This is a genomic window from Bacillus kwashiorkori, from assembly GCF_001375515.1.
Taxonomy (GTDB): domain Bacteria; phylum Bacillota; class Bacilli; order Bacillales; family Caldibacillaceae; genus Bacillus_BK; species Bacillus_BK kwashiorkori.
In genome coordinates this window covers 1-56,639 of record NZ_CTDX01000001.1, presented here as the reverse complement: position 1 = coordinate 56,639, position 56,639 = coordinate 1, and the positions used below count along the sequence as shown (strand labels likewise).

General features: G+C 36.9%; 72 protein-coding genes, 1 rRNA gene and 2 other annotated features (1 of these 75 running past the window's edge). Of the genes, 2 read left to right on the top strand and 71 right to left on the bottom strand.

The window, feature by feature from the left end; all coding sequences use genetic code 11:
- The 4 genes in view from BN1242_RS00370 to BN1242_RS00355 are tightly spaced (at most 29 nt apart) and all read right to left on the bottom strand, a layout consistent with a single transcriptional unit that may run on beyond the window.
- On the bottom strand, positions 1 to 764 hold the 5' portion of the coding sequence (locus tag BN1242_RS00370) for an ATP-binding protein (RefSeq protein ID WP_062349885.1). The gene continues 103 nt to the left of window position 1, outside the view; the window shows 764 of its 867 coding nt (coding positions 1-764); its start codon is at positions 762 to 764; its stop codon lies beyond the left edge, outside the window.
- A 12-nt stretch (positions 765 to 776) separates the two neighbouring features.
- Complete coding sequence (locus tag BN1242_RS00365) at positions 777 to 1,610, bottom strand: replication protein (protein ID WP_062349883.1); 834 nt, start codon at positions 1,608 to 1,610, stop codon at positions 777 to 779.
- A 29-nt stretch (positions 1,611 to 1,639) separates the two neighbouring features.
- On the bottom strand, positions 1,640 to 1,912 hold the full coding sequence (locus BN1242_RS00360; RefSeq protein ID WP_062349880.1) for a helix-turn-helix domain-containing protein: 273 nt from the start codon (positions 1,910 to 1,912) through the stop codon (positions 1,640 to 1,642).
- Positions 1,902 to 2,171, bottom strand: coding sequence for a helix-turn-helix domain-containing protein (locus BN1242_RS00355; protein ID WP_062349878.1), 270 nt, complete (start codon positions 2,169 to 2,171; stop codon positions 1,902 to 1,904). Before BN1242_RS00355 ends, BN1242_RS00360 begins: the two co-directional genes overlap by 11 nt.
- A 133-nt stretch (positions 2,172 to 2,304) precedes the next feature.
- Here BN1242_RS00355 and BN1242_RS12950 point away from each other — a divergent pair, with 133 nt between their 5' ends.
- Together BN1242_RS12950 and BN1242_RS00345 are read left to right on the top strand one after the other, a co-directional pair.
- Entirely contained in the window at positions 2,305 to 2,832 is a 528-nt protein-coding gene (locus BN1242_RS12950) for a helix-turn-helix domain-containing protein (protein ID WP_071435376.1), read from the top strand.
- Positions 2,833 to 2,854: 22 nt separating this feature from the next.
- Complete coding sequence (locus BN1242_RS00345) at positions 2,855 to 4,006, top strand: tyrosine-type recombinase/integrase (RefSeq protein WP_062349876.1); 1,152 nt, start codon at positions 2,855 to 2,857, stop codon at positions 4,004 to 4,006.
- Between the two features lie 116 nt (positions 4,007 to 4,122).
- Here the strand turns inward: BN1242_RS00345 and rpsI are convergent, their stop codons facing one another.
- The 67 genes from rpsI to rrf all read right to left on the bottom strand — a co-directional run bounded on the left by rpsI (position 4,123) and on the right by rrf (position 56,485).
- The gene (gene rpsI / locus BN1242_RS00340; protein ID WP_062349874.1) at positions 4,123 to 4,515 is read right to left on the bottom strand and encodes a 30S ribosomal protein S9; all 393 of its coding nucleotides are present in this window, start codon (positions 4,513 to 4,515) and stop codon (positions 4,123 to 4,125) included.
- 21 nt (positions 4,516 to 4,536) lie between these two features.
- A complete protein-coding gene (gene rplM, locus BN1242_RS00335) occupies positions 4,537 to 4,974 on the bottom strand; it encodes a 50S ribosomal protein L13 (RefSeq protein WP_062349872.1) in 438 nt (145 codons plus the stop codon).
- A 311-nt stretch (positions 4,975 to 5,285) separates the two neighbouring features.
- On the bottom strand, positions 5,286 to 6,023 hold the full coding sequence (gene truA / locus BN1242_RS00330) for a tRNA pseudouridine(38-40) synthase TruA (RefSeq protein WP_062349871.1): 738 nt from the start codon (positions 6,021 to 6,023) through the stop codon (positions 5,286 to 5,288).
- A gap of 53 nt (positions 6,024 to 6,076) precedes the next feature.
- The gene (locus BN1242_RS00325) at positions 6,077 to 6,874 is read right to left on the bottom strand and encodes an energy-coupling factor transporter transmembrane component T family protein (RefSeq protein ID WP_062349869.1); all 798 of its coding nucleotides are present in this window, start codon (positions 6,872 to 6,874) and stop codon (positions 6,077 to 6,079) included.
- The gene (locus BN1242_RS00320; protein WP_062349867.1) at positions 6,871 to 7,740 is read right to left on the bottom strand and encodes an energy-coupling factor ABC transporter ATP-binding protein; all 870 of its coding nucleotides are present in this window, start codon (positions 7,738 to 7,740) and stop codon (positions 6,871 to 6,873) included. Before BN1242_RS00320 ends, BN1242_RS00325 begins: the two co-directional genes overlap by 4 nt.
- Positions 7,716 to 8,555: an energy-coupling factor ABC transporter ATP-binding protein gene (locus tag BN1242_RS00315; protein ID WP_062349865.1), complete on the bottom strand. Its 840-nt coding sequence runs from the start codon at positions 8,553 to 8,555 to the stop codon at positions 7,716 to 7,718. Before BN1242_RS00315 ends, BN1242_RS00320 begins: the two co-directional genes overlap by 25 nt.
- Positions 8,556 to 9,038: 483 nt before the next feature.
- A complete protein-coding gene (gene rplQ, locus BN1242_RS00310) occupies positions 9,039 to 9,401 on the bottom strand; it encodes a 50S ribosomal protein L17 (RefSeq protein WP_062349864.1) in 363 nt (120 codons plus the stop codon).
- 52 nt (positions 9,402 to 9,453) lie between these two features.
- A complete protein-coding gene (locus BN1242_RS00305) occupies positions 9,454 to 10,398 on the bottom strand; it encodes a DNA-directed RNA polymerase subunit alpha (RefSeq protein WP_062349862.1) in 945 nt (314 codons plus the stop codon).
- Positions 10,399 to 10,565: 167 nt separating this feature from the next.
- Positions 10,566 to 10,955, bottom strand: a complete 390-nt coding sequence (rpsK, locus tag BN1242_RS00300) for a 30S ribosomal protein S11 (protein WP_062349860.1) — start codon at positions 10,953 to 10,955, stop codon at positions 10,566 to 10,568.
- A gap of 21 nt (positions 10,956 to 10,976) precedes the next feature.
- Entirely contained in the window at positions 10,977 to 11,342 is a 366-nt protein-coding gene (gene rpsM / locus BN1242_RS00295) for a 30S ribosomal protein S13 (RefSeq protein ID WP_062349857.1), read from the bottom strand.
- Positions 11,343 to 11,363: 21 nt separating this feature from the next.
- Entirely contained in the window at positions 11,364 to 11,477 is a 114-nt protein-coding gene (gene rpmJ, locus BN1242_RS00290; protein WP_003156543.1) for a 50S ribosomal protein L36, read from the bottom strand.
- A gap of 49 nt (positions 11,478 to 11,526) precedes the next feature.
- Entirely contained in the window at positions 11,527 to 11,745 is a 219-nt protein-coding gene (gene infA, locus BN1242_RS00285; protein ID WP_062349855.1) for a translation initiation factor IF-1, read from the bottom strand.
- Positions 11,723 to 12,064, bottom strand: coding sequence for an RNA-binding protein (locus BN1242_RS00280; RefSeq protein ID WP_420805991.1), 342 nt, complete (start codon positions 12,062 to 12,064; stop codon positions 11,723 to 11,725). Before BN1242_RS00280 ends, infA begins: the two co-directional genes overlap by 23 nt.
- Positions 12,065 to 12,096: 32 nt before the next feature.
- Entirely contained in the window at positions 12,097 to 12,741 is a 645-nt protein-coding gene (locus tag BN1242_RS00275) for an adenylate kinase (protein ID WP_062349851.1), read from the bottom strand.
- Positions 12,742 to 12,800: 59 nt separating this feature from the next.
- Positions 12,801 to 14,093 carry a preprotein translocase subunit SecY gene (secY, locus tag BN1242_RS00270; RefSeq protein WP_062349849.1) on the bottom strand — a complete coding sequence of 431 codons (1,293 nt, stop codon included), beginning with the start codon at positions 14,091 to 14,093 and terminating at the stop codon, positions 12,801 to 12,803.
- Positions 14,093 to 14,533, bottom strand: a complete 441-nt coding sequence (gene rplO / locus BN1242_RS00265; RefSeq protein WP_062349847.1) for a 50S ribosomal protein L15 — start codon at positions 14,531 to 14,533, stop codon at positions 14,093 to 14,095. The genes secY and rplO overlap by 1 nt, the downstream gene beginning before the upstream one ends.
- A gap of 34 nt (positions 14,534 to 14,567) precedes the next feature.
- Positions 14,568 to 14,750 (bottom strand): 50S ribosomal protein L30, encoded by a 183-nt coding sequence (gene rpmD / locus BN1242_RS00260; RefSeq protein WP_062349845.1) that lies wholly within the window; start codon positions 14,748 to 14,750, stop codon positions 14,568 to 14,570.
- 13 nt (positions 14,751 to 14,763) lie between these two features.
- Entirely contained in the window at positions 14,764 to 15,264 is a 501-nt protein-coding gene (rpsE, locus tag BN1242_RS00255) for a 30S ribosomal protein S5 (protein WP_062349843.1), read from the bottom strand.
- 23 nt (positions 15,265 to 15,287) lie between these two features.
- The gene (rplR, locus tag BN1242_RS00250; protein WP_062349841.1) at positions 15,288 to 15,650 is read right to left on the bottom strand and encodes a 50S ribosomal protein L18; all 363 of its coding nucleotides are present in this window, start codon (positions 15,648 to 15,650) and stop codon (positions 15,288 to 15,290) included.
- A 33-nt stretch (positions 15,651 to 15,683) separates the two neighbouring features.
- Complete coding sequence (gene rplF / locus BN1242_RS00245; RefSeq protein WP_062349839.1) at positions 15,684 to 16,223, bottom strand: 50S ribosomal protein L6; 540 nt, start codon at positions 16,221 to 16,223, stop codon at positions 15,684 to 15,686.
- Positions 16,224 to 16,249: 26 nt separating this feature from the next.
- On the bottom strand, positions 16,250 to 16,648 hold the full coding sequence (rpsH, locus tag BN1242_RS00240; protein ID WP_062349838.1) for a 30S ribosomal protein S8: 399 nt from the start codon (positions 16,646 to 16,648) through the stop codon (positions 16,250 to 16,252).
- A 28-nt stretch (positions 16,649 to 16,676) separates the two neighbouring features.
- A complete protein-coding gene (locus BN1242_RS00235) occupies positions 16,677 to 16,862 on the bottom strand; it encodes a type Z 30S ribosomal protein S14 (RefSeq protein ID WP_062349836.1) in 186 nt (61 codons plus the stop codon).
- A 20-nt stretch (positions 16,863 to 16,882) separates the two neighbouring features.
- Positions 16,883 to 17,422 (bottom strand): 50S ribosomal protein L5, encoded by a 540-nt coding sequence (gene rplE / locus BN1242_RS00230; protein WP_062349834.1) that lies wholly within the window; start codon positions 17,420 to 17,422, stop codon positions 16,883 to 16,885.
- A 29-nt stretch (positions 17,423 to 17,451) separates the two neighbouring features.
- On the bottom strand, positions 17,452 to 17,763 hold the full coding sequence (rplX, locus tag BN1242_RS00225) for a 50S ribosomal protein L24 (protein ID WP_062349832.1): 312 nt from the start codon (positions 17,761 to 17,763) through the stop codon (positions 17,452 to 17,454).
- Between the two features lie 40 nt (positions 17,764 to 17,803).
- Positions 17,804 to 18,172, bottom strand: a complete 369-nt coding sequence (gene rplN, locus BN1242_RS00220; protein ID WP_062349831.1) for a 50S ribosomal protein L14 — start codon at positions 18,170 to 18,172, stop codon at positions 17,804 to 17,806.
- A gap of 43 nt (positions 18,173 to 18,215) precedes the next feature.
- Positions 18,216 to 18,479 carry a 30S ribosomal protein S17 gene (gene rpsQ, locus BN1242_RS00215; protein WP_062349830.1) on the bottom strand — a complete coding sequence of 88 codons (264 nt, stop codon included), beginning with the start codon at positions 18,477 to 18,479 and terminating at the stop codon, positions 18,216 to 18,218.
- Positions 18,480 to 18,500: 21 nt separating this feature from the next.
- Positions 18,501 to 18,701 (bottom strand): 50S ribosomal protein L29, encoded by a 201-nt coding sequence (gene rpmC / locus BN1242_RS00210; protein ID WP_062349829.1) that lies wholly within the window; start codon positions 18,699 to 18,701, stop codon positions 18,501 to 18,503.
- A complete protein-coding gene (rplP, locus tag BN1242_RS00205; RefSeq protein WP_062349827.1) occupies positions 18,691 to 19,125 on the bottom strand; it encodes a 50S ribosomal protein L16 in 435 nt (144 codons plus the stop codon). Before rplP ends, rpmC begins: the two co-directional genes overlap by 11 nt.
- Before the next feature lie 2 nt (positions 19,126 to 19,127).
- Positions 19,128 to 19,784 carry a 30S ribosomal protein S3 gene (gene rpsC / locus BN1242_RS00200; RefSeq protein WP_062349825.1) on the bottom strand — a complete coding sequence of 219 codons (657 nt, stop codon included), beginning with the start codon at positions 19,782 to 19,784 and terminating at the stop codon, positions 19,128 to 19,130.
- A gap of 3 nt (positions 19,785 to 19,787) precedes the next feature.
- A complete protein-coding gene (rplV, locus tag BN1242_RS00195) occupies positions 19,788 to 20,129 on the bottom strand; it encodes a 50S ribosomal protein L22 (protein ID WP_062349823.1) in 342 nt (113 codons plus the stop codon).
- 18 nt (positions 20,130 to 20,147) lie between these two features.
- Positions 20,148 to 20,426 carry a 30S ribosomal protein S19 gene (gene rpsS / locus BN1242_RS00190; protein ID WP_062349821.1) on the bottom strand — a complete coding sequence of 93 codons (279 nt, stop codon included), beginning with the start codon at positions 20,424 to 20,426 and terminating at the stop codon, positions 20,148 to 20,150.
- Positions 20,427 to 20,486: 60 nt separating this feature from the next.
- Positions 20,487 to 21,317, bottom strand: coding sequence for a 50S ribosomal protein L2 (gene rplB, locus BN1242_RS00185; RefSeq protein ID WP_062349820.1), 831 nt, complete (start codon positions 21,315 to 21,317; stop codon positions 20,487 to 20,489).
- Positions 21,318 to 21,347: 30 nt separating this feature from the next.
- Positions 21,348 to 21,632, bottom strand: coding sequence for a 50S ribosomal protein L23 (rplW, locus tag BN1242_RS00180; protein WP_062349818.1), 285 nt, complete (start codon positions 21,630 to 21,632; stop codon positions 21,348 to 21,350).
- Complete coding sequence (rplD, locus tag BN1242_RS00175) at positions 21,632 to 22,255, bottom strand: 50S ribosomal protein L4 (RefSeq protein WP_062349816.1); 624 nt, start codon at positions 22,253 to 22,255, stop codon at positions 21,632 to 21,634. Before rplD ends, rplW begins: the two co-directional genes overlap by 1 nt.
- A gap of 23 nt (positions 22,256 to 22,278) precedes the next feature.
- Positions 22,279 to 22,908, bottom strand: coding sequence for a 50S ribosomal protein L3 (rplC, locus tag BN1242_RS00170; RefSeq protein ID WP_062349812.1), 630 nt, complete (start codon positions 22,906 to 22,908; stop codon positions 22,279 to 22,281).
- A gap of 33 nt (positions 22,909 to 22,941) precedes the next feature.
- The gene (gene rpsJ / locus BN1242_RS00165; protein ID WP_062349810.1) at positions 22,942 to 23,250 is read right to left on the bottom strand and encodes a 30S ribosomal protein S10; all 309 of its coding nucleotides are present in this window, start codon (positions 23,248 to 23,250) and stop codon (positions 22,942 to 22,944) included.
- Positions 23,251 to 23,612: 362 nt separating this feature from the next.
- A complete protein-coding gene (gene tuf / locus BN1242_RS00160; RefSeq protein ID WP_062349807.1) occupies positions 23,613 to 24,800 on the bottom strand; it encodes an elongation factor Tu in 1,188 nt (395 codons plus the stop codon).
- A 121-nt stretch (positions 24,801 to 24,921) separates the two neighbouring features.
- Positions 24,922 to 27,000, bottom strand: a complete 2,079-nt coding sequence (gene fusA / locus BN1242_RS00155) for an elongation factor G (RefSeq protein ID WP_062349805.1) — start codon at positions 26,998 to 27,000, stop codon at positions 24,922 to 24,924.
- Between the two features lie 76 nt (positions 27,001 to 27,076).
- Complete coding sequence (gene rpsG / locus BN1242_RS00150) at positions 27,077 to 27,547, bottom strand: 30S ribosomal protein S7 (RefSeq protein WP_062349800.1); 471 nt, start codon at positions 27,545 to 27,547, stop codon at positions 27,077 to 27,079.
- A 46-nt stretch (positions 27,548 to 27,593) separates the two neighbouring features.
- Positions 27,594 to 28,013 carry a 30S ribosomal protein S12 gene (gene rpsL / locus BN1242_RS00145; RefSeq protein ID WP_062349798.1) on the bottom strand — a complete coding sequence of 140 codons (420 nt, stop codon included), beginning with the start codon at positions 28,011 to 28,013 and terminating at the stop codon, positions 27,594 to 27,596.
- A gap of 97 nt (positions 28,014 to 28,110) precedes the next feature.
- Positions 28,111 to 28,359, bottom strand: a complete 249-nt coding sequence (locus BN1242_RS00140) for a 50S ribosomal protein L7ae-like protein (RefSeq protein WP_062349796.1) — start codon at positions 28,357 to 28,359, stop codon at positions 28,111 to 28,113.
- A gap of 135 nt (positions 28,360 to 28,494) precedes the next feature.
- On the bottom strand, positions 28,495 to 32,088 hold the full coding sequence (gene rpoC, locus BN1242_RS00135; RefSeq protein WP_062349795.1) for a DNA-directed RNA polymerase subunit beta': 3,594 nt from the start codon (positions 32,086 to 32,088) through the stop codon (positions 28,495 to 28,497).
- Positions 32,089 to 32,248: 160 nt separating this feature from the next.
- Positions 32,249 to 35,809 (bottom strand): DNA-directed RNA polymerase subunit beta, encoded by a 3,561-nt coding sequence (gene rpoB, locus BN1242_RS00130; RefSeq protein ID WP_062349793.1) that lies wholly within the window; start codon positions 35,807 to 35,809, stop codon positions 32,249 to 32,251.
- Positions 35,810 to 36,060: 251 nt separating this feature from the next.
- Positions 36,061 to 36,660: a class I SAM-dependent methyltransferase gene (locus tag BN1242_RS00125; protein WP_062349791.1), complete on the bottom strand. Its 600-nt coding sequence runs from the start codon at positions 36,658 to 36,660 to the stop codon at positions 36,061 to 36,063.
- Between the two features lie 219 nt (positions 36,661 to 36,879).
- Positions 36,880 to 37,242: a 50S ribosomal protein L7/L12 gene (rplL, locus tag BN1242_RS00120; RefSeq protein ID WP_062349789.1), complete on the bottom strand. Its 363-nt coding sequence runs from the start codon at positions 37,240 to 37,242 to the stop codon at positions 36,880 to 36,882.
- Between the two features lie 109 nt (positions 37,243 to 37,351).
- Complete coding sequence (gene rplJ / locus BN1242_RS00115; RefSeq protein ID WP_062349788.1) at positions 37,352 to 37,852, bottom strand: 50S ribosomal protein L10; 501 nt, start codon at positions 37,850 to 37,852, stop codon at positions 37,352 to 37,354.
- A gap of 44 nt (positions 37,853 to 37,896) precedes the next feature.
- Positions 37,897 to 38,034, bottom strand: a sequence feature (ribosomal protein L10 leader region).
- A gap of 57 nt (positions 38,035 to 38,091) precedes the next feature.
- Positions 38,092 to 38,781, bottom strand: a complete 690-nt coding sequence (rplA, locus tag BN1242_RS00110; protein WP_062349786.1) for a 50S ribosomal protein L1 — start codon at positions 38,779 to 38,781, stop codon at positions 38,092 to 38,094.
- 130 nt (positions 38,782 to 38,911) lie between these two features.
- Positions 38,912 to 39,337 carry a 50S ribosomal protein L11 gene (gene rplK, locus BN1242_RS00105; protein WP_062349784.1) on the bottom strand — a complete coding sequence of 142 codons (426 nt, stop codon included), beginning with the start codon at positions 39,335 to 39,337 and terminating at the stop codon, positions 38,912 to 38,914.
- Between the two features lie 175 nt (positions 39,338 to 39,512).
- A complete protein-coding gene (gene nusG, locus BN1242_RS00100; protein WP_062349782.1) occupies positions 39,513 to 40,046 on the bottom strand; it encodes a transcription termination/antitermination protein NusG in 534 nt (177 codons plus the stop codon).
- Positions 40,047 to 40,180: 134 nt separating this feature from the next.
- Positions 40,181 to 40,360 (bottom strand): preprotein translocase subunit SecE, encoded by a 180-nt coding sequence (gene secE, locus BN1242_RS00095; protein WP_062349780.1) that lies wholly within the window; start codon positions 40,358 to 40,360, stop codon positions 40,181 to 40,183.
- A 110-nt stretch (positions 40,361 to 40,470) separates the two neighbouring features.
- Complete coding sequence (rpmG, locus tag BN1242_RS00090; RefSeq protein WP_062349778.1) at positions 40,471 to 40,614, bottom strand: 50S ribosomal protein L33; 144 nt, start codon at positions 40,612 to 40,614, stop codon at positions 40,471 to 40,473.
- Positions 40,615 to 40,747: 133 nt separating this feature from the next.
- Positions 40,748 to 41,398, bottom strand: coding sequence for an RNA polymerase sporulation sigma factor SigH (gene sigH, locus BN1242_RS00085; RefSeq protein ID WP_087941711.1), 651 nt, complete (start codon positions 41,396 to 41,398; stop codon positions 40,748 to 40,750).
- A 72-nt stretch (positions 41,399 to 41,470) separates the two neighbouring features.
- The gene (locus tag BN1242_RS00080; RefSeq protein ID WP_062349776.1) at positions 41,471 to 41,977 is read right to left on the bottom strand and encodes an NYN domain-containing protein; all 507 of its coding nucleotides are present in this window, start codon (positions 41,975 to 41,977) and stop codon (positions 41,471 to 41,473) included.
- A gap of 1 nt (position 41,978) precedes the next feature.
- Positions 41,979 to 42,722 (bottom strand): 23S rRNA (guanosine(2251)-2'-O)-methyltransferase RlmB, encoded by a 744-nt coding sequence (gene rlmB, locus BN1242_RS00075; RefSeq protein ID WP_062349774.1) that lies wholly within the window; start codon positions 42,720 to 42,722, stop codon positions 41,979 to 41,981.
- Position 42,723: 1 nt separating this feature from the next.
- The gene (locus BN1242_RS00070; RefSeq protein ID WP_062349772.1) at positions 42,724 to 43,146 is read right to left on the bottom strand and encodes a Mini-ribonuclease 3; all 423 of its coding nucleotides are present in this window, start codon (positions 43,144 to 43,146) and stop codon (positions 42,724 to 42,726) included.
- A gap of 3 nt (positions 43,147 to 43,149) precedes the next feature.
- Positions 43,150 to 44,550, bottom strand: coding sequence for a cysteine--tRNA ligase (cysS, locus tag BN1242_RS00065; RefSeq protein WP_062349770.1), 1,401 nt, complete (start codon positions 44,548 to 44,550; stop codon positions 43,150 to 43,152).
- Positions 44,537 to 45,214 (bottom strand): serine O-acetyltransferase, encoded by a 678-nt coding sequence (cysE, locus tag BN1242_RS00060; RefSeq protein ID WP_072136152.1) that lies wholly within the window; start codon positions 45,212 to 45,214, stop codon positions 44,537 to 44,539. Before cysE ends, cysS begins: the two co-directional genes overlap by 14 nt.
- A gap of 54 nt (positions 45,215 to 45,268) precedes the next feature.
- Positions 45,269 to 45,513, bottom strand: a binding site (T-box leader).
- 71 nt (positions 45,514 to 45,584) lie between these two features.
- Positions 45,585 to 47,039 carry a glutamate--tRNA ligase gene (gltX, locus tag BN1242_RS00055; RefSeq protein WP_062349762.1) on the bottom strand — a complete coding sequence of 485 codons (1,455 nt, stop codon included), beginning with the start codon at positions 47,037 to 47,039 and terminating at the stop codon, positions 45,585 to 45,587.
- 215 nt (positions 47,040 to 47,254) lie between these two features.
- The gene (gene ispF / locus BN1242_RS00050; protein ID WP_062349760.1) at positions 47,255 to 47,728 is read right to left on the bottom strand and encodes a 2-C-methyl-D-erythritol 2,4-cyclodiphosphate synthase; all 474 of its coding nucleotides are present in this window, start codon (positions 47,726 to 47,728) and stop codon (positions 47,255 to 47,257) included.
- A 32-nt stretch (positions 47,729 to 47,760) separates the two neighbouring features.
- Complete coding sequence (ispD, locus tag BN1242_RS00045; protein WP_062349758.1) at positions 47,761 to 48,456, bottom strand: 2-C-methyl-D-erythritol 4-phosphate cytidylyltransferase; 696 nt, start codon at positions 48,454 to 48,456, stop codon at positions 47,761 to 47,763.
- Positions 48,457 to 48,593: 137 nt separating this feature from the next.
- On the bottom strand, positions 48,594 to 49,679 hold the full coding sequence (locus BN1242_RS00040) for a PIN/TRAM domain-containing protein (protein WP_062349756.1): 1,086 nt from the start codon (positions 49,677 to 49,679) through the stop codon (positions 48,594 to 48,596).
- A gap of 113 nt (positions 49,680 to 49,792) precedes the next feature.
- Positions 49,793 to 51,178, bottom strand: coding sequence for a DNA repair protein RadA (radA, locus tag BN1242_RS00035; protein ID WP_062349754.1), 1,386 nt, complete (start codon positions 51,176 to 51,178; stop codon positions 49,793 to 49,795).
- A gap of 377 nt (positions 51,179 to 51,555) precedes the next feature.
- The gene (gene clpC, locus BN1242_RS00030) at positions 51,556 to 53,985 is read right to left on the bottom strand and encodes an ATP-dependent protease ATP-binding subunit ClpC (protein ID WP_062349752.1); all 2,430 of its coding nucleotides are present in this window, start codon (positions 53,983 to 53,985) and stop codon (positions 51,556 to 51,558) included.
- Positions 53,986 to 53,999: 14 nt separating this feature from the next.
- The gene (locus BN1242_RS00025) at positions 54,000 to 55,070 is read right to left on the bottom strand and encodes a protein-arginine kinase McsB (protein ID WP_062349750.1); all 1,071 of its coding nucleotides are present in this window, start codon (positions 55,068 to 55,070) and stop codon (positions 54,000 to 54,002) included.
- Positions 55,071 to 55,604: a protein-arginine kinase activator protein McsA gene (locus BN1242_RS00020; protein WP_062349747.1), complete on the bottom strand. Its 534-nt coding sequence runs from the start codon at positions 55,602 to 55,604 to the stop codon at positions 55,071 to 55,073.
- Positions 55,605 to 55,638: 34 nt separating this feature from the next.
- Positions 55,639 to 56,100, bottom strand: coding sequence for a CtsR family transcriptional regulator (locus BN1242_RS00015; RefSeq protein WP_062349745.1), 462 nt, complete (start codon positions 56,098 to 56,100; stop codon positions 55,639 to 55,641).
- 269 nt (positions 56,101 to 56,369) lie between these two features.
- Positions 56,370 to 56,485, bottom strand: a 5S ribosomal RNA gene (gene rrf / locus BN1242_RS00010).
- Positions 56,486 to 56,639 lie beyond the last annotated feature (154 nt).

The window sequence follows — 56,639 nt, the reverse complement described above, 5'->3', positions numbered from 1 at the left end:
TGTTTTTCGTTAAAGTTACTGGTGTAGATCGTTGGCTTTCCAATCCTAAGGTTGACGATCTCAAACAGTTCCTTTTTGCTCCAATCAAACTCGTCTTTACTTTTAGCTTCAGAACCCAAATCATCTAATATCAATAGGTTACAACGACTAATATCCCTATAAATATCTTCTTTTGTTTTCATTGAACCTTTATTGAAAGTAGACTGTATTTTTGATAAGAGCTTACCTGTAGTCAAAAATCCAATTAAAAAACCTTCCTTCTTTAGCGTGCGAGCAATAGCAGTCACCAAATGCGTTTTCCCTGACCCAGGATTACCCATTATCAACAAGTTGTATCTGTTACCTTCCATAAAGTCCTTTACATAATCAATTGCAACTCGTTTCGCTTCTAAGAGAGCACTGTTCCCTTCCACTCTAAAGTTTTTGAAGCCAGCTTCCTTTAAATCATTCGGAATCTCCCAATACTCTTTTTCAAATCGTTCTATTAAATATTCATTAGTACTTTTTTTGTTTGCATCAAATACCTTTGCTAGCTCTTTCTGGTCAATGCAAACTTTACAATTAACATTTTGTCCACTGAATACGGATATCCAATCTTTATGCCCATTAATGCGATACTTAGGCACAATCGCAACACCATTACAATTCGCACATTTTCCTTCAAAAAAATTAACCTCGAAATCATCCCGCTCCTTAAGCTCATTGACAAAATGTTTCATGCCTCTTTTCGTCATTTCGAGCATAAAAGGCGTTACATTTTCCACAAATCATACCTCCTAAAAGGGAAGTTCTTTTTCCAGTTCTTTTATCTCAAGTAATTCTTCTTCCGATAAAGATTCGTTTGTATTTTTAATATTGAACATTTCTCCAAGGGATGGAACTCCGCCACTATTCTTATTTCTAAACCTAGCGTCAAATTGAGCGTTATAATCCTTAACAGCCGCCAATGTATAAAGCTTATTATCGTGAAGTTTCTTTAATATCGATTTAACGTATGCTTCTGGGTTATTTGGTTTATGCATTTTTGTCCTATTAATAGTTTCACAAATGATTTCTTCAGGATCTTGAAAGTTGCTATTATTAATCCAATAGTTAAATGCTTGTACTAACCCCTTTGACGGTTTGCCAAATATTTTTTCATACTCGATATATGAGGCTGAATAATCATGCATATCATCCTTTTCCTTAGATTTTTCTTTATGTATTTCTTGGTTGTCTATTTCACCAATAGTTCTATTGGTTGTTTCACCATTAGCTCTATTGTCCGTTTCACCATTGTCTATTTCACCAATGGCTGTTTTGCCAACCCATTCATCATGATTTTTATTAAAGGAAATTTTTCTGTAGCTACCCGATTTAATTTTTTGGAATATAACCCTCCTTTCTTCAAGTCTTTTTAATTCACGTTGGATTTGTCTTGAGTCACAGCCAGTAGCTTTACTCAAGAAGGAAAGGGACATATCATGCCATTTTCTATTGAATCCATAGGTATAACGCCAAATGATGAATAGAATACGATACTGAGTTGGACTTAACTTGATTTTTGCAATTTCCTCCAAGATTTCATTAGCTATCTTTGTATAACCATTTTCCAACTGTACATTAGCCATCTCACCTCACCCGTTTCAATTCTCTTTTATTACCCTGAACTGCGTCTCATCCATCTTTGAAGATCACTTCGATTCAGCCGAATAACTTGTCCCCTCTGGAAAAAGGGAATTTCCTTTTCAGCTATCATTTTACGAACGGTAGGAACACTTACTTTTAAATACTCTGCTGCTTCCCGTATTGTCATGATTTCTTCGTTACTGTTTTCAACCCACGCTTCTTTCACTATATCTTGTAAAACTTCCCTTAGTTCCTCCCTGTCTACTAATATCGTTCCTTCAGGCAATTCTAGTTTAAAATTCATTTAGCTCCTCCCCTTTGACTTCAATATGAGTACAAAAATAATCAATATCTTTCTCTAGGGATATTGCTAGCTGTTGGATAGTAGAAAGACGAACTCTCTTTTTGTTTCCCCTTTCAATTTCCCCTATGGTTTTTCTAGTAACCCCCGACTCATTAGCTAATTTTGAGATCGTCCAATCCTTCTCGACCCGAGCCAACCTTATTTTAGTTCCATCAATTTTTAAATTTTTCCTTTGAGTAATTTCGACTGTGCAATCCAACTTTCAACACCCCCTCGTTACTCATTTTGGGTACAAATTTATATTAGCAATACATTTTGAGTAATTCAAGTTGATTTTTGTATTCGAATTGTGTAATATTTACTTGTAACTACTCATAAAGGAGGAATAATAAATGGTCGGAGAACGAATTAGGCAGTTAAGAAAAGAGAGAAACATGACGTTAAGAGAACTAGCAGATGAACTTGGTGTTGCTTTTACCACTTTGGGTAATTACGAGCGGGGGGATAGAGAGCCTGAGCTTGAATTCATCTTTAAAGTTGCTAAATACTTTAGTGTATCTGTTGATTATATAACTGGCTATAAAGATGTAAGGAATTATGATGAATTTCTATTGATGAATGATTTTAACAATATTTCAGAAGTCCTTAATTATGCAGATCCAGAGACTAAAAAATTACTATTAAATATGTTCCAAAGGTTGACCGCACTAACATATGACATTCCACGGTCAAAAAATCATAAGGAAGCCGAGCTATTAAATCAAATCATAGAATCGACATTTAATATTAAAAACGGTCTAGGTCTTGGAATACTGAAAGTTGCTGACAACAAGTTTGAATATGCAAAGAGATTTTTAAAGGAGAAGGAAAAAATTGACAAGAGTTATAACAGCCTTCTTGAAATATACACAGAAAAATAATTACTAAGGAGAGGTAGAGACTATGGCATCATTTCAAAAGTATCAAACAAAACAAGGTCAATTATGGATGTTTAAAATGGATACAGGGATAAACCCCGAAACAGGGAAAAGGCAAACTGCCACTCGCAGAGGTTTTAAAACAAAGAAAGAGGCACAAGCTGCTGCAGCTAAATTTGAACAGGAAATTGAAAACGGGTTGCTTATAAATAATAACAACCTAACCTATGAAGAAGTTTATAAACAGTGGTTTGAAAATCATTCCAAAACAATAAAGCCTAGCACTAAAAAAACAATTGAATCCAAGTTTAACAAGCATATACTGCCCAGATTTGGAAAGCTGAAAATAAAGGAAATTACAAAGATGTATTGCCAAAAAGTCATTAATGAATTAGCTGAATCAATCACATCTGTAAATGATTATAAAATACAAGCCAACCAAGTTTTTAAATATGCTATGAAGATGGATATTATTTTAAAGAATCCAATGGAATACGTAACCATCCCTAAAAGAGAAGAAGAGTTAATTGCAAGCATAGATGGCGGAGAAGAAAGAAACTACTGGAGAAAAGACGAAATAAAAAGGTTCCTCTCCATCGCAAAGAATGAGTTAACCCAACGTGATCATTTATTATTTCATCTTTTAATTTATACTGGTGCTCGTAAAGGCGAAGTTTTAGCCCTTACTTGGGATGATATTGATTTTAAGGCAGGTACAATCCATTTCGGAAAGACCCTCTTCTTTAATAACGGAAAGCATTACTTTCAGCAGCCCAAAACGGCAACGTCAAAGCGTTCAATTAGCTTAGACACCAAAACCCTATCTCTACTTAAAAAATGGCGTACAAGGCTAAAAGAGGCGAATTTGGCTAATCCTAACTTATTTGAAGATAACAACCTAGTTTTTACAAGGGATGATGGATTACCACTACGTTTGGCTTACCCTAATGACAAACTTAATATCGTAATTGAAAAGCATAAACTTCATAAGATTTCGATTCACGGCTTACGTCATACCCACGCATCATTATTATTCGAGGCAGGAGCAAGTATCAAAGAAGTTCAGGAACGGTTAGGGCATTCTGATATTCAAATGACCATGAATATCTATACCCACGTAACCGACCACGTAAAAGAGCAAACCGCACAAAAATTTGAGAAGTACATTGAACTATGAGTGTGGTCAGAAGTGGTCAGAAAAATTCTCGTGGTCAAAATGTGGTCACAGGCTCTTTTCAGGCATAAAAAAGACCCTTTCCACAAAGTGAAAAGAGCCTTCGAAACGTAGATATATTAACGTTTTGAGAACTGAGGTGCACGACGAGCGCCTTTAAGACCGTATTTTTTACGTTCTTTCATACGAGCGTCACGAGTTAATAGACCTGCACGTTTTAATGTTGAGCGGAATTCTGGATCAGCTTGAAGTAATGCACGAGCAATACCGTGGCGAATAGCGCCTGCTTGACCAGTGTAACCTCCACCGTGAACATTTACTAATACATCATAGCTGCCAACTGTTTCCGTTGCAACTAATGGTTGTTTTACAACTTCACGTAAAGCTGCGAATGGAATATAAGTTTCGATATCACGATTGTTAATTACGATTTTACCATCGCCTGGTACTAAACGTACACGAGCAACAGAACTTTTTCTCCGTCCAGTTCCGTAGTATTGAACTTTAGCCAAGATTATTTCCCTCCTTCAATATTAACCGCGTAATTCATACATTTCTGGTTTTTGAGCTTCATGTGGATGTTCGCTGCCTGCATACACATGTAATTTTTTAAACATTTGACGTCCTAATGTACCTTTTGGTAGCATACCGCGGATAGCTAACTCAAGCATTCTTTCAGGATAGTTTGTGCGCATTTCTAAAGCTGTTCTAGCTTTCAAACCACCTGGATGTTGGCTATGGCGATAATACATTTTGTCAGTTAACTTTTTACCTGTTAATTCAATTTGAGATGCATTAATAATAATTACATGGTCACCAGTATCAATATGCGGAGTAAACGTTGGTTTATGTTTTCCGCGTAAAATCATTGCAACTTCACTAGCTAAACGGCCAAGCGTTTTACCTGCCGCATCAACTACGTACCATTTGCGCTCAATTTCTTGTGGCTTAGCCATATAAGTTGTACGCATTTGTTACCCTCCTAAATAAATCAATGTTTTATTTCATCATAATAAGTTTCCGGGGCTTATCATGGAATAAACAATGTACCATATGATATAATACCTTTTTTTAAACCCTAATGTCAAGCTAATGTAACGCCTGGAGACGTTGTTATTCAAAAAAATATTTACCAATTTTGTTCTCGAATTCTTGCTTGCTTTACTCCATTGGAAACAAAATAACAATAATAAGAAAAAATATATCCGTATTAATCTCTTTTATTATTCCGTACGTACACGAATAATCTAAGTCCAGTTATAACAAGACGGTGCCAACTTTTTTAATAATAGTCCACCTTCATTAAATATAAGCCGTGGCCTGGCGCCGTTTTCCCTGCAAACGCCCGGTCTTTTTTTGCAATAATAATCGGTATCTCCTCTGCTTTTCGCGCTCCGATACCAACTTCTAAAACGGTACCAACTATTATACGAACCATATTATATAAAAAACCATTCCCTTTTATTTGAAAAATGAGTTCACCATTTTGCTCCTGCAGATCGATATGGTAAATCGTTCTAATGTGATCGGTGACCGACGTTTTTGCCGAACAAAAGCTGGAAAAGTCATGTTCTCCGAGTAAGTATCCTATCGCCTCATTCATCGCTAATAAGTCTAAACTATATGGAAAATGGTAAGCATAGTTTCTCATAAAGGGATCCTTATCCTTCTTTAAGGAAACTTTGTAATGATATTCTTTTGCTGTTGCGGAAAACCGCGCATGGAACTCCGTACTCACAAATTCTACGCTCGATATGACAATATCCTCGGGTAGCATCGAGTTTAATGCCCTTTTCCATTGGTCTTTTTGCATATGAATATTTGAGTCGAAATGAAATACTTGACCTACTGCATGAACTTTCCCATCTGTTCGACCTGAGGCATGGATTCTCACCTCTTGGCGATGCATTTTAGCAAGCACCTTTTCAATCTCACCTTGAATCGTCCTTACATTTGGCTGTATTTGGAATCCAGCAAAATTTGTACCATCATAAGCTACTATACATTTCATTCGCTCCATAATATAACGCTCCAAAATGATTCTTAGTTATTAAATTTCGTCTCATAACAATATTAACTTCTCAGTAAAATCAACAGCACCAATAAAGCAATCATCACAAAAAAGGCAAAAAAGTCACTAGAACCCATTTTTAGCAACCGGTATTTCGTCCGACCCTCTCCACCGCGATAACCTCTAGCCTCCATTGCAATTGCCAATTCTTCAGCGCGCTTAAATGAACTAATAAAAAGTGGAATTAAGAGCGGGACTACTGCTTTTGCACGTTGTTTCAAAGAACCACTGGAGAAATCCACACCTCTAGCCATTTGTGCCTTCATTATTTTATCCGTTTCATCCATTAATGTCGGTATAAAACGTAAGGCAATAGACATCATTAACGCCAGTTCATGTACTGGGAATCGCATTTTTTTTAATGGATTTAATAAAGTTTCAATACCATCCGTTATTTCAATTGGTGTTGTCGTTAAAGTTAACAGGGAAGCTACTAATATTAAAAATGTAAATCTTAAAGATATAAAAATCGCTTGGCGAAGACCATCTTCATAAATTTTGAACCAACCAAACTCAAATATTACCGCTCCTTGTTTCGTAAAGAAAATATGCAATAAAAACGTAAAAATAACAAGAAAGAGCAAGAATTTTAACCCATTAAATAAAAACTTGGGTGGAATATTAGACAAAAAGATAGCCAAAAAAGTAAATACAGCTAACAAACTATAAGTAATTGGATTGTTCGCTAGAAATACGATACATATAAAAAGAATAACGATTAATAGTTTCGTCCGTGGATCCATTTTATGCAAAATAGACTCAACAGGGATATAGCGACCAAATATCATTTTTTCCATCATGATTGTTTCCCCCGTTGGTTTATTTGCTTGATAGAGTGTACTAAGGATTCCATAGTTAACGTTGTATTTCCTATAGATCTACCTAGTTTTCGTTCCAGTTTTAATTGAAAGCGAATAGTTTCCGGTACATCTAACCCAAGTTCTATCAATTCCTGCGGTTGTGAAAAAATTTCATTAGGGCTCCCTTTTCGATAAACGGTACCTTTATGCATAACGATAATCGTATCTGCATACTTTGAAGCATCTTCCATACTATGTGTGACTAGGACAATGGAAATGCCTCGTTCTTGATGGAGGCGATGGAACATTTCCATAATTTCATGACGTCCGCGCGGGTCTAACCCTGCTGTTGGCTCATCAAGAACAAGAACTTCCGGGTTCATGGCTAGTACTCCAGCGATGGCTACCCTACGCATTTGCCCACCTGATAGATCAAATGGGGATTTAGATAAAATTTCTTCAGGTAGTCCTACTTGTTGTAACACTTCCTTCGCCCGCTTTCTTGCCTCCTCCTCTGTTACCCCAAAATTAATCGGTCCGAAACAAATATCCTTTTCTACCGTTTCATCAAACAGCTGATGTTCTGGAAATTGAAATACAATACCGACTCTTTGGCGAATCGGTTTTAAATTCTTTTCCTTCACTCCACCTACGATTTTTTTATCACCTATAATGATTTCCCCGCTTGTTGGTTGTAATAATCCGTTTAAATGTTGCAGTAATGTTGACTTTCCTGAACCGGTATGTCCAATAATGGCCGTATAACTGTTTGGTGAAATGGAGATTGTTATATCATGAATTGCTAAACGCTCAAAAGGAGTATTTTTTTGATAACGATATTCTAGTTTGTTTGTACGTATTTCCATAGATAATTCACCAACTTATCTTCATCCATTATTTCACCAGGAATTTCAAAGCCATGTTGATTTAATAGTTTCACCAATTTATGTGTAAAAGGGATATCCAAGCCCAATTGATAAAGTTGTTCATCCATCTCAAAAATTTGCTTCGGATTTCCTTCTGAATACACTTTGCCACGGTTCATTACAATGATTCGATCTGCTCTTGCTGCCTCTTCTAGGTCATGGGTAATCGATATAATCGTTAAGTTTTCTTCTTTCCTAAGCTTGTTAATCGTTTCATACACTTCTTGTCTTCCACGAGGATCAAGCATCGATGTTGCTTCATCTAAAATAATTATTTTCGGACGCAATGCTAAGACACTTGCAATTGCCACCCGCTGTTTTTGTCCTCCAGATAAGTGGTGAGGCTCTTGGTTAAGAAAGTCTTGCATATTAACTTTTTTCAAGGAATCATGTACGCGTTTTACCATTTCATCCCTTTCAATCCCGTGATTTTCTAAACCAAAAGCCACATCATCTTGTACCGTTGTTCCGACAAATTGATTGTCCGGATTTTGGAAAACCATGCCTACTTTTTTTCTAATATCCCAAATAGATTCCTCATTCAAGGAAAGTTCGGCAACTTTTATCATGCCTGCCTCCGGGAATAATAGAGCATTCATTAGTTTTGCAATCGTTGACTTTCCTGAGCCATTATGACCTACAATTGCAAGCCATTCCCCTTCAAACACGGAAAAATTCACTTCGTTTAACGCATATGGCTCATTTTCATCATAACGAAATGATACATTTTCAAATTGAACAATTGGTTTTTTCAACTCGAATCCTCCTCTCAACTCTACTTCACTCTGCTCTGCTATTCTAAATATAGTTTATAATAAGGCAATGTTTAAGGACAATATATATCAGCATAAACGTCTTATGTTTCTGGTAGTTTTACAGCTCCTATAATAAAAAAAGCCTGCACCCTATTTATGCAGTCTGTACGAATGATGAGACATAATTTCATTGTATTAAAAAAAATAGTATTTGTCTCCTCGTTTATAAAATTGTTCATAAATAGGGTACTAGAGCTAGACAAAGGTTTTTCCCTTATCATCGCGCTCCACTTTTTTCACTTTGAACTATCAGATTATTACGAATGACGTAGTTAAAAGAAAAGGGCAGATTTCTTGCCCTATGTTCATCATTAGCAGTACGACTATTTAGGAGCGACAGTCTCTTTTCCAAGTCTTACACTTTCAGAGCAGAGAGGTAGACTCCTAAAAGCCGCAAGCCAATTAGCGATAGTGAACTAGTAATTAAACTAACTCAATTACTACCATAGGCGCTCCATCTCCACGACGAGGACCTACTTTCATAATTCTAGTATAACCACCTTGGCGTTCTGCATAACGTGGTGCAATGTCAGCAAATAATTTTTGAACTGCATCTTGATTATTTTCTTCATTAGCAACTTCATGGCGAACGAAAGCAGCAGCTTGACGGCGTGCATGAAGATCACCGCGTTTACCTAAAGTAATTAATTTTTCAACAACTGAACGTAATTCTTTCGCACGAGCTTCTGTTGTTTCGATACGCTCATTTATAATTAAGTCTGTTGCTAAATCACGAAGTAAAGCTTTACGTTGGTCGCTAGTACGTCCTAACTTTCTATATGACATATCGTTTCCCTCCTTTATGAAGCCAAGTTGACAGATAATTAGTAGATATGTTTTAGTCGTCTTTTCTCAAACCTAATCCTAATTCTTCTAATTTCGCTTTTACTTCTTCAAGAGATTTTCGGCCTAAGTTTCGAACTTTCATCATATCTTCTTCTGTTTTATTTGCAAGTTCTTGAACTGTATTAATTCCAGCACGTTTTAAGCAATTATAAGAACGTACGGATAAGTCAAGTTCTTCAATTGTCATTTCTAGTACTTTTTCTTTTTGGTCTTCTTCTTTTTCAACCATTATTTCCGCATGTTGAGCTTCATCTGTCATGCTAACAAAAATATTTAAATGCTCTGTTAAGATCTTCGCACCTAAAGAGATAGCTTCTTTCGGTCCAATACTTCCATCCGTCCAAACTTCTAAAGTAAGTTTATCATAGTTTGTATCTTGCCCGACACGAGTGTTTTCAACTTGGTATGATACACGAGATACAGGCGTATAAATAGAATCAATTGGAATCACGCCAATTGGTTGGTCATCCCGTTTATTTTGATCAGCAACCGTATATCCGCGACCACGTCTTGCTGTTAATCTCATTCTTAAACTACCATTTTTCGCAAGCTCAGCAATGTGTAAATCAGGATTTAAAATTTCCACATCACTATCATGGGTAATATCAGCAGCAGTAATAACACCTTCGCCTTGAACATCTATTTCTAGTACTTTTTCTTCATCTGAATAGATTTTTAGTGCTAGTTTCTTTATGTTCAATATGATAGTCGTTACATCCTCCACGACGCCTTCGATAGTTGAAAACTCATGTAGTACGCCATCTACTTGAATAGATGTGACAGCGGCACCTGGGAGTGATGATAGCAGGATACGACGTAAGGAGTTACCCAAAGTTGTACCATATCCACGCTCAAGTGGCTCTACGACGAACTTTCCGAATTTGGCGTCATCGCTGATCTCAACTGTCTCAATTTTCGGTTTTTCAATTTCGATCATTCAAATTTACCCTCCTTCAAAACGTCGAAACCCCGGCAAAAAATTCTCTTTACCGAAATTCCCCCATACAAGTATTCCCGATTGTGCACAACATATATGTTTTCTTATTTTAAAAATACTGTATCATAACCCATTATAGACAATGATACAAAATCTATACACAAAAATTATACACGACGACGTTTTGGTGGACGGCAACCATTATGAGGAACTGGAGTTACGTCTTTAATGGCTGTAACTTCAAGACCTGCAGCTTGCAATGCACGTATCGCAGCTTCACGACCAGCACCAGGACCCTTTACGTTAACTTCTAAAGATCTTAATCCATGTTCCATTGATACTTTTGCAGCAGTTTCTGCAGCCATTTGAGCAGCAAATGGAGTTGATTTACGAGATCCTTTAAATCCTAATGCACCAGCACTTGACCATGCGATTGCATTACCATGTGAATCAGTAATAGTCACGATTGTATTATTGAAAGTGGAACGAATATGAGCAACACCGTTCTCAATATTCTTTTTAACACGACGTTTACGAGTATTTGTTTTCCGTGCCATCTTAGCAACCTCCTTTACTTATTATTTCTTCTTATTAGCAACTGTTTTACGTGGACCTTTACGAGTACGAGCATTATTTTTTGTGTTTTGTCCACGAACAGGTAATCCACGACGATGACGAACTCCACGGTAAGAACCAATTTCCATTAAACGTTTAATGTTTAAGGAAACTTCACGGCGAAGGTCACCTTCTACTTTTAATTTATCAATGATGTCGCGAATTTTATTTAATTCGTCTTCCGTTAAATCACGAACACGAGTATCTTCTGAAACACCTGCTTCAGCTAAGATTTTTTGTGCTGTTGGTTTGCCAATTCCGAAAATATATGTCAAAGAAATAACAACACGTTTGTCACGTGGAATGTCTACACCAGCAATACGTGCCAAGATCAAGCACCTCCTTCTAAATTATCCTTGTTTTTGTTTATGTTTAGGGTTTTCACAAATAACCATTACTTTTCCTTTTCTGCGAATAACCTTACATTTTTCACAAATTGGTTTCACAGATGGTCTGACTTTCATAAGGTTCAAACCTCCTTCTAATCGGAGTTCCGTTTTTTATTCTGACTACTTATTTAAAACGATAAGTTATTCTTCCTCGAGTTAAATCGTATGGTGATAACTCAACGGTTACTTTATCACCAGGTAAAATGCGAATGAAGTGCATTCTAATTTTGCCAGATACGTGAGCAAGAACTACGTGCCCATTCTCTAACTCCACTTTAAACATCGCATTTGGCAAAGTTTCAATAACTGTACCTTCCACTTCAATTACATCGTCTTTCGCCATTCAGATCGTCTCCCTTCTCTTCGATCAAGTACTCCGAACGAAACTTATTTAAAGCATATCGAAGTTTCCCATTTGTCACTCGACCGGTTTGTAATAGACTGTCTCTTACTTCAGGGGAAACATATGAACATATTTCTAAATGTCTCGTATTTTTCTTTTTCGGTTGGTCAAATCTTTTTTTTTCACCATCTGCAATAAGAACGATACGATCATTTATATGTTCGATAATCACTGCATATTGTCCGGCATCTCGACCCTTTAATATTCGTACAACGTAACCGATAAGTGAACCCGAATCAGGATCAACCAAATCAATCACCTTCACATAGGTATTATCTAGCTTTTTGATCTTTATTTTGCGAATAACTGTTCAATATCTTCAAACACTTTGGCAATCTCTTGCAAACCATTAATATTTTTCAAATAGCCTTTTTCAGCATAAAAATCTAATAATGGTTGCATTTGCCTTGTGTTGACTTCTAAACGATTTTGAACAGTATCAGCATTATCATCTGCGCGTTGGTATAACTCTCCACCACATTTATCGCAAATGCCAGCTTGTTTCGGTGGGTTAAACACTAGATGATAAGTAGATCCGCATGATTTACAAATTCTTCGACCAGTTAAACGCTCCATTAAAACAGATTGTTCGACATCAATATTGATAACATAGTCGAGTTTTTTTCCTAAGGAGTCCAGTATTTGTTCGAGACTTTCAGCTTGAGGAACCGTTCTCGGAAATCCGTCAAGCAAAAATCCTTTTTCGCAATCTGCTTTACTCAGCCGTTCACGAACGATTCCAACCGTTACTTCGTCAGGAACTAATTCACCTTTATCCATATATGTTTTCGCTTCTAAACCTAGTTTCGTTTCATCCTTTATTGCTTGACGAAACATATCTCCAGTAGAAATATGAGGGATTTGATATTTCTCAACGATTTTTTCAGCTTGAGTACCTTTCCCTGCACCAGGAAGGCCCATTAAAACTAAATTCACCTTCATGCCCCCTCAATTTGTTCAGAAATATTAAATATATGTTTTATAACCTGAACAATTTATTTTATGAAACCTTTATAATGGCGTTTTACCAATTGAGATTCCAATTGTTTCATTGTCTCAAGTGCCACACCAATAACGATTAATAAACTCGTACCGCCAATTTGTACGGAAGATGGCAAGTTTGCAATACTTGTAAAAAATACAGGCAATACTGCAATGACTGCTAAGAAAATAGATCCAACAAATGTTAGACGGTATAACACACGAGTGAAGTATTCCTGAGTTGATCTGCCAGGACGAATACCAGGAATGTAGCCACCTTGTTTCTTTAAGTTGTCAGCTAATTGTTCTGGATTTACTTGAACAAAAGCGTAGAAATAAGTAAATGCAATGATTAACAATACATATATAGCCATTCCAAATGGATTTGAATAGTCAAAGTACTTGACAATCCAATCAGTCACTTTGTTACTACCAAAGAACGATGCAATTGTCGGTGGTGTAATTAAAAATGATACAGCAAAAATGATTGGAATTACGCCTGCTGCATTAACTTTTAACGGTAAGTGAGATGAGTTTCCACCAACAGGACTGCGGCCTGCCACTCTCTTCGCATATTGTATAGGAACTTTTCGATTTGCCTGTTGAATGAATATTACTCCTACTATAATTGCTATAATTAACAACAAGAGGAGAATCATTACTACAATTCGAATAAATAACTGATCTCCAGCATTTTCAAACTGTTGAACATAGATTTGATTAATCATCGTTGGGAAACCAGAAACGATTCCAGCAAAGATAATGATGGAGATACCATTTCCGACACCTTTGGATGTAATCAATTCACCTAACCATAGAAGGAAGGCAGTTCCAGCTGTTAGAACAAGAGCGATTAATAAGTATGACCAGATTGACGTATCTTTAATCAACTGTCCCCCCACTCTCGCGTTAAAACCATAAGACATACCTAAAGCTTGGATAAAGCCGAGTACAATTGTACCATAACGTGTTACTTGAGCAATTTTCCTCCGTCCTACTTCACCTTGTTTTGACCACTCCGTGAATTTAGGAACAACATCCATTTGCAATAGCTGCATAATAATGGAAGCGGTGATATAAGGCATAATACCCATTGCTAGGATGGAGAAATTTTCCAATGCTCCCCCACCAAATATATTGAGAACACCGAAGGCACTCATTTCATGTTCAAACTTCAAAATATTCGCATCTACCCCAGGTACTGGGATAAATGTACCGATGCGAAAAACGATTAGCATTAAAAAAGTGAATAAAATTTTGTCTCGGATATCTTTTACGCGCATAAAATTGGAGATTGTTCGAAACATTATATCACCTCAGTTTGACCGCCTGCAGCTTCAATTGCTTCTTTTGCAGCAGAAGAGAATTTATGGGCTTTTACCGTTAATTTTTTCTCAATAGTACCATTAGCTAAAATTTTGATACCGGATTTTTCTTTGCTAACAATTCCAGTTTCAACTAGAAGTTCTGGTGTAACTTCAGTACCATCTTCAAAACGATTTAATGTTTCTAAATTAACAATTGCATACTCTTTACGATTTATATTAGTAAATCCTCGTTTAGGTAGACGTTGGAATAGAGGAGTTTGACCACCTTCAAAACCAGGACGTACACCTCCGCCAGAACGGGAACCTTGCCCTTTTTGTCCGCGTCCAGATGTTTTACCATGTCCACTGCTTGTTCCGCGACCTACACGTTTTCTATCTTTACGAGAACCTTCCATAGGTTGTAGTTCATGAAGTTTCATTTTGGCACCTCCTTATTTAAGAGAAAAACAAATTTTATTGTTCTTTAACAGTAACTAAGTGAGCTACTTTATTCACCATACCGCGAATAGCTGGGTTATCTTCTTTGATAACAGTCTGATGTAATTTTCTTAAGCCTAATGCTTTAACAGTTTCTCTTTGATCTTTTGTGCGACCAATAAGGCTGCGAGTGAGGGTAATTTCTAATTTCGTTGCCAATTTGTTTCCCTCCTTATCCTAACAATTCTTCAACTGTTTTATTGCGTAGTTTAGCAACTTCCTCAGCTTTTTTCAATTGTTTAATACCGTTCATAGTTGCTTGAACCATATTGATAGGTGTGTTAGAACCTAGTGATTTAGATAAGATATCACCGATACCGCCAAGTTCAAGAATTGCACGAACAGGACCACCAGCAATAACTCCTGTACCTTCATGAGCAGGTTTCAGTAAAACTCTACCTGCACCGAAATGTCCAAGTACTTCATGAGGAATAGTTGTACCAACACGTGGAACTTCAATTAAGTTTTTCTTCGCATTTTCAACTGCCTTACGGATAGCATCAGGTACTTCCTGTGCCTTACCTGTACCAAAACCTACATGGCCATTTTTATCTCCTACAACTACTAAAGCTGTAAAACGGAAACGACGTCCACCCTTAACAACTTTTGCAACACGATTAACTGTTACAACACGCTCTTCAAGCTCTAGTTTATTTGGATCAATACGACGCATAAGTTTCATTCCCTCCTTCTTTTTTAAAATTCAAGTCCGTTTTCACGCGCAGCATCAGCTAATGCTTTTACACGTCCATGATATAAATAACCGCTACGGTCAAAAACAACAGATTTGAAGCCTTTTTCTACCGCACGTTTCGCGATTAATTCACCAACTTTAATCGCTGCTTCTGTGTTGCTTGTAGACTCAAGATTCAAATCTTTTTCTAAAGTAGATGCACTTGCTAAAGTTACACCTTTATCGTCATCAATTAGTTGGGCATAAATATGCTGATTAGAACGATAGATATTTAATCTTGGGCGTTCGTTTGTACCAGAGATTTTCCCACGAATACGAGCATGTCGAGTTTTACGAATTGCATTTTTGTCTGGTTTCGTAATCATTGCACCGTCACTCCTTTCCTCAGTCTAACGACTTTACTTACCAGTTTTACCTTCTTTACGGCGTACATATTCGCCTTCGTAGCGAATTCCTTTACCTTTATATGGTTCAGGAGGACGAACTGCACGAACATTTGCTGCAAGTTCTCCTACGCGTTCTTTATCAATACCTTTAATAGTAATCTTTGTATTTGAAGGAACTTCAATTTCAATACCAGCTTCAGGTGTAAATTCAACAGGATGTGAGAAACCGACGTTAAGAACAAGTTTATTTCCTTGTTTTTGGGCACGGTAACCAACCCCTACTAGTTCCAAATTCTTTTGGAAACCATTAGATACACCTTCCACCATATTATTTAAAATGGCACGAGTAGTTCCATGGATTGTACGATGTTCTTTTGAATCAGACGGACGAATAACGGTTAACACGTTATCTTCAACGGAAAGATTCATTTCTGCATTAAATTGGCGGGTTAATTCTCCTTTAGGTCCTTTTACCGTTACTAAGTTGCCTTCGTTTATAGTAATTGTAACTCCTGAAGGGATTTCAATAGGTTTTTTCCCAATACGTGACATTGTATTGCACCTCCATTCATAAAATATTACCAGATGTAAGCTAATACTTCTCCGCCTACATTTTGTGAACGAGCTTCTTTATCAGATAATACACCTTTAGATGTTGAAACAATAGCAATTCCTAGGCCGTTCAATACTTTAGGAACTTCATTTGCTTTTGCATATACACGAAGACCAGGTTTACTGATTCTTTTTAGGCCTGTGATAACACGTTCGTTATTCGGACCGTATTTTAAGAAAATGCGTAAAACACCTTGTTTATCATCATCAATGTACTCATAATCACGAATAAAACCTTCACGTTTTAAAATATCAACAATCGCTTTTTTAGAATTAGAAGCAGCTACTTCTAAACTTTCGTGACGAACCATGTTCGCATTACGAATACGAGTTAGCAAATCTGCAATAGGATCTGTCATTACCATACTTTTTACCTCCTTCCCAAGTCTTAGATTACCAACTTGCTTTTTTGACGCCAGGAATTTGTCCTTTATAGGCTAATTCACGGAAACAAATACGGCAAAGTTTAAATTTACGATATACAGAATGTGGACGACCACAGCGTTCACAGCGAGTATATTCGCGTACTTTAAATTTTTGTTCGCGTTTTTGTTTCGCAATCATAGATTTTTTTGCCATTACATTTCCTCCTTTATTGATTACTTTTGAAACGGCATGCCAAGTTGTGCCAATAATTCGCGTGCTTCTTCATCTGTTTTCGCAGTTGTTACGATAACGATGTCCATACCACGAACTTTACTTACTTTATCGTAATCAATTTCAGGGAAAATCAATTGTTCTCTAATTCCTAATGTGTAATTGCCTCTGCCATCAAATGCTTTTTTAGATACTCCACGGAAGTCTCTAACACGTGGTAATGATACAGATACTAATTTATCTAGGAATTGATACATCCGTTCACCACGTAAAGTTACTTTTGCACCGATTGGCATACCTTCACGAAGACGGAAACCGGCAATTGATTTTTTAGCGCGAGTTACTACTGGCTTCTGACCAGTGATTAATGCAAGTTCTTCAACTGCATTATCTAATGCTTTTGCATTTTGAACTGCGTCACCTACACCCATGTTAATTACGATTTTTTCAATTTTTGGTACTTCCATAACGGATTTATAATTAAATTTGTTCATTAATGATGGAGTAATTTCTTTTGTGAATTTTTCTTTTAGGCGGTTCAATATGATTACCTCCTTTCTTAAGCTACTAATTATTTATCTAAAACTGTTCCTGATTTTTTCGCAACGCGCACTTTTTTTCCATCAACAACCTTATAACCTATACGAGTTGGTTCTCCTGTTTTAGGATCTAGTGGCATAACGTTGGAAACATGAATTGGAGCTTCTAAACTGATAATTCCACCTTGTGGGTTATCTTGTGACGGTTTGGAATGTTTTTTTACAATGTTGACACCTTCCACAAGCACACGGTTTTTCTTAGGATAAGCAGCTAAAATAACTCCTGTTTTTCCTTTATCTTTACCGGTAATGACTTTTACTTTGTCACCTTTTTTTACATGCATTTGTCGCACCTCCTTAAAAGGCAAAAACTACAATTAAAAATTATAATACTTCTGGAGCTAACGAAACGATTTTCATAAAGTTATTGTCACGTAATTCACGAGCTACAGGCCCAAAAATACGTGTACCGCGTGGGCTTTTATCATCACGAATAATTACACATGCATTTTCATCAAAACGAATATAAGTACCATCATTACGACGAACTCCACGTTTTGTACGCACAACAACAGCTTTAACTACGTCTCCTTTTTTAACAACGCCTCCTGGTGTTGCGTTTTTGACGGAACAGACAACGACATCACCAATATTAGCAGTTTTACGTCCGGATCCACCTAAAACTTTAATCACAAGCACTTCACGCGCACCGGAGTTATCAGCTACTTTAAGACGTGATTCTTGTTGTATCATAAAAATTTACCTCCTTTCGGATTCCACCCGCAATTATTTACCATTAGATAATAACAGCTTTTTCAACAATTTCCACTAAGCGAAAACGTTTAGTTGCTGAAAGTGGGCGAGTTTCCATAATCCGTACAATATCGCCTACTTTTGCTTCATTTAGCTCATCATGAGCTTTTAATTTTTTCGAATACTTAACTCGTTTTCCGTAAAGAGGATGTGTTTTACGTGTTTCAACAAGAACAGTAATTGTTTTATCCATTTTATCGGAAACAACGCGTCCAGTATACACTTTACGTTGGTTGCGTTCGCTCATCACGAAACCCCCCTCTCATAATCAGTTGTTAATGCCGATTTCTCTTTCACGAATGACTGTTTTCATACGTGCAATTGATTTGCGTACTTCACGAATTCGCGCAGTGTTTTCAAGTTGACCAGTCGCTAATTGGAAGCGAAGGTTGAAAAGTTCTTCTTTTAAAGATTTAATTTTTTGTTCAATTTCGGCAGTGGTTAAATCACGAACTTCTTTAGCCTTCATTTATTTCACCACCAATTTCTTCTCTTTTTACAAATTTACATTTGATTGGCAATTTATGTGCTGCTAAACGTAACGCTTCTCTTGCTACTTCTTCGGATACGCCTGCAATTTCAAACATAATTTTACCTGGTTTTACAACAGCCACCCATCCTTCAGGAGCACCTTTACCGGAACCCATCCGAACTTCAAGTGGTTTTGCAGTATATGGTTTGTGTGGGAAAATTTTAATCCAAACTTTACCACCACGTTTCATATAACGTGTCATTGCAATACGAGCAGCTTCAATTTGACGATTTGTAATCCATGATGCTTCAACAGCTTGAAGACCGTATTCACCGAATGCTACTTCTGTGCCACCTTTTGCACGTCCGCGCATTTTTCCACGGTGTTCACGGCGATATTTAACGCGTTTTGGCATTAACATAATTATTTGCCTCCTTCCTCGGATTTTTTCTTAGTAGGAAGCACTTCACCACGGTAAATCCAAACTTTTACTCCAAGTTTTCCGTAGGTTGTGTCTGCTTCTGCATGTGCATAATCAATATCTGCACGAAGAGTGTGAAGAGGTACAGTTCCTTCACTATAATGTTCAGCTCGAGCAATATCAGCTCCACCTAAACGACCTGAAACCATTGTACGAATACCTTTTGCGCCAGCACGCATCGTTCTTTGAATTGCTTGCTTTTGAGCACGACGGAAAGACACACGGTTTTCTAATTGGCGTGCAATATTTTCAGCAACTAATTTTGCATCTAAATCTGGTTTCTTAATTTCAACAATATTGATATGAACTTTCTTACCTGTAAGTTCATTAAGTGCTTTACGAAGTGCTTCGACTTCAGATCCACCTTTACCGATAACCATACCTGGTTTTGCGGTGTGAACTGTAATATTAACACGATTTGCAGCACGTTCAATTTCAACTTTCGAAACAGCAGCGTCAACTAAACGTTGGAAAATGTATTCACGAATTTTTATATCTTCATGTAAAAGGTTTGCATAGTCTTTGTTTGCATACCATTTTGATTCCCAATCACGGATGATTCCGACCCGCAAACCAATAGGATTTACTTTTTGACCCACTAATTATCCCTCCTTCTTTTCAGATAAAACGATTGTAATATGACTAGTGCGTTTGTTGATTTGTGATGCACGACCTTGTGCGCGAGGGCGGAAACGTTTCAATGTTGGTCCCTCATCAACAAAAGCTTTTGATACGACTAGACTGTTAGTGTCCATTTCATAGTTATGTTCAGCATTTGCGATTGCCGATTTTAACACTTTTTCGATAATTGGTGAAGCGGCTTTTGGTGTTAATTTTAAAATGGCCATTGCTTCTCCTACTTGCTTGCCTCGAATTAAATCCATTACTAAACGAGCTTTACGAGGTGCAATACGAACTGTTCTTGCAACAGCTTTAGCTTCCATGGATTTGCCCTCCTCTCATTAACGTTTTGTTTTCTTGTCATCGCCAGCATGACCTTTATAAGTGCGTGTAGGAGCAAATTCACCTAGTTTATGTCCTACCATATCTTCTGTGATATAAACTGGAACATGTTTGCGTCCATCATAGACTGCGATTGTGTGACCAATGAAATTAGGGAAGATTGTTGAACGGCGTGACCAAGTTTTGATAACTTGTTTTTTGTCAGCTGTATTCAAATCCTCTACTTTCTTCATTAAATGATCATCAACAAAAGGTCCTTTTTTTAAGCTGCGTCCCATAAATGAACCTCCTTTCGCGATTGCCCTACGGTTCTTACCGTGAACCGTAGCCCAATCCCGTTATTTTTTACGACGACGTACAATAAATTTATCGGATTTGTTACTCTTCTTACGAGTTTTATAACCAAGAGTTGGTTTGCCCCAAGGTGTCATCGGCGACTTACGTCCGATAGGTGCTTTACCTTCCCCACCACCGTGTGGATGGTCATTAGGGTTCATTACAGATCCACGTACAGTTGGGCGAATACCTAACCAACGAGAACGACCTGCTTTACCGATATTAACTAGTTCATGTTGTTCGTTACCAACTTGACCTACAGTCGCACGGCAAGTTCCTAAAATCATACGAACTTCACCAGAAGCCAAACGTATTAGTACATATTTACCCTCTTTACCTAATACTTGTGCACTTGCTCCAGCAGAACGGACTAATTGTCCACCTTTTCCAGGTTTTAATTCGATATTGTGTATTACTGTACCAACTGGAATGTTTTGTAATGGTAGTGCGTTACCAATTTTAATATCAGCGTCGGAACCTGATACGATTTCCATGCCGACTTTTAAACCTTTTGGTGCGATGATGTAGCGTTTTTCACCGTCTACGTAATTAATTAAAGCGATATTCGCTGAACGGTTTGGATCATATTCGATTGTAGCAACGCGGCCTGGAATGCCATCTTTATCACGTTTAAAATCGATAAGACGATATTGACGTTTATGACCACCACCGTGATGACGAACTGTTAACTTACCTTGGTTGTTACGGCCTGCTTTTTTGTTTAAAGGTCTTAAAAGTGATTTTTCTGGTTTGTCAGTTGTAATTTCAGAAAAATCTAAGCTTGTCATGTTACGACGGCCGTTTGAGGTAGGTTTATATATTTTGATCGCCATATTAATTCCCTCCTCTTCTTAATAAATTTTTTAAGCGTTAAAAATTTCGATTTCCTTACTATCTTCTGTTAGAGTAACAACAGCTTTTCTGCGTTTATTGGTGTATCCAGTATAACGGCCCATTCTTTTAAATTTGCCTTTGTAGTTCATAATGTTTACTTTTTCTACTTTTACACCAAAAACCTCTTCTACAGCTTGTTTTACTTGTGTTTTATTTGCTCTAACGTCTACTTCAAACGTGTATTTACGATCAACTAACACATCCATTGATCGTTCAGTAATAATGGGGCGCTTAATCACATCACGTGCATCCATTATGCTAGCACCTCCTCTACTTTTTCAACAGCGTCTTTTGTCATAATTAACTTTTCATGACCGATAACATCAAGTACATTAATCCGGTTAGCTTCCACTACTGTAATCCCAGGAATATTTCTAGCTGAAAGGAATACATTTTCATTAAGATCTCCCGTTACTACAAGTGCTTTAGAATTTACAGATAAATTATTGAGAACAGCAACGAACTCTTTTGTTTTTGGTGCTTCGAAGTTCAAAGCATCAAGAACTAAAATGTTTTCTTCAAGCACTTTTGTCGCTAATGCAGATTTAATAGCTAGACGACGTACTTTTTTAGGTAAATTATATGCATAACTTCTAGGTGTCGGTCCGAACACAATTCCACCACCACGCCATTGTGGGGAGCGAATGGAACCTTGACGAGCACGACCTGTTCCTTTTTGACGCCATGGTTTACGTCCACCGCCTCTTACTTCGGAACGATTTTTTACTTTTGCAGTTCCTTGGCGTTGGGAAGCACGTAAAGCGATAATTGCTTCAGAAAGAACATGTTTGTTTGGTTCAATACCGAATACTGTGTCATTTAATTCGATTTCACCAACTGAGGAACCAGATTGGTTAAATAATGATACTTTAGGCATCCTATGTCCTCCTTTCTTCTATCTTAATTAGCTTTTATAGCAGCTTTAATTTTAACAACTGATTTTTTAGGACCAGGAACATTTCCTTTTACTAAAAGAAGATTACGTTCAGTGTCTACTTTAACGATCTCTAAATTTTGAATAGTAACTTGTTCTCCACCCATACGTCCAGGTAATGCTTTACCTTTGAATACGCGGTTTGCAGCAACTGCACCCATTGATCCAGGACGACGATGGTAACGAGAACCGTGAGCCATAGGTCCGCGGGATTGTCCGTGGCGTTTAATAGCACCTTGGAATCCTTTACCTTTCGAAATTCCAGTAACATCAACTATGCTACCTTCAGAGAAAATATCAACTTTGACTTCTTGACCAACTTCGTATTCTTCTACGTTAACACCTTTAAATTCACTAATGAAGCGCTTAGGCGCAGTGTTTGCTTTTTCTGCATGACCTTTTTCAGGTTTGATTGCTAGTCTTTCTGGTTTGTCAGCAAAACCTAATTGAATAGCTTCATAACCATCATTTTCTACAGTTTTCTTTTGAAGAACAACGTTTGGAGTTGCTTCAATAACTGTAACAGGGATTAAATCACCGTTTTCTAAGAAAATTTGTGTCATACCAAGTTTTTTTCCTAAGATTCCTTTGGTCATCAGTCACACCTCCTGTATATAATTCGTTTCTTATTATAGTTTGATTTCGATATCAACACCAGATGGTAAATCCAATCTCATTAACGAGTCTACTGTTTGTGGAGTAGGGTTAACAATATCGATTAGACGTTTGTGTGTGCGCATTTCAAATTGCTCACGAGAATCCTTGTATTTGTGAACGGCACGAAGAATTGTATAAACATTCTTTTCTGTTGGAAGTGGAATTGGACCACTTACAGCTGCACCTGAACGTTTTGCTGTTTCAACAATTTTTTCTGCTGATTGATCAAGGACTCGATGATCATAAGCTTTTAGTCTAATGCGGATTTTTTGTTTTGCCATTATTTTTCCCTCCTTTTCGCCTATTTTTGAATAGACATTCTCCGCGAAAATTTCCTGCACACTCGCCATGGCAAAGCGGCCGGGTGTGTCAGCAACCTTCCGCATCATCGCGTTTTTTGCCAACATTGTTCATTATACAGAAATTATACGTACAATGCAACAGTTTTCTAGTCTTTACAATGACTTTTTTATTATACTTTTTGAACTTATCGTTTGCAAGTTTTTGTTTCACTTTTATACTAGTAAATCTTACCTGCTTTTTAATGGTTTATACTTACCCGATAAACATTTCTTGTCCATTTTTTGATCATGAAAAAAGCAGCTAGCTTAAGGGCTACCTGCTTCTTGATAATTATCTTATATTATTTAATAACAGAAGCTACAGAACCTGCGCCTACTGTGCGTCCACCTTCACGAATGGAGAATTTAGTTCCTTCTTCAATCGCAACTGGTGCAATTAGTTCTACAGTCATTTCGATGTTATCGCCAGGCATAACCATTTCCACACCTTCTGGTAACTCGATAATTCCAGTTACGTCTGTTGTACGGAAATAGAATTGTGGACGGTAGTTAGAGAAGAATGGAGTATGACGTCCGCCTTCTTCTTTTGTTAATACGTAAACTTGAGCTGTAAATTTTGTGTGTGGGTTAATTGTTCCTGGTTTTGCTAGAACTTGACCACGCTCAACTTCATCACGAGCAACACCACGAAGAAGTGCACCGATGTTGTCCCCTGCTTCTGCTTGATCAAGAAGTTTACGGAACATTTCAACACCTGTTACAGTTGTTGATTTTGGTTCTTCAGCAAGTCCAACGATTTCAATTACATCCCCAACTTTTACTACACCACGTTCTACACGGCCTGTAGCAACTGTACCACGACCAGTGATTGAGAATACATCTTCTACTGGCATCATGAAAGGTTTGTCCGTATCACGTTGAGGAGTTGGAATATATTCATCAACTGCTGCCATTAATTCATGAATTTTTTCTTCCCATGCTGCATCACCTTCAAGAGCTTTTAATGCAGAACCTTTAATTACAGGAATATCATCACCTGGGAAGTCGTATTCAGATAATAGGTCACGAACTTCCATTTCAACTAATTCTAATAATTCTTCGTCATCAACCATGTCGCATTTGTTTAAGAATACAACAATGTAAGGAACACCAACTTGGCGAGATAAAAGAATATGTTCACGAGTTTGTGGCATTGGGCCATCAGCAGCAGAAACTACTAGGATAGCTCCGTCCATTTGTGCAGCACCAGTAATCATGTTTTTTACATAGTCAGCGTGTCCTGGGCAGTCAACGTGTGCATAGTGACGATTTGCAGTTTCATATTCAACGTGAGAAGTAGAGATGGTAATACCACGTTCTTTTTCTTCAGGTGCACCGTCGATTTGATCATATCCGCGAGCTTCCGCACCACCAACTTTTGCAAGAACAGTAGTGATAGCTGCAGTTAAAGTAGTTTTACCATGGTCAACGTGACCAATTGTTCCGATATTAACGTGTGGTTTTGAACGGTCAAATTTTGCTTTTGCCATTAGGAATAATCCTCCTTCAATATTTAAAATTGTTAAGTATTTTGGTTATGGTCGCTATAGAGTTATAGCGACCTATATATCCTACAATAGTAGTTATACTTCATATAAGTAGTAAAATCAATTATTCACCACTATTTTTTTTGATAATTTCATCTGAAATTGATTTTGGAACCTCTTCATAATGATCGAATACCATCGTGAACGTTCCACGACCTTGTGTATTAGAACGCAATGAAGTTGCATAACCAAACATTTCAGATAGTGGAACCATTGCTCTAACAACTTGTGCATTTCCACGAGCTTCCATTCCTTCCACGCGACCACGACGAGAAGTAATATCACCCATAATGTCACCTAAGTATTCTTCTGGGATTACGACTTCTACTTTCATGATTGGTTCAAGAAGAACTGGGTTACATTTTTTCGCTGCATTTTTTAATGCTAAAGATGCAGCAATTTTAAACGCCATTTCACTTGAGTCAACATCGTGGTAAGAACCGTCGAATAGTTTTGCTTTAACGTCTACAAGTGGGTAACCTGCTAAAACACCATTTTTCATTGAATCTTCTAGACCAGCTTGAACAGGTGCAATGTATTCACGAGGAACGACACCACCGACGATAGCATTTTCAAATTCGAAACCTTTTCCTTCTTCGTTTGGCGAGAATTCGATCCAAACATGACCGAATTGTCCACGACCACCAGATTGACGTACGAACTTACCTTCCACTTGTGCAGTTGAACGGAATGTTTCGCGGTAAGCAACCTGTGGCGCACCAACGTTTGCCTCTACTTTAAATTCACGTTTCATACGATCAACGATAATATCTAGGTGAAGTTCACCCATACCTTCGATGATTGTTTGACCTGTTTCTTGGTTAGTAGAAGCACGGAATGTTGGGTCTTCTTCTTGTAATTTTTGTAAAGCAGTGGACATTTTGTCTTGGTCTGCTTTTGATTTTGGTTCAATTGCTACAGAAATAACTGGTTCTGGAAACTCCATTGATTCTAAAATAACTTTTGCTTTTTCATCACATAAAGTATCTCCAGTTGTTGTATCTTTCAAACCAACTGCAGCTGCGATATCACCTGAATATACGGTAGATATTTCTTGACGGTGATTTGCGTGCATTTGAAGAATACGACCAATTCTTTCCCGTTTACCTTTTGTGGAGTTAACTACATAAGAACCTGAGTTTAAAACACCAGAGTAAACACGGAAGAACGTTAATTTACCAACATATGGGTCTGTCATTACTTTAAACGCTAATGCAGAAAATGGTGCATCATCGCTTGATGGTCGAGTTACCTCTTCTTCCGTATCTGGGTCAATACCTTTAATGTCAGGGATATCTGTTGGAGCAGGTAAATAATCAATAGCTGCATCTAACATTAATTGTACCCCTTTATTTTTAAAGGCAGAACCGCATAATACAGGGTAAAACTCAACATTTACAGTTGCTTTACGAATAGCAGCTTTAAGCTCATCAACTGTAATCTCTTCACCTTCGAGGTATTTCATCATTAATTCCTCGTCTAGTTCAGCGACAGCTTCCACTAATCTATTACGTAATTCTTCTGCTTGTTCTTTGTATTCTTCAGGAATATCTGTTGCTTCATCAACAGTACCTAAGTCATCTTTATAGAAATGAGCCTTCATTTCTACTAAGTCGATGATGCCGTTGAATTGATCTTCAGCACCAATCGGCATTTGGATAGGATGTGCATTTGCTTGCAATCTCTCATGTAAAGTCTTAACAGAGTACAAGAAATCAGCACCGATTTTATCCATTTTATTTACAAAAACAATACGTGGGACGCCATATGTTGTTGCTTGACGCCATACTGTTTCTGTTTGAGGTTCTACACCGGATTGTGCATCTAATACTGTTACCGCACCATCAAGCACTCGTAAAGAACGTTCAACCTCTACTGTGAAGTCTACGTGTCCTGGAGTGTCGATGATGTTAACGCGATGCCCTTTCCATTGTGCAGTTGTAGCAGCTGATGTAATTGTAATACCGCGTTCTTGTTCTTGTTCCATCCAGTCCATTTGAGAAGCACCTTCATGTGTTTCTCCAATTTTATGAATACGGCCAGTGTAGAACAAAATACGCTCTGTGGTAGTAGTTTTACCAGCATCGATGTGTGCCATGATTCCGATGTTTCTTGTCTTTTCTAAGGAGAACTCTCTTGGCATCCTTTTTTCTCCTTCCTCTATAAAATAGTCATTTTTTTATTGTTTAATAATATATTAAATAACAAAACAGGGTGGATTACCAACGGTAGTGAGCGAATGCTTTGTTTGCTTCTGCCATTTTATGTGTATCTTCGCGTTTTTTAACTGCTGCTCCTGTATTATTTGCAGCATCTAAAATTTCATTCGCTAATCTTTCTTCCATCGTTCTTTCTCCACGAAGACGGGAATAGTTAACTAGCCAACGAAGTCCTAATGTCGTTCTGCGATCTGAGCGAACTTCGACAGGTACTTGGTAGTTAGCACCACCAACACGGCGAGCACGAACTTCTAAAACAGGCATGATGTTTTTAAGTGCTTGTTCAAACACTTCCATTGGATCTTTACCTGTACGTTCACTAATAATATCAAACGATTTATATAGAATTGTTTGTGCTTTACCTTTTTGACCATCAACCATAATTTTATTAATTAACTTTGTCACTAGTTTTGAATTATAAATTGGATCTGGTAAAACATCTCTTTTTGCAACTGGGCCTTTACGTGGCATGTTTGTTCCTCCTTTCGGTGTTGATTTTCCTATGCGTTATAGATCGTTACTTTTTCTCTTTTGGTTTTTTAGTACCGTATTTTGAACGGCCTTGTTTTCGGTTATCAACACCAGCTGTATCTAAAGCACCGCGTACGATATGATAACGTACACCCGGTAAGTCTTTAACACGACCCCCACGAATTAACACAACACTGTGTTCTTGTAGATTGTGCCCAATTCCAGGGATGTAAGCTGTAACTTCGATTCCGTTAGTTAAACGTACACGAGCATATTTACGTAACGCAGAGTTTGGTTTTTTAGGTGTCATTGTACCAACACGAGTACATACTCCACGTTTTTGCGGTGAAGAAAGATTTGTTTGTGCTTTTTTAAAGCTGTTATAACCTTTATTCAATGCTGGTGATTTTGATTTTTCAATAATCGCTTTACGTGGTTTGCGAACTAATTGATTAATTGTAGGCATGTTTGTTCCTCCCTTCCAGTTTTGTGTAAGCCCACATATCCAGGTGGCTCATTTTTAAGCAAAAACAAATTTTTGTAGAGTCTACTACAAAAACATGTCAGCGGACGACTGCGACTACCGCAGCTCCTACATCTATCCCACATGCAGCTCCTAATTTTTTCATTGAGTCTACACGAGTAATTGGCACATTACACTCAGATGCTACCTCTACTATTTTATCAATAATGTGTTGATCAGTGTCGTTAGCAAGAAGAAGTTCTGATATCGTGCCATTCTTCAGGGCTTTAATTGTTTGTTTTGTTCCTATGATAATCTCCTTGGCCTGTTTCACTTTTTCATAAGACATTTTAATCATCCTCCAAAGCAACAGGTGTTAGAAGCACCTAAAATATAGTAGCATTTTGCGATTTTAATGTCAATAATAAATTAAAATTTTTTTCAGCGGCTGGAAAAGAGAACAATCCAGCCGCTAACTGTTTTTTTAGTCTACAGTAACTGTTTCTTCTTGGTCTTTAAATTTTAAGTTTGCTCTACGGTACATTTGCATACCTGTACCTGCAGGAATTAGTTTCCCGATAATGACATTTTCTTTCAAGCCTAATAATTCATCTTGTTTACCTTTTATTGCTGCATCAGTTAATACTCTTGTAGTTTCTTGGAACGATGCTGCAGATAAGAAGGAATCTGTTTCAAGTGAAGCTTTCGTGATTCCGAGTAGTACCGGGCGACCAGTAGCTGGTGTTCCACCTTCCAATAAGACTTTTTCATTAGCCTCTGTAAATTGATGGATATCTAGTAATGTTCCTGGTAAAACATCAGTATCTCCAGAATCAATTACTCTTACTTTCCGTAACATTTGACGAACCATTACCTCAATATGTTTATCACCAATTTCTACACCTTGCATTCGATATACTCGTTGAACTTCACGCAGTAAGTACTCTTGGACAGAAAGAACATCTTTTACTTTTAGTAGTTCTTTCGGGTCTATTGAACCTTCTGTAAGTTCTTGTCCCCGTGTTACTTTATCACCAACCGTAACTTTCAATCTTGCTGTATATGGGGCGGAGTACGTATTGTTTTCAACGGCACCCTGTACAACAATTTCTTGTTGACGGTCTTTACCAACGTTGATTGCTACCACTTCACCGTCAATTTCTGAGATTACCGCTTGACCTTTTGGATTACGTGCTTCGAATAATTCTTGAACCCTTGGAAGACCTTGTGTAATATCGTCTCCTGCTACTCCACCTGTATGGAAAGTACGCATCGTTAACTGTGTACCAGGCTCACCAATAGATTGAGCAGCGATAATACCCACAGCTTCTCCAACTTCTACTTCCTGGCCTGTTGCTAGATTGCGACCGTAACATTTTTTACATACACCGTGTCTTGTATTACACGTAAAGGCAGAGCGAATCCAAACTTTTTCGATACCCGCTTTCATGATTTGGTTAGCGATATCTTCTGTAATTAAATCATTTTCTTTAACTAGCACTTCACCTGTTTCAGGATGTTTAATCGTTTTTCTTGCATATCTTCCAATTAACCGTTCATCTAGTGATTCGATAACTTCGGCATCATCTGTTAGTGCTTCAACGAGCAGACCGCGATCTGTTCCGCAATCTTCCTCCCGAACAATCACATCTTGCGCGACATCTACTAGACGTCTAGTTAAATAACCAGAGTCAGCTGTCTTAAGAGCTGTATCAGCAAGTCCTTTACGAGCACCATGCGTAGAAATAAAGTATTCTAACACGGTTAACCCTTCACGGAAACTAGATTTAATCGGCAACTCAATAATTCGGCCAGCTGGGTTAGCCATTAAGCCACGCATCCCAGCAAGTTGGGTAAAGTTGGAAGCATTACCACGAGCTCCAGAATCACTCATCATGAAAATTGGGTTTGTAGGTTCTAATGTTTCCATTAATTTGCCTTGAATTTCATCTTTTGCTGCACTCCAGATGGAAATAACACGTTCATATCTTTCATCTTCGGTAATTAGACCTCTTCGGAATTGTTTTTGAACGTTATCTACTTTTCGTTGCGCATCATCTAATATTTCATTTTTTTGTGGCAACACGATAATGTCTGCAATTCCAATTGTAATTCCAGCTTTCGTAGAATACTTAAAGCCTAAATCTTTCATTCGGTCTAACATTTTGGATGTTTCGGTTATTTTGTATCGTTTAAACACTTCTGAAATAATATTTCCTAAAATGCCCTTTTTGAATGGGGATATAAGCGGACGGGATGCAATAATTTCTTTTACATTATCCGTCGGTTTTACAAAATATTTTTCTGGTGTTTTTTCTTCTAAATTACTTTTTGTCGGTTCGTTAATATATGGAAATGCCTTTGGTAAGATTTCATTAAATATTAACTTACCTACCGTAGTTAGCAAGAGCATTTTATTTTGCTCTTCTGTGAATGTTGGATTATTTAGAGAGCCTGCATAGACTGCAACTCTTGTATGCAAATGTACTATACCATTTTGATAGGCAACCAACGCCTCGTTACGATCTTTGAAGATTAGCCCTTCTCCAATTGCACCTTCTCTTTCCAATGTTAGATAATAGTTTCCAAGCACCATATCCTGTGAAGGTGTAACAACTGGTTTTCCATCTTTCGGGTTTAGAATGTTCTGTGCAGCTAGCATTAACATACGTGCTTCTGCTTGTGCTTCGGCCGAAAGGGGTACGTGGACTGCCATTTGGTCTCCGTCAAAGTCAGCATTATATGCTGTACAAACGAGCGGGTGCAAACGAATTGCTCTTCCTTCTACTAGTGTAGGTTCGAATGCCTGAATTCCAAGTCTGTGTAATGTAGGTGCACGGTTTAATAACACAGGATGCTCTTTAATCACTTCTTCAAGGACATCCCATATTTCTGGATGTAATCTTTCAATTTTTCTTTTTGCAGACTTAATATTATGCGCCAAGCCTTTTGCTACTAGTTCTTTCATTACGAATGGTTTGAATAACTCAATTGCCATTTCTTTCGGAAGTCCACATTGATACATTTTTAAATTTGGACCTACTACGATAACAGAACGCCCAGAATAGTCTACACGTTTACCGAGTAAGTTTTGACGGAATCTTCCTTGTTTTCCTTTTAACATATGGGAAAGTGATTTCAACGGGCGATTTCCCGGACCAGTTACAGGACGTCCGCGACGACCATTGTCAATTAGCGCATCCACAGCTTCTTGTAACATCCGTTTTTCATTTTGCACAATAATACTAGGAGCACCAAGGTCTAATAGACGTTTTAACCGGTTATTACGGTTAATGACACGGCGGTATAGATCGTTTAAGTCAGAAGTTGCAAAACGACCACCATCTAACTGTACCATCGGACGTAATTCTGGTGGTATTACCGGAAGCACATCTAGAATCATCCATGATGGATCATTCCCTGAATTACGGAACGCCTCAATAACTTCTAAACGTTTAATCGCTCTCGTTCTTCTTTGTCCTTGAGCAGTTTTTAGTTCTTCTCTTAAAATGGAACTTTCTTTTTCTAAGTCGATATCTTGAAGGAGTTTTTTAATTGCTTCCGCGCCCATGCCTGCTTGGAATTTATTCCCGTATTTTTCACGATATGCACGGTACTCTTTTTCAGATAGCAATTGTTTTTTCTCCAAAGATGTATTTCCAGGCTCTGTCACAACATAAGAAGCAAAGTAGATTACTTCTTCTAATGCTCGTGGGGACATATCTAAAACTAAACCCATTCTACTCGGAATTCCTTTAAAATACCAAATATGGGACACTGGTGCTGCTAGTTCGATATGACCCATGCGCTCACGTCTAACTTTAGAGCGTGTTACTTCAACCCCACAGCGGTCACAAACTACACCCTTATAGCGAACGCGTTTGTATTTGCCGCAATGACATTCCCAATCTTTTGTTGGGCCAAATATTCTTTCACAAAACAACCCATCTTTTTCAGGCTTTAATGTACGATAGTTGATTGTTTCTGGTTTTTTAACTTCGCCATAAGACCAAGATCTAATTTTATCTGGTGATGCGAGTCCAATTTTCATATATTCAAAGTTATTTACATCTAGCAAGGGGCCGACCTCCCATTCATCTAGGTATTACCCAATTTGCTTTACGGGTTTCAAACGTAAGGAAGTCCCGAAAGGTTAGATTTTCTTTTCGTTAACCGTCTCTTTTCCGGATTAAATCCATTGCACCCTTCTTTGGGACTGCCTTATTTTATTTATTCAATTACTCTAATGCGCCTACTGTCTCGGTTTTTGTATCCTCATCTTCTGGTTTTAAAGAAAGTGCGTCAGACTGCTGAAAATCATCGTCATCTTCTAGTTCTTTCATATCAATTTCTTGATGATTTCCAGAGAGAATTTTTACATCCATTCCTAAGCTTTGTAACTCTTTAAGTAGAACCTTAAATGATTCTGGTACACCAGGTTCAGGTACGTTTTCACCTTTAACAATTGCTTCATATGTTTTGACCCGTCCAACAACATCATCAGACTTAACGGTTAAGATTTCCTGTAACGTATAAGCGGCTCCGTATGCTTCTAGAGCCCATACTTCCATTTCACCGAAACGCTGCCCACCAAATTGAGCTTTACCACCAAGCGGTTGCTGGGTTACTAGTGAGTATGGTCCAGTGGAACGCGCATGAAGTTTGTCATCAACCATGTGTGCTAGTTTTATCATATACATGACACCAACAGAAACGCGGTTGTCAAACGGTTCTCCTGTGCGCCCATCATATAATATCGTTTTTGCATCTCTAGCCATACCAGCTTCTTCAATCGTTTCCCAGACGTCTTCTTCTGTTGCGCCGTCAAATACAGGTGTAGCCATATGAATGCCTAATTTTCGTGCAGCCATACCTAAATGGAGTTCTAGTACTTGCCCAATATTCATCCGTGAAGGAACACCTAACGGGTTTAACATAATATCGACTGGAGTTCCATCAGGTAAATATGGCATATCTTCTTCTGGGAGGATTCTGGAAATAACACCTTTATTTCCGTGTCTTCCAGCCATTTTATCCCCTGCGGAAATTTTTCGTTTTTGTACAATATATACACGAACGAGCTGATTGACTCCTGGTGGGAGTTCATCTCCATCTTCACGATTAAACACTTTTACATCTAATACGATACCTCCACCACCATGCGGAACACGTAACGATGTATCACGAACTTCTCTCGCTTTTTCACCGAAAATGGCATGGAGTAGCCGCTCTTCAGCAGTTAATTCAGTTACACCTTTAGGAGTGACTTTACCAACTAACAAGTCGCCATCCTTTACTTCTGCACCAATCCGAACAATTCCGCGATCATCTAGATTACGGAGTGCTTCTTCACCAACGTTAGGAATATCACGAGTTATTTCTTCTGGTCCTAACTTCGTATCACGAGACTCTGATTCATATTCCTCTATATGAACCGAAGTATATACATCGTCTTTCACTAATCGTTCGCTCATAATAATGGCATCTTCGTAGTTATATCCTTCCCAGGTCATAAAAGCAACAAGCACATTTCGACCTAATGCAAGTTCACCTTTTTCCATGGAAGGTCCGTCTGCTAATATCTCACCTTTAGTAACACGGTCACCAACTTTAACGATTGGACGTTGGTTAAAAGACATACCATTATTAGATCTAGTAAATTTAGATATTCGGTAACGCTGAATATCACCTTCTACTTCTTTTCCATCTATTATGGATATGTTACGAACTCTAACTTCTTTCGCTTCCACGTGAACTACTACACCATCATGTTTACAGATTACTGCCGCACCGGAGTCTTTTGCTGTTACATGCTCCATACCAGTACCAACTAAAGGTGCTTCTGGTACTAATAGCGGTACTGCTTGTCGTTGCATGTTTGCACCCATTAACGCACGGTTAGAGTCGTCGTTTTCAAGGAATGGAATACATGCTGTAGCTGCAGAAACTACTTGTTTTGGTGATACATCCATATAATCGACACGGTCTACTGAGACAACTAAGTTTTCACCACGGAACCGTGCAAAAACTTCTTCGTCTAGGAAATTGCCTTCTTCATCTAATCTAACGTTTGCTTGTGCTACTACATAGTTGTCCTCTTCGTCAGCTGTCATATAGTCCACTTGACCTGTAACACGCCCGGTTTCAGGATCCACTTTACGATAAGGTGTTTCAATAAAACCGAATGGATTTACTTTCGCAAAAGTAGACAAAGAGTTAATTAGCCCGATATTCGGTCCCTCAGGTGTTTCAATAGGACACATACGGCCATAGTGAGAATAGTGGACATCTCGGACTTCAAAACCAGCCCGTTCCCTAGTCAGTCCACCAGGGCCTAACGCGGATAACCGACGTTTATGTGTTAATTCAGCTAACGGATTCGTTTGATCCATGAACTGTGATAACTGAGAACTTCCAAAGAATTCTTTAATCGATGCAATTACCGGACGAATATTTATCAATTGTTGCGGAGTAATGGTATTAGTATCTTGAATAGACATTCTCTCACGAACAACACGTTCCATCCGAGACAAACCAATACGGAATTGATTTTGTAATAACTCACCAACAGAACGCAGACGGCGATTTCCTAAATGGTCGATATCATCTGTTCTTCCTACTTGATGTAAAAGGTTGAAAAAGTAACTAATGGAAGCGACGATATCCGCTGGTGTTATATGTTTAACTTTATCGCTAATATTTGCATTACTAATAATGTTAAGTACTTTCTCCCCATTGTCCGTTGGAGAAAACACTTTTATACTTTGAATCTCAATTTCATTTTCTAACACACCTTGATTCGGGTGATAACTTTTTACACCAATACCCTTTTCTAAATAAGGTAATAATTTATCAAGGGTTCTCCGATCAAGTACTGTTCCTTTTTCTGCTAAGATTTCACCAGTTTCGGGTTCAACTAGCGTTTCCGCCAATGTTTGACCAAATAGGCGGTTTTGTATATGAAGTTTTTTATTGATTTTATAGCGTCCAACATTCGCTAGATCATATCTTTTCGGATCAAAAAACCTTGAAATTAGTAGGCTTTTTGCATTTTCAACAGTAGGCGGTTCACCTGGTCTCAATCTTTCATATATTTCAAGAAGTGCTTTTTCTGGACTATCGGTGTTATCCTTATCTAATGTGTTACGCAAATATTCGTTTTCACCGATTAAATCGACAATTTCTTGCTCTGTACCAAAACCAAGTGCTCTTAATAGAACAGTTATTGGTAACTTTCTAGTACGGTCAATTCGCACATACACTACGTCTTTCGCGTCTGTTTCGTACTCTAACCACGCACCGCGGTTTGGAATTACTGTAGCTGTAAAGCCTTTTTTTCCATTTTTGTCGACTTTTTCGTTAAAATACACACTTGGTGAACGAACTAATTGAGAGACGATGACACGTTCAGCACCGTTAATAACAAAGGTACCAGTGTCTGTCATAAGTGGGAAATCTCCCATAAATACTTCTTGGTCCTTCACTTCTCCAGTTTCTTTATTTAGAAGTCGAACCTTTACTCGCAATGGAGCAGCGTATGTAACATCACGTTCTTTTGACTCTTCTACAGAATATTTAGGTTCTCCTAAACTGTAGTCTACAAATTCCAGAGCTAAATTTCCTGTAAAATCTTCAATCGGAGAAATGTCCTGAAACATTTCCCTTAATCCCTCATCTAGAAACCATTGATATGAAGAAGTTTGAATTTCGATGAGGTTTGGTAACTCTAATACTTCGCTAATTCTCGAGAAACTTCTTCGTTGGCGGTGTCGTCCATACTGAACTAGTTGACCTGTCAACTGATTCACCCCTCAAATCAAACATTTTTAGAAACGCAATTGCAATATATCTTTTTGCCCAGTCTATTTGACTAGGACAAAAAATAAAAAGGATTTCCTTAGAAAACCTTACTTATACATAATTCTTCCATTATTTATAGTATTATCCCCAAAACTTAGAAAGATAATACATAATTAACAAAAAATACAGTGAATAGTTCAATACATGTTGGCATTAAACTATATTAACACAACCAAATATTTAAGTCAAACTATTTTTTTGACCTAAATATATAATATCCTTTATTTTTATCAACTGTTTCTACTACAGTGAAAAGTTCTTCTAACTTCACTTTTGTTGAAGGAGCACCTTGCTTTTTTTGAATAACAACCCATAATTCGCCTCCTTCTAATAAATGGGAAAAACTTTTTTCCAATATATCAAAAACGACTTTCTTCCCAGCTCTAATTGGCGGGTTTGTCAATATTGCCGCGAAGTTTGTTTCGGTCACATTTGCAAACGAGTTGCTTTCGTAAATAGTAACGTTTGTTATCCTATTATTAGTAGCATTCTTTTCTGCCAAAAAAATAGCCCGTTCATTAACGTCTACCATATGTATAAATCGATTTGGAAATGATTTTGCTATCGATAACCCTATTGGACCGTAGCCACATCCTACATCTAAAAAGGGTCCTGCTATTTCTGGTTCGGAAAATGTTTCGATTAAAAACCTAGAGCCGAAGTCCACTTCGTTTTTGGAAAAAACACCATGGTCTGTTGTGAATTTAAAAGTCATACCTCTTAAACTATAGTTCCAAGTTTGGGGATTACTTGCTGTGGTTACTTTTTGTGAGTAGTAATGTTCCGTCAAATATTACACCTCCGAAAAAAATCATTCAAACAATTCAACGGTAACTAATGGTGCAATAATAATTATAGAATATTATCTTATCTTATGTAATTTTGATAGTATTTCTAATTCAGTTGATCGTAAAGCAGAAAACTTCCAATCGGTTTCCAACCACTTTTTAAAAAAAGCCCGCTATATAAGCGAGCTTTTAATTTAAGATAGTTAAATAATGATAATTTATTATTTAACTTCTACACCAGCGCCAACTTCTTCAAGTTTAGCTTTAATTTCTTCTGCTTCTTCTTTAGAAGCTCCTTCTTTAACTGGTTTTGGAGTGTTGTCAACAAGTTCTTTTGCTTCTTTAAGACCAAGACCTGTAATTTCACGAACAACTTTAATAACTTTGATTTTTTGTGCTCCAGCATTTGTTAGAACAACATCAAATTCTGTTTGTTCTTCTGCAGCTTCTGCAGCAGCTCCACCAACAACAGCTACTGGTGCAGCAGCAGTTACACCAAATTCTTCTTCAATTGCTTTAACTAATTCATTTAATTCTAAAACTGTCATATTTTTAACAGCTTCAATGATTTGTTCTTTAGTCATTATTTTTTCCTCCTAATTATTTGTAAAGTTTTGTCGCGAAGACAGTTGAATTATTCATTATATAAAATGACGTTTCCCTGTAATTATCCTGTTCGTCTAATAAGTGTGATTAAGCACTTTGTTCTTCTTTTTGATCTGCAACAGCTTTAGCTGCAAGAGCAAAGTTACGAATTGGAGCTTGAAGAACACTAAGCAACATAGAAAGAAGTCCTTCTCTGGAAGGTAGCTCAGCTAATGCTTTAATTTCTTCAACAGAGGCAACGTTACCTTCAATTACACCTGCTTTAATTTCTAAAGCTTCATGTTTTTTTGCAAAATCATTTAAAATTTTCGCTGGTGCCACTACATCTTCAGAACTGAATGCAATAGCATTTGGGCCAGTTAAAACATCTGTGATTCCAGATAATTCAGCTGCTTCCACTGCTCTTCTTGTTAATGAGTTTTTATAAACTTTAAATTCAATTCCAGCTTCACGTAGTTGTTTCCGAAGTTCTGTCACTTCAGCTACGTTTAATCCACGGTAGTCCACAACAACTGTAGAGACACTGCCTTTGAATTTTTCAGCAATCTCTTCGACCATTTGTTTCTTTTGTTCAATAGCGCTACTCATTTTCGCACCTCCTATTTCCAAGCATATTTACACCTATACCGATCATAACCATAATAAAACCTCCTTGTTAAAGTAGACAAGGAGGTACATAGTTAATGTTAAAAGTTATCTATGCTCGATTACCTCGGTAGGAAATTAAGCTTCGTCGCACCTACTGTCTACGGTATAAATGTTTTTTATTTAATTAACAGACTAAATCATATCAAATTGATCTCTAGTTTGTCAAATGGTAATTTTTATTAAATAGTAGTTGGATCTACTTTAACACCAGGACCCATTGTTGAGCTAACAGCAACATTTTTCACGTAAGTTCCTTTAGCTGCTGCAGGTTTTGCTTTTAATAGTGTATCATAAATAGTAGCAAAGTTTTCGAAAAGTTTATCTGTATCGAAAGACACTTTACCGATTGGAACATGGATAATTCCAGCTTTATCTACACGATATTCTACTTTACCTGCTTTAATTTCTTTAACAGCACGATCTACATCAAATGTTACCGTACCAGTCTTAGGGTTTGGCATTAAACCTTTAGGCCCTAATACACGACCTAGTTTACCAACTTCACCCATCATGTCAGGTGTTGCAACAATTACATCAAAATCGAACCAACCTTGTTGGATTTTATTGATGTAGTCAGAATCACCTACATAATCTGCTCCAGCTGCTTCAGCTTCTTTTGCTTTTTCACCTTTTGCAAATACTAAAACACGTTGAACTTTACCTGTACCATTTGGAAGTACGACAGCTCCACGAATGTTTTGATCCGCTTTTTTAGGATCAACGCCTAAACGAAATGCAGCTTCCACAGTTGCGTCAAATTTCACAAAACTAGTTTTCTTGGCGAGTTCAATTGCTTCTTTTGCATCATAAGCTTTTGAACGGTCGATTAGTTTTGTTGCTTCAACATATTTTTTTCCTCTTTTAGCCATTATTATCCTCCTCATTTGTGGTTTTAACGGTTGGGACCTCCCACGAATAAAGGTTGTGATATGATGAGCGAAAGTACTATTTGTACTAGATCCGCTACAACCACAACCTCCTTCACCCTACATACAACAATTAATCTTCAATAACGATACCCATACTGCGCGCTGTTCCTTCAACCATCGCCATTGCTGCCTCTACACTTGCAGCATTAAGGTCTGGCATTTTAGTCTCAGCAATCTCGCGTACTTTATCACGCTTAACTGTTGCTACTTTATTACGATTTGGTTCACCAGAACCAGATTCAATACCGGCTGCTTTTTTAAGTAATACTGCAGCTGGTGGTGTTTTCGTAATAAAAGTAAAGGAACGGTCTTCAAAAACCGTAATTTCTACTGGTATAATTAACCCAGCTTGATCAGCTGTGCGTGCGTTAAATTCTTTACAGAATCCCATAATATTTACACCGGCTTGACCTAATGCAGGTCCTACTGGTGGTGCAGGGTTCGCTTTACCTGCTGGAATTTGTAGTTTTACGACTTTAATAACTTTTTTTGCCACGAGACACACCTCCTTAAGTCCGTGATGTGGTTAATATGGAGTTGAACAACTCCTCCCACTCGATTCAACATATATCTTAAAGAAAAATATACACAATGTCTAGTCCCATTTAATGGTGACATACTGACCTAAAAATATTATCAAATTTCACTTGAAAATTCAAGTTTTTTTGTATCTATATTTTTTCAATTTGAGCAAGATCAAGTTCTACCGGTGTTTCCCGGCCAAACATATTAACAAGTACCTTAACTTTTGCCTTATCTTTATCAAATTCCTCTACCGAACCAGTAAAGTTTGCAAATGGACCTTCTTTAACCTTGACAGCCTCGCCAAGTTGGATATCAATTTCAATGTGTTTTTCTTCAATACCCATTCTTTTGAGGACTTTACTAACTTCTTCTGGCAATAGTGGCGTGGGCTTTGATCCAGATCCTGCAGAACCTACAAATCCAGTAACTCCTGGTGTATTTCTAACTACGTACCATGAATCGTCTGTCATAATTAGTTCGACAAGCACATACCCAGGAAATACCTTCTTCTTCAAAACTTTTTTCTTACCATTTTTTATATCGGTTTCCTCTTCTTCAGGCACAATAACACGAAAAATTTTATCTTGCATTCCCATTGATTCTACTCTTTTTTCTAAATTAGTCTTTACTTTATTTTCATATCCTGAATACGTATGGACAACATACCAATTTTTTTCCATTAAAGGGGACTAATGTCCTTCCCTCCTTAGCTTAGATTAAAAAAATAACCTAATTAAAAAACCCGTTAAACGGGTTTGTAAAATTAGTATAATTTATTATCATTATAGCAAATGATATTACTGTTATACACTTTTTAAGGAATTAATTCAATAAGTTGAGTGATACCTAAATCAACTAAAGTAAAGAAAATGATAAAAAAGACTACTGTGGACACAACTGTAATAGTATATTTTGTTAACTCTTTTCGCCGCGGCCAACTTACTTTTCTCATCTCTAATCCAACGTTATGAAAAAACTTTACGATACTTTGCATAGTAAACCTCCAAACTGTTTGAAAAATTTTGTTACGACTTAGCACTATTTATTAAATGAGTACATTACTTCTATATTTGAAAGGAAACGGTATCAATATTCTTAACAAGGTTACTCTTGTCGATGTGTCGTATGTGTTTGACACTTCGGACAATATTTATTTAATTGCAACCTTTCAGCTGCTTCCTTCTTTTGCGCTGTTTTATAGTTTCTACTGCCACATTGTGAACATGCCATAACGATGGATTTGGACATCGTATCAACACCTTATTATTAAATATTAATCATTTTTTGTCTATTTTTGTTTATCTATCATCAAAGGTACATGTATTTTGCTATTATGTCAATTGTTCTTTTTTGGCAAAGCGTATGATTAGCTGAAAAATAGTTAGTTTTTTGTTGTTTCTCGCGATTCTAAATATCTTTCAAGCTTTCTTTTTACTCTTTGTAACGCATTATCTATAGACTTGACATGGCGATTTAATTCTTCCGATATTTCTTGGTACGATTGACCATCAAGGTATAAGGTGAGTACCTTCCGCTCTAAATCGCTTAACAGTTCATACATTTTTACTTCTATATTATCAAACTCTTCTTGGTTAATAATCAGTTCTTCGGGATCTAGTAGTTTCGGTCCAGAAATCATATCCATCAGTGTTCGATCGGATTCTTCATCATACACAGGCTTGTCCAATGAGACATAAGAATTAAGTGGAATATGTTTTTGACGAGTAGCAGTTTTAATAGCAGTAATTATTTGCCTAGTAATACATAACTCTGCGAATGCTTTGAAAGAAGTTAATTTGTCATCTTTAAAATCTCTTACCGCTTTAAATAACCCGATCATTCCCTCTTGAACAATATCTTCTCGATCAGCACCAATTAAAAAATAAGAACGCGCTTTTGCACGTACAAATTGTCTATACTTATGAATTAAGTAGTCTAGGGCTCCACTTTCACCTTTATGGACTAATTCAACAATTTGTTCATCTGCCATTTCTGAGTATTTTTTTACCCGATTCTTCAGTTCGCTCTCCAAGTAACTCACCCCGACAAACTCAACGTTGTTAAAGCTATTATACAGTAGCATTTTTCGTAGCGTCAATATGGACTACTCGCCTCTGCGCCATTTTTCAAAAAGTTCAGCAACTTCCTTCGGTAATTGAATTTTTGCAGCAGGCCGTTTTTCTTGTATAATTTTTAAATTGGAATTAATTTTCTTTTCAATTGTTTGAATTTCATCATATAATTCTCTTGCTGATTTTCTAAAAGCACCTTGTCCAAAAATCACCCGTTGCTCCGTATAATCTGATGTAGCTACATATATTTTTGTTTTTCTATTTTTTAATTCACTAGCCAGTTTTTCAATTTTTTCATCTGCCGTTTCTTTTTCTTTCGTATAGATGACTTTTATGTTGTATTTCTTATATTTTTGTTCCGTACCTTGTGTATAATATGCATCAAATACAACGATGACTTTTACACCTGTATAACCTTGATAGTCTGCAAGAAGCTCGATTAATCGATCTCTTGCAGCACTTAATTCTTTCTGTTTTAACTCCCTTAACTCTGGCCATGCACCTATGATGTTATATCCATCTACTAATAAAATGTCCATACTACTCTCCAATTGGATTTCGATGTCGATATACTTCATACATTAGGAGAGCGGCAGCAACAGATGCATTAAGAGAAGTAACATGGCCTCTCATAGGTAAGTGAATTAAAAAGTCACATTTTTGTTTATTTAAACGACCTATTCCTTTACCCTCACTTCCAATGACAAGTGCAATGGGAAGTTGTCCATCCATTTTTCGATAATCTATCTTAGCAGATGCATCCGTACCAACTATCCAAATTCCTTTCTCTTTCAATTCGTCCATTGTTCTTGCAATATTTGTTACTTTCACAACTGGTATATGCTCAATAGCACCTGTTGATGCTTTTGCAACAGTAGTCGTTAATCCAACAGAACGACGTTTCGGGATAATAATACCATGAACCCCACATGCATCAGCTGTTCTCATAATAGATCCTAAATTATGTGGGTCTTCCAACTCATCTAGAATAAGAAAAAATGGTGTCTCATTTGCAGACTCAGCCTTTTTAAACAAATCGTCCAGCTCATAATATTTATAAGCAGCAACTTGAGCACATACCCCTTGATGGTTCACTCCATTCGCAAGTTCATCAATTTTTTTTCTCGGCACAAATTGAACAATAATATTTTTTTCTTTTGCACTATTTATGATAGATTGCATCGAACCTTTTTGCGATCCTTCGCTTATCCATATTTTATTGATTTCACGATTTGATTTCATTGCTTCTAATACTGGGTTTTTACCAGCAATAATATCCTCCATTTTAAGCCTCCTCTCCTAATCCTGTTTCTATTATTGAAATAGCTTGAGAAATTATTTCTTCTAATCGAGCAAAATTCATACTTAAATAGTGGTAACCAATTAAAGCTTCAAATGCAGTTCCATAACGATACGTTTGCACATCTGTATTTTTAGGTACTGTGTGGCTTTTGGCATTTCTTCCTCTACGAACAACAGCCGCTTCTTCCTCTGTTAATAAGGCATTATCGAGAAAAGAATGCATTACAAGACTTTGAGCCTTTGCAGAAACGTATTGTATAGATGCCTTTTGTAACAAGTTTGGTTTTACATAACCTTTCATAAGAAGGTGACGCCGGATATACACCTCATAAATAGCATCACCTATATAAGCCAGAGCAAGACTATTTAAATTTTTTGCATCGACTGATTGCTCTAGTAAAAACATTGTCTAACCTCTTTTCCATCTTGTACCTTGTGGAGTATCCTCTAATATAATATTTAAGCTTTTTAAATGTTCGCGTATTTCATCCGCTTTTTGGAAATCACGATTTTTTCTTGCTTCATATCGTTGTTTAATTAGGTCTTCAATCTCTTCATCCAATAATTGTTCTTCTTCTAATTTTAAACCTAAAACATGAAAAGTTTCTTCAAATAATCGCAGGAAATGATTAATTACTTGTTCGGATGTTGTTTTTTCCATTAAGTATATATTTGCTGTCTTTGCTAATTCAAAGAGGACAGATATCCCATTGGCAGTATTAAAATCATCATCCATTTCCTCTATAAATTGATTACGGTATGATTCAACTTGCTCTATCCAGTAACTGTCATCATCCGTTAAATTCGTACTCACATTTAGACGATGTTGTAAATTTTTATAAGCTGTTTTCAATCGTTCCAGACTAGACTTAGCATTTTCTAACAACTCTTCACTATAGTTAATTGGATGTCGGTAGTGAACGGATAGAATGAAAAAACGTAACACTTCAGGATCATGTACTTTTATTATGTCATGGACAAGAACAAAATTTCCTTGTGACTTTGACATTTTTTCATTATTTATATTAATGTACCCATTATGCATCCAATAATTTGCGAATGGTTTTCCTGTTAGGCTTTCTGATTGAGCAATTTCGTTTTCATGATGTGGAAATGCTAAATCTTGGCCCCCAGCATGAATATCAATTGTTTCCCCTAAATATTTTTGCGCCATTGCTGAACATTCAATATGCCAACCAGGGCGGCCATGACCCCAAGGACTTTCCCAATAAATTTCTCCTGGCTTTGCTGCCTTCCATAAAACGAAATCAAGAGGATCTTGTTTTTTCTCACCAACTTCTATCCGTGTGCCGATTCTTAGCTCATCAATAGATTGCTGTGATAATTTACCATATTCTTGAAATTTTCGAGTGCGAAAATATACATCCCCACCAGATTCATAGGCATATCCTTTATTTATTAACCCTTGAATAAACTCAATAATAATGTCAATATGCTCCGTCACTCGTGGATGAACGGTCGCAGTTTTGCATCCTAAAGCGGAAATATCTTCAAAATAGGCTTCAATAAAACGTTCGGCAATCGTAGGAACGTCCGAATCAAGTTGTTTGGCAGCCCTGATTAATTTATCATCAACATCAGTAAAATTAGATACATAATTGACCTCATATCCACGATATTCCAAATAGCGACGAACTGTATCAAATACGACAGGAGGACGGCCATTACCAATATGAATATAGTTATAGACAGTCGGACCACATACATACATTTTCACTTTGCCATTTTCTATTGGCTTAAAAGCTTCTTTTTTCTGTGTTAATGTATTATAAATTTTAATTGTCATCATTTAATCTCCTTTCGCTTTTTAATTCTTCTATTTCCCGCTTCAGTTCATTAATTTGTGCTTGCAAAGATTTACAAAGATCGGATACCGGGTCAGGTAGATCTGTATGGTTCAAGTCTCGTCTAACTTTCACACCATTTTGGACAACTACTCTCCCTGGAATACCTACGACAGTGGAATTCGGTGGAACATCCTTTAACACGACCGACCCAGCCCCAATTTTAGAATTCTCTCCTACAACAATGGAGCCGAGTACTTTTGCCCCAGTAGCAACGAGAACATTATCCTTTATTGTTGGGTGCCGCTTCCCTTTTTCTTTTCCTGTTCCACCTAGTGTGACTCCTTGAAAGATTGTTACATTGTCACCGATTTCACATGTTTCTCCAATTACTACACCCATACCGTGGTCAATAAAAAAGCGCCTGCCAATTTTTGCCCCTGGATGAATTTCAATACCTGTAAAAAATCGGTTTATTTGGGATATTACTCTTGCAATGAAGTAAAATTTCCGTTTATAAAACCAATGGGCAACACGATGACTCCAGATCGCATGAAGGCCTGAATATGTCAAGATCACTTCTATATAGTTTCTTGCAGCAGGATCCTGTTCAAAGACAACTTCAATATCCTCTTTCATCCGCTTAAACATTTCCTCACCCTCTTCAATGAATTGAAAAGAAACTTTCTCATTTTACCTAAAAAAAACATCTCTGTCATATTTGACAGAGACGTTTTCACGCGGTTCCACTCTGTTTGAGAGCCAAAAATAAGATTCATTTTTGACCTCCAACTCTAATAAAAAGATAACGGATTCTACCGCTGTATGTACTTGACAGAAATAGTCTGTCTTTCCATACGAGACTCAGAGGTGCATTTCAAAAACGATTGGCTTTAGATTACTTTCAGCCTCAGGTAATCCTCTCTATCAAAGCGTCATTTTTTACTTATCCTCGTCATTGCTTTATCGATATGAATTTGTTAAGAAATTATATCATAAAAATGGCTTTTTTCTAGTATATTAGCTCGATTAAAATTTGTTAACGTAAAATATTTTTAATTCGTTCTATTACCTTTTCCTTACCAAGTAATTCAATTGTATTTGGTAATTCTGGACCATGAGTTTCAGAGCTAACTGCAACTCGGATTGGCATAAACAGTTTTTTACCTTTATGACCTGTTGCCTTTTGTACTGACTTAATCGCTGCCTTTATTTCCGTTGCTTCAAACTTCTCTAATTTTTCAAGTTCTGTTAAAAAGGCACTTAAAACTTCAGGAACTTGTTCTTCTGCTAATATTACTTTTGCTTCTTCATCATAAATAATTTCATCTTTAAAGAACAATTCGGATAACTGGACAATTTCAGCACCGTAACTCATTTGATCGTGGTAAAGAGAGACTAATTTCTTAGCAAACTGTAATTCCTGATCTGAAGGATTTTCAGATAACTTTCCAGCTCGGATTAAATGTGGTAGCACTAATGTTAGTACTTTGTCTAAATCCGTTTTTTTCATATATTGATTATTTGTCCAAGCTAGTTTTTTCTGATCAAATAAGGCAGGTGATTTAGATAATCTAGACGCGTCAAAAATTTCAATGAATTGCTCTTTGCTAAAAATTTCTTCCTCCCCTGCTGGTGACCAGCCTAGTAGGGCGATAAAGTTAAATAATGCTTCAGGCAAATAACCAAGTTCCTCATACTGTTCAATATATTGAATGATGGATTCATCTCGCTTACTTAACTTCTTTCGATTTTCATTAACAATTAATGTCATATGTCCAAAAACAGGGGCATCCCAATCAAACGCTTCATAAATCATTAATTGTTTCGGTGTATTAGAGATATGATCATCGCCACGTAACACGTGAGAAATTTTCATTAAGTGATCATCAATAGCAACAGCGAAGTTATATGTTGCCATTCCGTCTTTTTTGACGATAACGAAATCACCAATTCCGTCTGATTCAAAAGATACTTCGCCTTTCACCATATCGTCGAACTTATACACTTTTTCAGCTGGTACTTTAAAACGAATACTTGGTTGTCTTCCTTCACTTTCTAATTTTGCTTGTTCTTCTTTCGTTAAGTGCCGGCACTTCCCGGAATAACGGGGCATCTGTCCTTGCGCTATTTGTTTCTCCCTTTCTGCTGCTAACTCTTCTTCCGTACAATAACATTTATAAGCTAAATCACGATCTAATAAATCTTCATAATGCTTTTGATAAATATCCAATCGCTCTGATTGACGGTACGGACCGTATTGGCCACCTACATCAATACTTTCATCCCAATCCATACCTAGCCATTTTAAATATTTTAATTGACTTTCTTCTCCACCAGCGATATTTCGTTTTTGATCCGTATCCTCTATGCGAATGATAAATTTACCACCTTGGCTCCGAGCAAACAAATAATTAAATAACGCAGTTCTTGCATTACCTATATGTAAATGTCCTGTTGGACTAGGAGCGTATCTTACACGAATGTCTGACATCTTTGAAAAACCTCCACATTAAATAAAATTTATCCTTCTATTTATATTAAATCAAAATTCATGATTTTACTAATTGAATTTGAAGAGATTCTATAATTTTTTTACTCTGTTATGTTGATTTTCGTAATAGTTTGGACATCTTCGCCTAAATCAATAATGTCAAAAAGCATTACTGTTCATTAACATAGTTTTTTTTACTAAAAACATGGAGATTATTATTTCTCTAATAAAACAACAGCCATAGCAGCTATTCCTTCCCCACGTCCTGGAAATCCGAGTTTTTCTGTTGTTGTTGCTTTTATATTTATATTTTCCAGCTCGGTTTCTAGGATTTTGGCGATTACTTGTTTCATATCTTCTATATACGGCAACATTTTCGGTTTTTCTGCGATGATGGTACAGTCTAAGTTTCCTAATTGAAAACCTTTTTGTTTAATTAATTGCCAAACATTTGTTAATAACTCTTTTGAATCAGCATCCTTATACTTCGAATCAGTATCTGGAAAATGTTTGCCGATATCCCCTAATCCAAGTGCACCGAGGATTGCATCAGCAACTGTATGTAAAAGTACATCTGCATCCGAATGACCGATTAATCCTTTTTCATAAGGAATTTCTATCCCCCCTATAATAAGCGGCCTTCCTTCCACTAGCTGATGAACATCAAATCCTTGTCCAATTCTAATCATCGTTCTCCTCCTTAATAGATCAAAATAACTTATTATGTTTGTTTTTCCATCTTTGCTAAAATAGCCTCAGCAAAAAGCAAATCTTCTGGAGTCGTTATTTTTATATTATAGTAGGTACCGTTCACTACTTTTACTCTTCTGCCAATATTTTCTAGTAAACTTGCATCATCTGTACCTATAAATTGTTTTTTTAATGCATCTTCATGTGCTAATTTAATGTCCGCTAATCGGAAAGCTTGTGGTGTTTGTACAGACCAAAGCAACGATCGCTCGATTGTACTTTCCACATACTCATTTTTTGCTCTTTTTATCGTATCCTTTACAGGGGTTGCTAAGATTGCCCCGCCTACTTTATTGGCCTCTAATACTAATTCATGAATAGAGCTTTGCTGGAGAAACGGTCTTGCTCCATCATGGATTAATACGATACTATCATCATTATCATTAATAGCCTTTAAACCTGCATAGACACTATTTTGGCGCTCTTGTCCACCAGGAATAAATGCTTGCACTTTTCTAATTTGATAATGATCCACTAACTGCTCGATAGACTGCTGATCATGTTGATTCACTACTAAAATGATCCCTTCACACCATGGATCATCTTCAAAAACTTTTAAGGTATGAATTATTATCGGGATATTATTAAGGGGAATGAACAATTTATTCATTTTTGCTCCCATTCGTTTCCCCGAACCAGCAGCAGGGATAACTACTTTATATTTCATCAAATATTACTCCATTTCTTTATTAACTATTAAAATTATGCCATATTAAATGCAAAATTTCATTGTTTTTACTAATGTGACGTAAAAAAGGAGACCACCTTCTTTATTGCTGGTGTTCCCCTTTACTAGTTATAACACTATAACGCTTTTTCTAATAATTTTGGTTTTGCAAAAATCATCCGCCCTGCTGAAGTTTGCAGCACACTTGTGACTAACACATTTATCGTTTTACCAATATAATTTCTTCCTTCTTCCACAACGATCATTGTTCCATCATCTAAATAGGCAATTCCTTGGTTATGTTCCTTACCATCTTTTATTACTTGAACAATTAGATCTTCCCCAGGCAATACAACTGGCTTCACTGCATTTGCTAAATCATTAATATTTAATACTTGAACTTTTTGTAATTCACATACTTTATTTAAGTTATAATCATTAGTTACGACTATGCCGTTCGTTAATTTAGCAAGTTTGACTAATTTACTGTCAACTTCTTGAATGTCTTCAAAATCCCCTTCATAAATTTCCACTTTGATCGAAAGTTCCTTTTGAATACGGTTTAAAATATCTAAGCCTCTTCGGCCGCGATTTCTTTTTAAAACATCTGAGGAATCAGCAATATGTTGTAACTCTTCCAAAACAAATTGCGGGATTACAATCGTACCCTCTAAAAATCCCGTTTGGCAAATATCAGCAATTCTCCCATCAATAATTACACTTGTGTCCAATAATTTTAAATGAGAACCAACTTTTTTAGAATCGTCATCCGCTATTTTCTTTTTGCTATATCTACCGACAAATATATTACTTAACTCGTCGCGTTTTTTAAAACCAACTTGAAACCCTAAATAACCAAACAGCAAAGTTAATACAACAGGTGCAACTTCATTAATAATTGGTAAATGAATATTATTTAATGCAAAGCCAATTAAAAATGCAACAGTTAAACCAATAACTAACCCTAATGTCCCAAATAGTAAATCTGGAAATGGAGCTTTAATTAATGATTCTTCCAACCATTTAATAATTTGAACGATGTATCTCACTGCCCAGAAAGTAATAAGATAAAAAATAATTGCGCCTATAATTGCTGATGTATATGGATTATTAATAAAAGCTAAATGCTCGACACTTAATACTCCGTATAAAAAGGGCATTAAAAAAATTCCTAGTGTTCCACCCATTAGAACAAAGCAAAATTGTACTATTCTCGTTAGCATTACATCACCTCCTCTTTTTCATTATAAACAATTAATCCCTTTTGAAACGTACATTTACAGATTTATTTTTAATTTGTTATTAAAATGAAACAATTTTTATAATAGCAGTTCACTTAGCGACTATTAAATGAAATGGAAAGTGCCTCCCCGATAGTTGTAACACCAACAAGTTCGACATTTTCTGGAGGGTTCCACCCACCTAAATTATTTTTTGGGATAACGATACGACGGAAACCTAACTTCGCTGCTTCCTGAACCCTTTGTTCAATACGTGACACTCGACGTATTTCCCCAGTTAAACCCACTTCACCAATAAAACAGTCTGTAGGTCTTGTTGGGGTATCACGAAAACTAGAGGCAATACTAATGGCAACAGCTAAGTCTATAGCAGGTTCATCTAATTTAACGCCTCCAGCAGCTTTTAAATAAGCATCTTGGTTTTGCAATAACAACCCTACTCGTTTTTCTAATACAGCCATTAGTAAAGAAACTCGATTATGATCAATTCCCGTAGCCATTCTGCGCGGATTACCAAATGTTGTGGGAGATATTAACGCTTGAATTTCCACTAAAATGGGTCGTGTTCCTTCCATCGAGGCAACAACGGTAGATCCTGAGGAACCTTTGGAACGTTCTTCCAAAAATATTTCTGAAGGATTGGCGACTTCTTCTAACCCGAACTCTTTCATCTCAAAAATACCGATTTCATTAGTGGAACCAAATCTATTTTTTACTGCTCTTAAAATTCTATACGTATGATGTCGTTCTCCTTCAAAATATAAAACAGTGTCTACCATATGTTCAAGTAACCTTGGTCCTGCAATTGCTCCTTCTTTTGTCACATGTCCAACAATGAAAATAGCAATTCCTTTTGTTTTCGCTATCCTCATCATTTCACTTGTACATTCCCGCACTTGTGAAACAGAACCAGGTGCACTCGTGATATCTGAATGATAGACCGTTTGAATCGAATCAATAATAGCAAAATCAGGATTCAATTCGCTTATCGTTTGTTCAATCAACTGTAAATTAGTTTCTGCATAGACAAACAAGTTTTCTGATGTAACACCAAGCCTTTCCGCTCTCAGTTTTGTTTGTTTCACAGACTCTTCCCCTGAAATATACAATACTTTATTACCTTGACGAGCTAATTGACTGGAAACTTGCAATAATAGCGTCGATTTTCCTATTCCAGGATCGCCTCCAATTAAGACTAATGATCCATTTACGATTCCACCACCGAGTACTCGGTTCAACTCTTTAGATTCTGTGAGTACACGCGGTTCTTGTTCCACATCTATATTTGTAATTGGTATAGCTTTAGATTCATTCCCTAATAATTTATCTGTATGATTGAAAACAGTTCGACGATTGCCCTTTACCTGTTCGATTTCTTCAGTAAATGTATTCCAGTCATTACAACCTGGACAACGTCCTAACCATTTCGGAGTCTCATACCCACAATTTTGGCAAATAAACTTTGTTTTTATTTTTGCCATTACTCTCCCACTTTCTTTTATTCGTTATAATATACGGTTATATATGGATAGGCCTTCTTTTTCGTTTTTACTACATAGAAAAGCTAAAACTGATGAGAACCTCTATAATAGAATGACTAGCCCCGCTCTTTTCACTTATTATCCCTCCAAAGTTACGAAGCACTTAGATAACAATTACCTTTGAGCTGGATGTACTGCTAGCCTTAGATAAGGAGGGTTTTGGTAGTGAAGCCTCTTAAGTAAATTAATTTATAGCTTTGACTGACCTCCACCCTCAGATAACATCACTCTTTATAGTTTGTATTTTAAAGTGAGCAAAATAGTTTTTTACAACTATCATTGATGTTCAATTCCATGAACACCTTTTCACCAGTTTATTATGAAAAGACAGATGACTTTACTTTAAATTCTCCATTTTCCACATCTATTGTTACCTTTTGACCTAGTTTGATTGTGCCTCTTAGTAATTCCTCAGATAGTAAGTCCTCAATATGTTTTTGAATGGCACGGCGAAGTGGTCTTGCTCCATAATCTGGATCATAACCAAGTTCGGCAATTTTCTCTTGGGCAGCTTCGGTTATAGTTAATTCAATATCTTGCTCTTTTAAGCGATTAACTAATGTACCTGATAATAAGGTTACAATATTTTGAAGATGTTTCCGCTCTAGTGCATGGAAAACAATAATTTCATCAATCCGATTTAAAAACTCTGGTCGGAAAGCTCGTTTTAATTCCTCCATCACTTTTCCTTTCATGTCTTTATAATCTTGTTTTCCATCCTCTAAACTAAAGCCGACATATTTGTTTCTTCTTAATGATTCTGCCCCAACATTGGAAGTCATTATTAATATTGTATTTCTAAAATCAACTGTTCTACCCTTGGAATCTGTTAAACGACCATCTTCTAAAACTTGTAATAAAATATTAAACACATCTGGATGTGCTTTTTCTATTTCATCCAATAAAACAACAGAGTACGGTTTTCTCCTCACTTTTTCTGTCAGCTGGCCACCTTCATCATATCCGACATATCCTGGAGGTGAACCAACGAGACGAGAAGTTGAGTGTTTCTCCATATACTCTGACATGTCAATTCGGATCATTGCTTCTTCGTCACCAAACATCGCTTCTGCCAAAGCACGAGCTAATTCCGTTTTACCAACACCTGTAGGTCCTAAAAAGATGAAAGAACCAATTGGACGCTTTGGATCTTTTAACCCTGCTCTTGCCCTTCTAACCGCCTTCGAAATTGCATTAACGGCTTCTTCCTGGCCAATTACACGGGAATGGAGAATTTCTTCCAATTTCAATAATTTTTCCGTTTCTGTCTCGGCAAGCTTCGATACAGGAACTCCAGTCCAACTAGAAACAACAAGAGCAATATCTTCTATTGTAACTTCACTATTTTCTTTTCCTTGTTTTTCTTTCCAAGACTTTTTAGTTTCTTCCAGTTCTTCACGGAGCCTTTGCTCTGAATCTCTAAGAGATGCTGCTTTTTCAAACTCCTGACTTTGCACAGCCGCATCTTTTTCCTTACGAATTTCTTCTAGTCTTTGTTCTAATTCCTTTAAATTTGGAGGAGTAGTAAAGCTGCGTAGTCGCACTTTTGAACCAGCTTCATCAATTAAGTCTATAGCCTTATCCGGCAAAAAGCGGTCGGTAATATAACGATCCGATAACTTAACAGCTGCCTCAATTGCCTCATCTGATATTGCTACCCGGTGGTGTGCTTCATAACGGTCACGCAACCCTTTTAATATTTCCATAGATTCTTCAACCGTTGGCTCATTTACCATAATAGGCTGGAAACGTCGTTCTAAGGCAGCATCCTTTTCTATATATTTCCGATATTCATCTAAGGTCGTAGCCCCGATACATTGAAGTTCACCTCTCGCTAAGGACGGTTTTAGAATGTTAGAGGCGTCAATCGCACCTTCAGCACCACCCGCACCAATTAACGTATGGAGTTCATCAATAAAGAGGATAATATTTCCTGCCTGACGAATTTCATCCATAACTTTTTTTAACCGATCTTCAAATTCTCCACGGTATTTTGTACCTGCTACAACGGTACCCATATCAAGTGTCATTACTCGTTTATTACGTAAAATTTCTGGGACTTCATTATTTACTATTTGCTGTGCCAATCCTTCAGCAATAGCCGTTTTACCTACTCCCGGCTCACCAATTAACACAGGGTTATTTTTCGTTCTCCGACTTAATACTTCAATAACCCTTTGAATTTCTTTAGAACGGCCAATGACAGGGTCCAAGCTACCATCTCTAGCTACTTGTGTTAAATCTCTTGCTAAACTATCTAATGTCGGTGTATTGACATTAGAAGTTGATCCTGAGCCATGACTATTAGTTTCATTACTCCCTAACAATTGGAGAACTTGTTGCCTAGCTTTATTTAAGCTCACCCCTAAGTTATTTAGCACCCTTGCTGCGACACCTTCTCCTTCACGGATTAAACCTAATAAAATATGTTCCGTGCCCACATATGAGTGACCTAATTTTCGAGCCTCATCCATAGATAATTCAATTACTTTTTTTGCTCTTGGAGTATATTGAGGTGCTTGAGTAAGTTCATGGCCTTGACCTATTAAATCTTCCACTTCTTGTTGAATTTTTTCGGGTGTTAAGCCAATTGCAAACAACGCTTTTGCAGCAATACCTTCACCTTCTCTAACTAACCCTAACAAAATATGCTCTGTTCCAACATTTACATGTTTTAATCGAATTGCCTCTTCTTGCGCAAGTGCCAATACTTTTTGCGCTCTCTCTGTAAAACGTCCAAATAGCATTATATCAATACCCCCTAGTTCAAGTTTTCAAGTTTTAATCGTTCACGTATTAAAGCGGCTCTTCTTATATCACGCTCAAATGGTTTTAACGGTCCACCCGCATATTGTTGTAAAAACCCAGGTTGGGTAAGAATCATCAACTCATTCAAAATAGTTTTCGAGATGTTTTTTATATATCCCAAATCTATACCCAGCCGAACATCTGATAAACATCGAGCAGCTTCATTCGATTCAATGATGCGGCTATATTTCAAAATACCTAATGATCGGTAAATCTTATCTTCGAGCTGAATCCCTGAATTTTTCACTATCGCTTCTCTTGCCGATAGTTCTCTTTCGATAATTTGCTCTATAATACTTGTTAAATCGGCAATTATATCCTGTTCTGATTTCCCTAACGTCATTTGATTAGATATTTGAAATATATTCCCTAATGCTTCACTTCCCTCACCATAAATACCTCTTACTACAAATCCAAGTTGATTAATCGCTGCAATTAATTGATTCATCTGTTGGGTAATAACTAACCCAGGTAAGTGGGCCATAACGGAAGCACGAAGCCCTGTACCTACATTTGTTGGACAACTTGTTAAATAGCCAAAATTTCCATCGAAAGCATAGTTTAAATACTTTTCAAATTGATCATCTATATTAAATGCTAACTCCAATGTTTCTTTTAGTTGTTTTCCTGGGAGAATACATTGTATTCGAAGGTGGTCTTCTTCATTCACCATAATACTAACTTCTTCATTTTGCGATAAGATACAAGCACCATAAGTTGATTCTTCCGCTAAATTCGGGCTTATTAAATGCTTCTCAACAAGTACCCGTTTTTCAATTGGTTTTAAATTTTCCATCTCTAATAATTCTAAGTTGCTAATCCCTGATGTATGAATATTTGGCAAGACAGTTTTAATTTTATTGAGAACTGCTTGTGCTTCAGCTTGAGAATAAAGAGTGGAAAATAAATAGTCTTTTAAATTTCTTGCTAGTCTTATTCTTGATGTTAGGACAATGTCAGATTGCGGACCTTCCCCTCTCATCCAAGAACTAACTGATTGATTCAAAAAATGTTCTAAAGACATTTATTCTCCCCCTTCCTTTAGTTTATTCTCAAGTGAACGAATTTCATCACGTACTTGTGCTGCTTTTTCAAATTCTTCTGCTTCAACTAGCTTTTGCATTGTTGTTTTTAATGTTTCAATTTTTTTCCTAGTCTGAAATACTCCTCCTGCTCGTTCTGGTATTTTTCCATTATGAACGGCATTGCCACTGTGCAGTCTTTTAACGATAGGTGTTAATTGTTCTTTAAAAGAAGAATAACATCCGGAACAACCAAATCGTCCAACTTTTAAAAAGTTAGTAAATGTCATTCCACAAGTATGGCACTGTAACATTCCTAAATTTTCATCTTGGCTAGATTTTTTTAAAAATGGATTACTATTAAACAGACCAGCTAATAAATTGTTTATGGAAAAAGAAGGTGAGTGGTTAAATGTAAATAATTCTCCTTGTTCCTGTGCACATTGTTCACACAAATTTATCTCTGTCTTTTCACCGTTTATTATTTTTGTGAAGTGAAAAGTAGCTGGCCGCTTTTGACATTGTTCGCAATTCATCAATTAATCACCTCTCCATTTGCCATATAATTATTTATTCATATTTCAATGTTAGCAACATCGCTTTTAACAATCTTGCCCTTAAATGATCCCTATGAGGCAGCCCAATTTCAAGTATTGCTCGATCAATTGCACTACTCATTACCCTTGCTATTTTCTGGTTAATAACTTCTTCTTCTAATAAGCGATTAATTATATCAACAGCAAATGCTTGGGAGATGTGGTTTCCAATAATATTTATTAGATGATCAATGAGGTGTGATTCTTTATGGTGTTTTACTTTTATTATTCTAATATAACCACCACCGCCCCGTTTGCTTTCAACAATATACCCTCTTTCAATAGTAAACCTTGTGTTTATTACATAATTTATTTGTGACGGAACACATTGAAACATATTCGCAATCTCATTACGCTTTATCTCAACAATTTCATCTTCGCTCATTTCTAAAACCCTTTTTAAATATTCTTCAATAATATCAGAAATATTTCTCATTTCTTCCTCCCCCTGTTTCAGACATAGTTGTATTATTAAAATAACCTAATATTTGACTTTGACTATCTTTGACTTTAATTAATTATATAATTTTTTTCATTTAATCGCAAATAATACTTTATAAATTTCATACTTTACATCCCTTCATTATTTTTCCCTAATAGGAAATTTCTAAACTATATGAAGTTATTTAGGAGTTTCAATATACCATGTAATAACCAAAAGGAATAAAAAAAGAACAGCCATTTCTGACTGTTCTTTTATAGTGTGCTTGGCAGCGGCCTACTCTCACAAAGGCAAAGCCTTCACTACCATCGGCGCTGAGAAGCTTAACTTCCGTGTTCGGGATGGGTACGGGTGTGACCTTCTCGCCATTACTGCCAAACAATATTCAGTTGAGAATGAATTAAGAAAATCATTCTCTCAAAACTAGATCATGTAAGGAAAACTCGAGTAAATATATGATTAAGTCCTCGAACGATTAGTATCCGTCAGCTCCACACGTCACCGTGCGTCCACCTCGGACCTATCAACCTTGT

Bases quoted from the DNA above. Each gene is read 5' to 3' on its own strand.
- BN1242_RS00365 (WP_062349883.1), bottom strand. From the start codon at position 1,610: ATGGCTAATGTACAGTTGGAAAATGGTTATACAAAGATAGCTAATGAA.
- rplP (WP_062349827.1), bottom strand. From the start codon at position 19,125: ATGTTAATGCCAAAACGCGTTAAATATCGCCGTGAACACCGTGGAAAA.
- BN1242_RS00025 (WP_062349750.1), bottom strand. From the start codon at position 55,070: ATGTCTTTAGAACATTTTTTGAATCAATCAGTTAGTTCTTGGATGAGA.
- clpC (WP_062349752.1), bottom strand. From the start codon at position 53,985: ATGCTATTTGGACGTTTTACAGAGAGAGCGCAAAAAGTATTGGCACTT.
- rplQ (WP_062349864.1), bottom strand. From the start codon at position 9,401: ATGTCATATAGAAAGTTAGGACGTACTAGCGACCAACGTAAAGCTTTA.
- rpmG (WP_062349778.1), bottom strand. From the start codon at position 40,614: ATGTCCAAATCCATCGTTATGGCATGTTCACAATGTGGCAGTAGAAAC.
- gltX (WP_062349762.1), bottom strand. From the start codon at position 47,039: ATGTCAGACATTCGTGTAAGATACGCTCCTAGTCCAACAGGACATTTA.
- rpsK (WP_062349860.1), bottom strand. From the start codon at position 10,955: ATGGCACGGAAAACAAATACTCGTAAACGTCGTGTTAAAAAGAATATT.
- BN1242_RS00360 (WP_062349880.1), bottom strand. From the start codon at position 1,912: ATGAATTTTAAACTAGAATTGCCTGAAGGAACGATATTAGTAGACAGG.
- rplD (WP_062349816.1), bottom strand. From the start codon at position 22,255: ATGCCTAAAGTATCATTATTTAACCAATCTGGTTCCTCAGTTGGTGAA.
- rplA (WP_062349786.1), bottom strand. From the start codon at position 38,781: ATGGCTAAAAGAGGAAAAAAATATGTTGAAGCAACAAAACTAATCGAC.
- rplO (WP_062349847.1), bottom strand. From the start codon at position 14,533: ATGAAACTTCATGAACTACAACCTATGGAAGGTTCTCGTAAAGATAGA.
- rpsL (WP_062349798.1), bottom strand. From the start codon at position 28,013: ATGCCTACAATTAATCAATTAGTTCGCAAACCACGTAAAGCGATTATT.
- tuf (WP_062349807.1), bottom strand. From the start codon at position 24,800: ATGGCAAAAGCAAAATTTGACCGTTCAAAACCACACGTTAATATCGGA.
- rpsQ (WP_062349830.1), bottom strand. From the start codon at position 18,479: ATGAGCGAACGCAACCAACGTAAAGTGTATACTGGACGCGTTGTTTCC.
- BN1242_RS00345 (WP_062349876.1), top strand. From the start codon at position 2,855: ATGGCATCATTTCAAAAGTATCAAACAAAACAAGGTCAATTATGGATG.
- rpsG (WP_062349800.1), bottom strand. From the start codon at position 27,547: ATGCCACGTAAAGGCCCAGTTGCAAAAAGAGATGTTTTACCAGATCCA.
- rplV (WP_062349823.1), bottom strand. From the start codon at position 20,129: ATGGAAGCTAAAGCTGTTGCAAGAACAGTTCGTATTGCACCTCGTAAA.
- BN1242_RS00235 (WP_062349836.1), bottom strand. From the start codon at position 16,862: ATGGCAAAAAAATCTATGATTGCGAAACAAAAACGCGAACAAAAATTT.
- radA (WP_062349754.1), bottom strand. From the start codon at position 51,178: ATGGCAAAAATAAAAACAAAGTTTATTTGCCAAAATTGTGGGTATGAG.
- infA (WP_062349855.1), bottom strand. From the start codon at position 11,745: ATGGCGAAAGACGATGTAATTGAAGTGGAAGGTACAGTTATTGAAACT.
- ispD (WP_062349758.1), bottom strand. From the start codon at position 48,456: ATGAAATATAAAGTAGTTATCCCTGCTGCTGGTTCGGGGAAACGAATG.
- rplB (WP_062349820.1), bottom strand. From the start codon at position 21,317: ATGGCGATCAAAATATATAAACCTACCTCAAACGGCCGTCGTAACATG.
- rplL (WP_062349789.1), bottom strand. From the start codon at position 37,242: ATGACTAAAGAACAAATCATTGAAGCTGTTAAAAATATGACAGTTTTA.
- rplX (WP_062349832.1), bottom strand. From the start codon at position 17,763: ATGCATGTAAAAAAAGGTGACAAAGTAAAAGTCATTACCGGTAAAGAT.
- BN1242_RS00320 (WP_062349867.1), bottom strand. From the start codon at position 7,740: ATGGAAATACGTACAAACAAACTAGAATATCGTTATCAAAAAAATACT.
- BN1242_RS00325 (WP_062349869.1), bottom strand. From the start codon at position 6,874: ATGATGGAAAAAATGATATTTGGTCGCTATATCCCTGTTGAGTCTATT.
- rpmJ (WP_003156543.1), bottom strand. From the start codon at position 11,477: ATGAAAGTCAGACCATCTGTGAAACCAATTTGTGAAAAATGTAAGGTT.
- BN1242_RS00020 (WP_062349747.1), bottom strand. From the start codon at position 55,604: ATGAATTGCGAACAATGTCAAAAGCGGCCAGCTACTTTTCACTTCACA.
- rpsE (WP_062349843.1), bottom strand. From the start codon at position 15,264: ATGCGTCGTATTGATCCAAATAAACTAGAGCTTGAAGAGCGTGTTGTA.
- rpsS (WP_062349821.1), bottom strand. From the start codon at position 20,426: ATGGGACGCAGCTTAAAAAAAGGACCTTTTGTTGATGATCATTTAATG.
- BN1242_RS00015 (WP_062349745.1), bottom strand. From the start codon at position 56,100: ATGAGAAATATTTCTGATATTATTGAAGAATATTTAAAAAGGGTTTTA.
- rplM (WP_062349872.1), bottom strand. From the start codon at position 4,974: ATGCGTACAACTTATATGGCTAAGCCACAAGAAATTGAGCGCAAATGG.
- nusG (WP_062349782.1), bottom strand. From the start codon at position 40,046: ATGGAAAAAAATTGGTATGTTGTCCATACGTATTCAGGATATGAAAAT.
- rplW (WP_062349818.1), bottom strand. From the start codon at position 21,632: ATGGATGCACGTGATGTGATTAAGCGCCCCATTATTACTGAACGATCA.
- secY (WP_062349849.1), bottom strand. From the start codon at position 14,093: ATGTTTCGAACAATCTCCAATTTTATGCGCGTAAAAGATATCCGAGAC.
- rpsH (WP_062349838.1), bottom strand. From the start codon at position 16,648: ATGGTAATGACAGATCCTATTGCAGATTTGCTAACTCGTATTCGTAAT.
- rlmB (WP_062349774.1), bottom strand. From the start codon at position 42,722: ATGGAGGATATTATTGCTGGTAAAAACCCAGTATTAGAAGCAATGAAA.
- BN1242_RS00040 (WP_062349756.1), bottom strand. From the start codon at position 49,679: ATGCTAACGAGAATAGTACAATTTTGCTTTGTTCTAATGGGTGGAACA.
- secE (WP_062349780.1), bottom strand. From the start codon at position 40,360: ATGCAAAGTATCGTAAAGTTTTTTCATAACGTTGGATTAGAGATGAGA.
- fusA (WP_062349805.1), bottom strand. From the start codon at position 27,000: ATGCCAAGAGAGTTCTCCTTAGAAAAGACAAGAAACATCGGAATCATG.
- rplR (WP_062349841.1), bottom strand. From the start codon at position 15,650: ATGATTACGAAACCAGACAAAAATGCAATTCGTAAAACTCGACATGCT.
- cysS (WP_062349770.1), bottom strand. From the start codon at position 44,550: ATGATGACAATTAAAATTTATAATACATTAACACAGAAAAAAGAAGCT.
- BN1242_RS00305 (WP_062349862.1), bottom strand. From the start codon at position 10,398: ATGATCGAAATTGAAAAACCGAAAATTGAGACAGTTGAGATCAGCGAT.
- ispF (WP_062349760.1), bottom strand. From the start codon at position 47,728: ATGATTAGAATTGGACAAGGATTTGATGTTCATCAGCTAGTGGAAGGA.
- BN1242_RS00070 (WP_062349772.1), bottom strand. From the start codon at position 43,146: ATGTTTTTACTAGAGCAATCAGTCGATGCAAAAAATTTAAATAGTCTT.
- rplC (WP_062349812.1), bottom strand. From the start codon at position 22,908: ATGACCAAAGGAATCTTAGGAAAAAAACTTGGTATGACACAAATTTTC.
- truA (WP_062349871.1), bottom strand. From the start codon at position 6,023: ATGGAGCGAATGAAATGTATAGTAGCTTATGATGGTACAAATTTTGCT.
- rplN (WP_062349831.1), bottom strand. From the start codon at position 18,172: ATGATACAACAAGAATCACGTCTTAAAGTAGCTGATAACTCCGGTGCG.
- rpsJ (WP_062349810.1), bottom strand. From the start codon at position 23,250: ATGGCAAAACAAAAAATCCGCATTAGACTAAAAGCTTATGATCATCGA.
- rpmC (WP_062349829.1), bottom strand. From the start codon at position 18,701: ATGAAGGCTAAAGAAGTTCGTGATTTAACCACTGCCGAAATTGAACAA.
- BN1242_RS00080 (WP_062349776.1), bottom strand. From the start codon at position 41,977: ATGGACATTTTATTAGTAGATGGATATAACATCATAGGTGCATGGCCA.
- BN1242_RS12950 (WP_071435376.1), top strand. From the start codon at position 2,305: ATGGTCGGAGAACGAATTAGGCAGTTAAGAAAAGAGAGAAACATGACG.
- rplJ (WP_062349788.1), bottom strand. From the start codon at position 37,852: ATGAGTAGCGCTATTGAACAAAAGAAACAAATGGTCGAAGAGATTGCT.
- rplF (WP_062349839.1), bottom strand. From the start codon at position 16,223: ATGTCACGTATTGGGAAAAAACCTATTGAAATCCCTTCAGGAGTTACA.
- BN1242_RS00140 (WP_062349796.1), bottom strand. From the start codon at position 28,359: ATGTCTTATGAAAAAGTGAAACAGGCCAAGGAGATTATCATAGGAACA.